The sequence below is a fragment of the Streptomyces sp. NPDC029169 genome (genome assembly GCF_055563935.1).
Genome location: NZ_JBVHXA010000020.1, coordinates 112950 through 155602, shown reverse-complemented (window position 1 = coordinate 155602; position 42653 = coordinate 112950). Strand labels below are relative to the sequence as shown.

Here is a 42653-nt window from a genome sequence, read left to right as displayed (position 1 = left end):
CCCCCCCCCCCCCACCCCCCCCCCCCCCCCCCCCCCCCCCCCCCCCCCCCCCCCCCCCCCCCCCCCCCCCCCCCCCCCCCCCCCCCCCCCCCCCCGCCCCTGTGTCACGCAGTCGGAACGCTTACGCGTCCTTCGAGAGGTTCGGGCCCGGTCCGCCCGTCGCCTGCTCGATCGGCGGGACGTCCGGCAGCGCCGACTTCTCCTCGCCGCGGAAGGTGAACGTCTTCGCCTCACCCTCGCCCTCGGTGTCCACGACCACGATGTGACCGGGGCGCAGCTCGCCGAAGAGGATCTTCTCGGAGAGCGAGTCCTCGATCTCGCGCTGGATCGTCCGGCGCAGCGGCCGGGCGCCCATCACGGGGTCGTAACCCTTCTTGGCGAGCAGCTCCTTCGCGGACTGGGAGAGCTCGATGCCCATGTCCCGGTCCTTCAGGCGCTCGTCCACCCGGCTGATCATCAGGTCGACGATCTGCAGGATGTCGTCCTGGGTGAGCTGCGGGAAGACGATGACGTCGTCCACACGGTTCAGGAACTCCGGGCGGAAGTGCTGCTTCAGCTCGTCGCTGACCTTGGCCTTCATCCGCTCGTAGTTGGACTTCGTGTCGCCCTGGGCGGCGAAGCCCAGGTTGAAGCCCTTCGAGATGTCCCGGGTCCCGAGGTTGGTCGTCATGATGATGACCGTGTTCTTGAAGTCCACGACCCGGCCCTGGGAGTCGGTCAGGCGACCGTCCTCCAGGATCTGGAGAAGGGAATTGAAGATATCGGGGTGGGCCTTCTCGACCTCGTCGAAGAGGACGACGGAGAACGGCTTGCGGCGCACCTTCTCGGTGAGCTGGCCGCCCTCTTCGTAGCCGACGTATCCGGGCGGAGAACCGAAGAGGCGGGAAACGGTGTGCTTCTCGCTGAACTCCGACATGTCGAGGGAGATCATCGCGTCCTCGTCGCCGAAGAGGAATTCGGCGAGCGCCTTGGACAGCTCGGTCTTACCGACACCGGACGGGCCGGCGAAGATGAACGAGCCACCGGGGCGCTTCGGGTCCTTCAGACCGGCTCGCGTACGGCGGATCGCCCGCGAGAGGCCGATGACCGCGTCCGTCTGGCCGATGACGCGCTTGTGGAGCTCGTCCTCCATGCGCAGCAGGCGGCTCGACTCCTCCTCGGTCAGCTTGAAGACCGGGATGCCGGTGGCGGTCGCGAGGACCTCGGCGATCAGCTCGCCGTCGACCTCGGCGACGACGTCCATGTCGCCGGCCTTCCACTCCTTCTCCCGCTTGGCCTTCGCCGCGAGCAGCTGCTTCTCCTTGTCGCGGAGAGACGCCGCCTTCTCGAAGTCCTGGGAGTCGATCGCGGACTCCTTGTCCCGGCGGACGCCGGCGATCTTCTCGTCGAACTCGCGGAGGTCCGGCGGCGCGGTCATCCGGCGGATGCGCATCCGGGAACCGGCCTCGTCGATCAGGTCGATCGCCTTGTCCGGCAGGAAGCGGTCCGAGATGTACCGGTCGGCCAGGGTCGCGGCCTGGACGAGGGCCTCGTCCGTGATGGAGACCCGGTGGTGCGCCTCGTAACGGTCGCGCAGACCCTTGAGGATCTCGATCGTGTGCGGCAGCGACGGCTCGGCGACCTGGATGGGCTGGAAGCGGCGCTCGAGGGCCGCGTCCTTCTCCAGGTACTTGCGGTACTCGTCGAGCGTGGTCGCACCGATGGTCTGGAGCTCACCGCGGGCCAGCATCGGCTTGAGGATGCTGGCGGCGTCGATCGCGCCCTCGGCGGCACCCGCACCCACCAGGGTGTGAAGCTCGTCGATGAACAGGATGATGTCGCCGCGGGTACGGATCTCCTTGAGGACCTTCTTCAGGCGCTCCTCGAAGTCACCGCGGTAGCGGGAGCCGGCGACCAGCGCGCCGAGGTCCAGGGTGTAGAGGTGCTTGTCCTTGAGGGTCTCGGGCACCTCGCCCTTGACGATGGCCTGCGCCAGGCCCTCGACGACGGCGGTCTTGCCGACGCCGGGCTCGCCGATGAGGACCGGGTTGTTCTTCGTACGGCGGGACAGCACCTGCATGACCCGCTCGATCTCCTTCTCGCGCCCGATGACCGGGTCGAGCTTGGATTCGCGGGCCGCCTGGGTGAGGTTGCGGCCGAACTGGTCGAGGACCAGGGACGTCGAGGGGGTGCCCTCGGCAGGACCGCCGGCCGTTGCGGCTTCCTTGCCCTGGTAGCCGGAGAGCAGCTGGATGACCTGCTGCCGCACCCGGTTGAGATCGGCGCCCAGCTTCACGAGGACCTGGGCGGCGACGCCCTCGCCCTCGCGGATCAGGCCGAGCAGGATGTGCTCCGTGCCGATGTAGTTGTGGCCGAGCTGGAGGGCCTCGCGGAGCGACAGCTCCAGGACCTTCTTGGCACGCGGGGTGAAGGGGATGTGGCCGGACGGAGCCTGCTGCCCCTGCCCGATGATCTCCTCAACCTGCTGGCGGACCGCCTCGAGCGAAATCCCGAGGCTCTCCAGGGCCTTAGCGGCGACACCCTCACCCTCGTGGATAAGGCCCAGGAGGATGTGCTCGGTGCCGATGTAGTTGTGGTTGAGCATCCGGGCTTCTTCCTGAGCCAGGACGACAACCCGCCGCGCGCGGTCGGTGAACCTCTCGAACATCGTTAATCGCTCCTCAGAGCGGTCAGTCAGTTAGGGGTCGATCCCCTCCCTGTCCTTCCGCAGCTTAGTCCCGCGAGCGGGGACCGCTCATTCCAACTGCCGACATCCGTCCGGATCACCCCCTCCTCTACGGGGAGACCTGCTGCCGAACAGCCGACAAATGCTCCAACTCGATGGTGCGAGACGATGTTCCCGCAGGCCAAGTAGTTACCCGTGCCGTCAGTACGCCGATGGCGAACGTGAGACGCCAAAGCCCGCGAGTCGCCCCTCCCCACTAGGAATGTCTTACCCGTACGCACTGACACTCCATGCGGCACCCCCCCGTTCCCTCCGCTACGGGCGAACATCCTTGCGCTGCCGAATGCACCCGTACGCCCCCAACGCGGACACGGTGCGCAGTGGATCGAGGACGCAGCGTGGCCGACGGCGTAACCAAGGAGCCCTGGCGGGCGTTCCCCGGGCATGTTCTCCACCGCGCGGCGCGTGCCGCAGCCCCGCTCGCCGCTCGACGGCGGTACGGCGCGCTGGTACGAGGAGGGGCTGGGCTGGGAGACCGTGGCCGGACCGCCCGTGGGCCTGGTGACGGGCCTGCGCTTCGACGTCCTGGAGCTGCCCGCCGCGGCCGGTCGCGCGGTGCTGCGCAGGACGGGCGCGGGTGCCACGGGGCCGGTGGCCCTGGCCGGGCGGCGGATGCGGCTACTGGTCGCCGCGGGAAGCGCGGAGGAGCTGCCGGGGCTGCTCGACTGGCTGGAATGGGGCGGTATCTCGCTGGACCTCACCGCGCTGGGCGCCGGCAGCCGGATGACCGCTCCTGTTCCCCCAGGATGGAGCGGTTCCGGCGCGCCGGGCGCCGCGGTGTGGCTGCGCCCGCCGGAGCCGGGCCGCGCGGTGGAATCCTCGCTGCCGGCTCTACGGGCCGCCGCGTGGGCGGATGCGGCCGCCCCCTGTCTCGTACGGCTCGTGGCCGCCGCGGCGGCGGAGTGCCACCGGGTGCGGCTGCTGAGTGCGCGTCCCCAGGAGAGTCTCCCCGGGCGCCCCGAAGGGCGGCCGGCGATGCGTCCCGAGGGGCCGGTCGCTCAGCAGCTGACTCCTCAGCGGTTCGCGTCCTCGTAGGCCGCCTTGATCTCCGCCGGAACGCGGCCGCGGTCGTTCACGTTGTAGCCGTGCTCCTTGGCCCACGCGCGGATCTTCGCCGTGTCCGGGCTGCCACCGGTGGCGACCCGGCCCTTGCCACGCGTACCAGCGGTGCGGCCACCGGTGCGCCGGCCGCTCTTGGTGTACGGCTCGAGCAGGCCACGGAGCTTGTCCGCGTTGGCGGTGGTGAGGTCGATCTCGTAGGTCTTGCCGTCCAGCGCGAACGTCACGGTCTCGTCCGCCTCGACGCCGTCGAGGTCGTCGACAAGAAGGACCTGAACCTTCTGTGCCACCGGATTTCCTTTCATCGAAAATGCAGTACGCGGAAAGGAAACCGCTTTTCCGGGAAAAACACAAACCCCTGGGAGAGGTTCAGAAGCCCGGCAACGCGGGAAACGTGCGCGATTCGGACATAGGGTTCCGTACGCTCGTTACGATCACAGGTGCAGAAGCATCCGGCTGTTGCCCAAGGTGTTCGGCTTCACTCGTTCGAGACCGAGGAACTCGGCGACACCCTCGTCATAGGAACGCAGGAGCTCGCTGTAGACATCTCCGTCGACCGGAGTCTCGCCGATCTCGACGAAGCCGTGCTTCGCGAAGAAGTCGACTTCGAAGGTCAGGCAGAATACCCGGCGCACCCCGAGCCAACGGGCGGTGTGCAGCAACTTCTCGAGCACGTGATGTCCGACGCCCGCGCCCTTGAACTCGGGATCGACGGCGAGAGTACGCACTTCGGCGAGGTCTTCCCACATCACATGGAGTGCGCCGCAGCCGACGACGACGGCGTCCTCGTCGCGTTCGGCGACCCAGAACTCCTGGATGTCCTCGTAAAGCGTCACGGTGGCTTTGTCGAGCAGGATGCCCCGGCGGACGTACGGGTCGACAAGGCGGCGTACGGCGGGGACATCACTGGTGCGGGCGCGACGAACGGTGACGGTTTTCGAGGCGGTGGAGGGCAACGGCATGGGGGGACGTTATCGCCCGGCGTCCTCGTCGTCGTCGGCACCCTCGCCGACGGGCCCGCTCGTCCCCACGGCGGCGCCGGCGCCCGCGCTCCCGGGGGCTTCCTCCGCAGGCGGGGCGGGGGGCTCGGCCGCGTTGTAGCCCACGACCCGGATGGCGTCGTTGAGGGCGTCCCGCTGCTCGCTCGACATCATGCCGAAGAACGCGACAAGGGCGGCGGCCGGGTTGTCGCTCTGGGCCCAGGCTTCGTTCATCAGTGCGGCCGAGTAGGCGGCGCGGGTGGAGACCGCGGTATATCGATAGGCGCGGCCGTCGACTTCCCTGCGCACCCAGCCCTTCTGATGGAGATTGTCCATTACCGTCATGACGGTGGTGTAGGCGATGGACCGTTCCTGCTGGAGATCCTCCAGGACTTCCCGGACGGTCACCGGACGGTTCCATTGCCAGACGCGTGTCATGACGGCGTCTTCGAGCTCTCCCAATTGGCGGGGCACACGGCCACCATAGTCCGCGAAGCGGGAATGGCCCCCTATTGACGGAGGAAACGCAACAAAAAGGACGTACGACCTGAAAACGGCCGTACGTCCTTCGGTGCGGGCGGGGCTACGAGGCGCTGCCGTCCGCCTGGCGGGTGGCCTCGGCACGGGCGAGGGCGGCGTCCACGGCCGCGTCCTCCTTGGCCTTGTTCGGGCCGCCCTGGCTCTTCACGATCGTGACGACGAGCCCGATGAAGAACGCGGCCATCACGACGGGGGGCAGGAGCGCGGATACGTAGTCCATGCCGTCCAGAGTAGCTATCCGGCGGCGCGTTCCTCGGGCGGGGGCGGGGGTACGGGGCGTCGGCGCGGCGGGAACACCTCGGAGGGCTTGGGCGCCGGGCGCTTCGTGGGGGCGGGTGGCTTCGGGGCGGTCGACGGCTTGGGGGCGGACGGCGGCTTGGGCTCGTCGGAGGCGGCACGGCCGCCGGGGAGAGCAAGCAGCCGGACCCGGGGTGCGCGGGGCACGGGCATGGACGGCAGAGGCAGGGTCGGTACGGACACGGGAACCGCCTGGGAGACGCGGGCGAGACGGGCGCGTACGGAACGTTCGGCGAGGACCTGGCAGCGCACCAGGAGTCCGGCGGCCCGGGGGTCGGACCGCAGGGCGCGCAGGGCGGCGAGGTCGTCGGCCCCGGGGTCGTAACCGGCGCCGAGTGCGTCCTGGAGGAGCTCCAGATAGCCGGTGAGCGAACCGGGCAGGGCCTCGCGGTAGCGGGCCAGGTCGGCGAGGAGGAACGCGCGCAGCCGGCCGGACTCGCGGACGGCGTCGTCCACGGATTCGGCGAGGCGCAGACAGTCCTGGACGTCCTCGTCCGGAAGGGGGGCGGGGTTGAGGGCGGTGGCAAGGGCGCGTCGGAGCACACGCAGCTCGTCCGCGCTGAACGCCATGCCGCCGCGGGATCCGTATGGCGTGGGCATGAGGTGACAATACGCGCTAATCGGACAAATTTCGTTTACCGATCGGCTCGGTGTGGCGCCCTGCCTGCCCGAGCACGGGCGCCGCCGCCGTGCCCCCGCGGGCGCCGCCATGCCGCCACGCGAGCGCGCCCGGGAGCCGCCGCCCTACATGCGCGAGACGTTGCGTTCGTACACCAGGCGCAGGCCGATCAGCGTCAGCCAGGGCTCGTGCTCGTCGATCTGCACGGACTCGCCCAGCACCATCGGGGCCAGACCGCCCGTCGCGATCACCGTCACCGCCGACGGGTCGCCGTCCCGGCCCACCAGCTCGCGCTTCATCCGGGCCACCACACCGTCGACCTGGCCGGCGAAGCCGAAGACGATGCCCGACTGCATCGCCTCGACCGTGTTCTTGCCGATCACACTGCGCGGGCGGGCCAGCTCGATCTTGCGAAGCTGGGCGCCGCGGACGCCCAGCGCCTCGACCGAGATCTCGATGCCGGGCGCGATCGCACCGCCCGCGTACTCGCCGCGCGCGGTGATCGCGTCGTACGTGGTCGCCGTGCCGAAGTCGACCACGATCGCCGGGCCGCCGTAGAGATCGACCGCCGCGACCGCGTTGATGATGCGGTCGGCACCGACCTCCTTGGGGTTGTCCGTGAGGATCGGGACGCCCGTCTTGACGCCGGGCTCGACCAGGACGGCCGGGACGTCGCCGTAGTACCGCCGGGTGACCTCGCGCAGCTCGTGCAGGACCGAGGGCACGGTCGCGCAGATCGCGATGCCCTCGATGCCGTCGCTCAGCTCGACGCCGAGCAGGGGGTGCATGCCCATGAGGCCCTGGAGCAGGACCGCCATCTCGTCGGCGGTACGGCGCGGGTCGGTCGAGATGCGCCAGTGCTCGACGATCTCGTCCCCGTCGAAGAGCCCGAGGACCGTGTGCGTGTTGCCGACGTCGATGGTGAGCAGCATCAGGCCCGCACCTCGCGCAGGTCGAGGCCGATGTCGAGGATCGGGGAGGAGTGGGTGAGCCCGCCGACCGCGAGGTAGTCCACGCCCGTCGCCGCGTACGCCGCCGCGTTCTCCAGCGTGAGCCGGCCGGAGGACTCCAGGGCCGCGCGGCCGGCGACAAGCGCGACGGCCTCCTCGGTCTCCAGGGGGGTGAAGTTGTCGAGCAGGATCAGGTCGGCGCCCGCGTCCAGGACCTCGCGGACCTGGTGCAGCGTGTCGACCTCGACCTCGATCGGCACGTCCGGGAACTGCTCCCGTACGGCCTTGAAGGCCTGCGCCACACCGCCGGCGGCCACCACGTGGTTGTCCTTCACCAGCGCCGCGTCGGACAGCGACATGCGGTGGTTGACGCCGCCGCCGCAGCGCACCGCGTACTTCTCCAGGGCGCGCAGGCCCGGCGTGGTCTTGCGGGTGTCGCGGACCCGGGCCCCGGTGCCCTCCAGGACGTCCGCCCACGCGCGCGTGGCGGTGGCGATGCCGGAGAGGCGGCACAGGATGTTCAGCGCGCTGCGCTCGCCGGTGAGCAGATCGCGGGTGCGGGTGGTCACGCTCAGCAGCTTCTGGCCGGCCTCGACCCGCTCGCCGTCCTCGACGTGCCGCTCGACCTCGAAGGTCTCCGTGCACACGATGGACAGCACCGCCTCCGCGACCCGCAGACCGGCCACCACGCCCGCCTCGCGGGCGGTGAAGTCGGCCGTGGCGATCGCGTCCTCGGGGACGGTCGCGACGGTCGTCACGTCCACGCCACCGTCGAGGTCCTCCTCGATGGCCAGGTGGGCGATGTCCTCGACCTGGACGGGATCGAGCCCGGCGTCGGCGAGGAGCTGCGCGAGCGCGGGGTCGAGCCCGCACTCGTACACCTCGTCGCCGTCGGCGCAGCCGCAGCCGTCACCGCAGCCGCCCGCGTCCTCGGCGGGGGCGCTGATCTGGATCAGAGGGACGTCCACAGGCTGCGGACGGGCTTCTTCGGGCGTGCTCACGGTTGCGGCTCCCTGGGGGCTTCGGGGGTGACGGAGGGAAAGTCTGCGGTGGCGGTACGGCGGACCACGAGCCGCCGGTCCGAGGTGAGGCGCACGATCAGATGGGTCCGCCAGTCCTCGGCGCGCTCGGGGTGGTCCTCGCGCCAGTGGCAGCCGCGGGTCTCCTCGCGCTCCAGGGCGGCGGCGACCAGCACCCGTGCGACGCACAGGAGGTTCGTCGTCTCCCAGGACTCGACGCCCGGCTCGGCCGCCTTGCCCTGGTGGTCCTCCGCCGCCGTGAGGCTCAGCGCCTCCAGGGCGTCGGCGGCGTCCCCGAGGCTCGCCGCGGACCGCAGCACTCCGGCGTCCGCGCTCATGATCCGCTGGATGCGGACCCGGGTCTCGGGTTCGAGCAGCGGCAGCACGGAGGCCGTGGTGGAGACGACCGGGAGGCCCTCGCGGTGCGGGCCGAGCGTGGCGATGTCCTCGGCGATCCGCTCGGCGAAGACCAGGCCCTCCAGGAGCGAGTTCGAGGCGAGCCGGTTGGCTCCGTGAACGCCCGTACAAGCCACCTCACCGCACGCGTAGAGCCCTGGGACGGTCGTCCGGCCCATCAGGTCCGTGCGGACTCCGCCGGAGGCGTAGTGGGCCGCTGGGGCGACCGGGATGGGCTCGGTGACCGGGTCGATGCCGTGGGCCCGGCAGGCGGCCAGGATGGTGGGGAAGCGGTGCTCCCACATCTCGGCGCCGAAGTGGCGGGCGTCCAGGTACATGTGCTCCGTGCCCTGCTCCTGCATCCGGCGCATGATCGCCTTGGCGACGATGTCGCGGGGCGCGAGCTCGGCCAGCTCGTGCTGCCCGAGCATGAAGCGGACCCCCTCCGCGTCGACGAGATGGGCGCCCTCGCCCCGTACCGCCTCGGAGACCAGCGGCTGCTGGCCCTCGGAGTCGGCGCCGAGGAAGAGCACGGTGGGGTGGAACTGGACGAACTCGAGGTCGGAGACCTCGGCCCCGGCGCGCAGGGCGAGCGCGACGCCGTCGCCGGTGGAGACGGCCGGGTTGGTGGTGGCCGAGAAGACCTGGCCCATGCCGCCGGTGGCGAGGACCACGGCGGGGGCGTGGACGGCGCCGACGCCGTCGTGCTGGCCCTCGCCCATGACGTGCAGGGTCACACCCGCCGTACGGCCCTCCTCGTCCTTGAGCAGGTCCAGGACGAGGGCGTGCTCGATGGTGCGCACACCCTGCTCCCGTATCGCCTCGACCAGGGCGCGGGAGATCTCGGCTCCGGTGGCGTCGCCGCCGGCGTGCGCGATCCGGCGGCGGTGGTGGCCGCCCTCGCGGGTCAGGGCGATCTCGCCGGCGTCGTTCTTGTCGAAGTCGGCGCCGGTGGCGATCAGCCGGCGGACGGCGTCGGGGCCCTCGGTGACAAGCAGCCGGACGGCCTCGGTGTCGCAGAGCCCGGCGCCCGCGACGAGGGTGTCGTCCAAGTGCTGCTGGGGGGTGTCGCCCTCGCCGAGCGCGGCGGCGATGCCGCCCTGCGCCCAGCGGGTGGAGCCGGCGTCCAGGCGGGCCTTGGTGACGACGACCGTACGCAGCCCGGCGGCGGTGCAGCGCAGGGCGGCGGTCAGCCCGGCGACGCCGGAGCCGACCACGACGACGTCTGCGTCGATGGACCAGCCGGGCGCGGGCGCGTGCAGCCGTATTCCGGTCACTTGGTGGCTCCGATTCCGGTCACTTGGTGGCTCCGAAGGTCAGCGGGATGTTGTCGATCAGCCGCGTCGTGCCCACGCGCGCGGCGACGGCGAGGATCGCGTCGCCGTCGTGGTCGTCGGCGACCTCGGTGAAGTCGGCCGGGTCGACGAGGGCGAGGTAGTCGAGGACGAGCGGCGGCTCGGCCTTCGCCGCCTCGTCGAGGACGGCGCGGGCAGCGGCCCGTACGGCATCAGCGCCGCCGCTCTCGGACGCCTGGGCGACGGCGTGGGCATCGGCGGCGGCGCGGGCCTCGCCGAGCCGGGAGAGCCCCTCCGCGCGCGTCCCGGCGCGGTTCTGGGCACCGGGCAGGGAGTCGGCACGGGCGCGCAGCGCGTGCTGCGCGGCGAGCCGGTCGCTCGCGGCGAACAGGGCGCGGGAGAGAGCGAGGGCGGTGCGGCGCTCGCCGGCGGAGAGGTACCGGTTACGGCTGGAGAGGGCGAGGCCGTCGGCCTCGCGGACGGTCGGCACGCCGACGATCTCCGCGGCGAAGTTCAGATCACGGGCCATCCGCCGGATCAGGGCCAGCTGCTGGGCGTCCTTCTGGCCGAAGAAGGCCAGGTCGGGGCGGGTGAGATGGAGCAGCTTGGCGACGACGGTGAGCATGCCGTCGAAGTGGCCGGGCCGCGAGGCGCCTTCGAGCCGCTCGCCCATGGGGCCGGCGCTGATCCGGACCTGGGGCTCGCCGCCGGGGTAGACCTCGTCGACGGACGGGGCGAACACCACGTCCGCGCCCGCCTCCGCGGCGATCTTCAGGTCGGCGTCCAGCGTGCGGGGGTAGCGGTCGAGGTCCTCGCCGGCGCCGAACTGGAGCGGGTTGACGAAGACGGTGACGATGACGGTGCCCTTGCGGCCCGCCCGCTCGCGGGCGGTGCGGATGAGGGTGGCGTGGCCCTCGTGGAGGGCGCCCATGGTCATGACGACGGCGACGGGACCACGAGGCGCGTGGTCCCGGTGGTAGTCCAAATCGTCCTGCGTGTGGATCAGCTCGGCGCTGCGGCTCATCGGTTGATCTCCCCGTCGGCGAGCACGCCCAGTAGATCCTCGGCCAGCTCGGGCTTGAGCAGGCCGTGCGCGAGCGCCCGGTCGGCGGTCGTGCGGGCCATCGCCAGATAGCCGGCGACGGTGCCGGGCGCGTGCTTGCGCAGCTCGGCGACGTGCGCGGCGACCGTACCGGCGTCACCGCGCGCAACGGGGCCGGTGAGGGCGGCGTCACCCGAACGCAGGGCGTTGTCCAGGGCGGCGCCCAGGAGCGGGCCGAGCATCCGGTCGGGGGCGGCGACCCCGGCCGTACGGAGCAGCTCCATGGACTGGGCGACCAGGGTGACCAGGTGGTTCGCGCCGAGCGCGAGGGCCGCGTGGTAGAGCGGGCGGGCGTCCTCGGCGATCCACTCGGGCTCGCCGCCCATCTCGATGACCAGGGCCTCGGCGGCCAGGCGCAGCTCCTCGGGCGCGGTCACCCCGAAGGAGCAGCCGGCGAGGCGCTGGACGTCGACGGACGTGCCGGTGAAGGTCATCGCGGGGTGCAGGGCGAGCGGCAGCGCGCCGGCCCGGCGGGCGGGGTCCAGGACCTTCACGCCGTACCGCCCGGAGGTGTGCACGAGCAGCTGCCCGTGCCGTACGGCCCCGGTCTCGGCGAGGCCCTCGACCAGGGCGGGCAGGGCGTCGTCGGGAACGGTCAGCAGCACCAGCTCGGCGCGGGCGAGCACCTCGGCGGGCGGCACGATCGGCACGTCCGGGAGCAGCGTCGCGGCGCGCCGACGGGACGCGTCGGAGACCGCGGAGACGGCGACGGGGCGGTGTCCCGCGAGCTGGAGAGCGGCGGCGAGCGCGGGGCCCACCCGGCCGGCTCCGACGACTCCGACGGTGAGTCGCGCGGGTCGGTCTTCCGCTCGGGGTTCTGCTGGATGGTTCACGCGGCAACGGCCTTCCGTTCCAGTCCGCGGGGGGTACCGGACGATTTCTGGTCATGCTACGCCAGCGTTTCGCGCTCCTCCGTGACTGTCCACAGGGTGCGGGGGCGGTGTGATGATCGGCCCATGGACGAACCCTTGGACGAACCCTTGGACGAGACGGAAGCACGGCTGTACCGGGCGGAGGTGTGGGGCGGTGCGCGGCGCACGCTGTGGCACGCGCCCGTGGAGGGCACGGTCGGGGAGCGGCTGCGGGAGCTGGCCGACTGGGCGACGGCCATGGAGGACGACGGCGGCCGGCTCGACGCGTACGGCGACGAGCTCGTCGAGCGAGTCGAGCGGCGGGTCACCGAGGAGCTCGGGCTCCCGGCCGCCGTGTTCTTCCCCACCGGGACGATGGCCCAGCAGGTGGCGCTGCGCTGCTGGGCGGGGCGCACCGGCAGCCCGGTCGTCGCCCTGCACCCGCTCGCACACCCGGAGGTCCACGAGGGCGGGGCGCTGGGGGCGGTGAGCGGGCTGCGGACGGTCCATCCGACGGACGAGCCGAGGCTGCCGACGGCCGAGGAGGTACGGAACCATCCGGAGCCGTTCGGGACGCTGATGCTGGAGCTGCCGCTGCGGGACGCGGGGTTCGTGCTGCCGTCCTGGGACGAGCTGGTCGAGGTCGTCGAGGCGGCGCGCGAACGCGACGCGGTGGTGCACGTCGACGGCGCGCGGCTGTGGGAGTGCGCCCCGCACTTCGGGCGCGGCCTGCGGGAGATCGCGGGGCTCGCGGACAGCGTGTACGTGTCCTTCTACAAGTCCCTGGGCGGCCTGTCGGGCGCGGCGCTGGCCGGCCCGGAGGGCGTGATGGAGGAGGCCCGGGTGTGGCGGCACCGGTACGGGGGCCAGGTCTTCCAGCAGTACCCGGCGGCGGTCTCCGCGCTGCGGGGCCTGGAGCGGGAGCTGCCGCGGCTGCCGTCGTACGTGGCGCACGCGCGCGTGGTGGCGGACGGTCTGCGGGCGGGCTTCGAGGAGGCGGGGGTGCCGTGGTTCCGGATCCACCCGGAGCCCCCGCACACCCACCAGTTCCAGGTGTGGCTCCCGTACGACCCGGAGGTCCTGACGGCGGCGTCCGTGGCCCTCACGGAGGCGACGGACACGGTCCTCTTCCGCGGGTGGCGCAGCCCGGGCGCGGGCGGTCCGCCGGGGGTGGCGGTGACGGAGGTGACGGTGGCGGAGCCAGGGCTGGAGTGGACGGAGGGGGACGTACGGGAGGCAGTGCGCGAGTTCGTGGCGCAGGTGCTGTGATTCCCCCACCCCGCCCCTTCCCGGCAGCATCCATCAGCGGCTCCGCCGCGGGCTGCCGGGGGCTGGTGGGGGTGCGAGGTGGGCTTCGGGGGCGCCGCCCCCGGCCCCGCGGCAGCGGCAGCTTCGCGCCGCAGGAACAGCGGCAAGGCCCTGCGGGATCCGGGCGGGCCCGGGCCGGGCGGATCCCGCTTCGCGCCGCGGGCGGGTGATAGGCCCTGCACGATGCGCCGGGCGGGATCCGCGGTCGCGCCGATTGACGGGCGCCGTCAAACGGGGCGACAGCGGGGCAGGAGCGACCCGCACCATAGGGGCGTGAGCGTGACCATCGACATCACCGGACTGCCGCACGAGCGGATCTCCTTCGGACCCTCGCCGCTGGCCGAGCTCGGCGCCGCGCTGCACGCGCTCGCCGAGCCCGCCCACCACGCCCGGCTCCACGGGTGGACCACGACGACCGCCGCCGCCCTTCAAGCCGGAACTCGCCGACCGCCTGCACGAGGCCGACTTCATGTGGCGGTCCACCCGGTCCGACTTCCTGCTGCCCGCCCAGCCGCGCGAGACGCTCGCCGAGGAGCTCGACGACCTCGACCGGATGGACGACGAGACGTACGTGGGGGCGGCGCTGGAGATCTCCTGCAGCAGCCACTACACGGACGGCCTACCCTCCCCGCTCGTCGACCCGCAGGCCCGCCGCCGTGCCCTCGACCTGTCCGCCGCGCGCGGCCCGCGCCAGGCCGCGTTCGCGGAGCGGATGCTGGCCGATCCGCCCGCCACGCGCGCGTGGATCCGACGGCTCCTGGAGGACTGCGAGGACGCGTTCTTCGGCGACACCTGGCAGCGCGTCCGGATCCAGCTCGCCGCCGACGCCCGGCACAAGACCGAACTCCTGCGCCGCAAGGGCCTCGCCGAGGCCGTGGCCGCCGTCTCGCCGGCCATGAGCCTGGAGGAGGACGAGCGCGGTGCCCGGATCGTCGTCGACAAGCTGATGCACGGCCGGACCAGCGCCGACGGCTCGGCGCTCACGTTCCTGCCGACCGCGTTCGGCTGGCCGCATCTCGTCGCCCTGCACGCACCCGGCTGGCAGCCGGTGATCCAGTACCCCGTCTCCACCCGCGAGCTCGCCGGCACCGCGCCCGTGGAGGCCGTCAAGCTCCGGCTCGAGGCCGTCGCGCACCCGATGCGGATGCGGCTCTGCCGCAGCCTCGCCCGCGCCTCGTACACGACGAGCGAGCTGGCCGACGCGTACGGCATCACCGCTCCGGAGGTCTCCCGGCACCTCGCCGTCCTGCGGAAGGCCGGGCTCCTCACCACCCAGCGCCGCGGCCGCTACGTCCTGCACCAGCTGGACGTGACCGTCGTCGCCCGCCTGGGCAGCGACTTCCTCGAAGCCGTCCTGCGCTGAACAGCCAGGGCGATCAGACCGCCCCGCCGCCCGCCCGCACCAGGCCCGTCTCGTACGCGAGCACCACCACCTGCACCCGGTCGCGCAGCTCCAGCTTGGTCAGGATCCGGCCGACGTGCGTCTTCACCGTCGCCTCCGACAGCACCAGCCGGGCGGCGATCTCGCCGTTCGACAGGCCCTGGGCGACCAGGAGCATCACCTCGCGCTCCCGGTCGGTGAGCCGCTCCAGCTCCTTGTGCTGCGGCTCCCTCCCCGACGACGGCAGCATCGGCGAGAAACGGTCGAGCAGCCGGCGGGTGGTCGACGGGGCCACGACCGCGTCGCCGCTGTGCACGGAGCGGATCGCGCCGAGCAGCTCGGCCGGCGGCACGTCCTTCAGCATGAAACCGCTCGCGCCCGCCTTCAGACCGGAGAAGGCGTACTCGTCCAGGTCGAACGTGGTCAGGATCAGCACCTTGGGGGCGTCGGGCTCCGCGCAGATCCGCCGGGTCGTCTCGACCCCGTCGAGCTTGGGCATCCGTACGTCCATCAGCACGACGTCCACGGCCGTCGAGCGCAGCACCTCCAGCGCCTCCACGCCGTCGCCCGCCTCGGCCACGACCTCCATGTCCGGCTGGGCGGCGAGCACCATGCGGAAGCCGGTGCGCAGCAGCACCTGGTCGTCGACGAGCATCACGCGGATGGACATGAAGATCCTTAAGGGTCGTCAGTGAGCGGGCTTGAGGGGGAGCAGGGCGCTGATACGGAAGCCGCCCCCCGGACGCGGCCCCGCGTCGAGGGTGCCGCCGACCATGCCGACCCGCTCCCGCATACCGATCAGGCCGTGGCCCCGGCCGTCGGCGCCCCCGTCCTCGTACATCTCGTGGGTCGCGCCCCGCCCGTCGTCCTCGACGAGCAGCCCGAGTCCGTCGTCGAAGTACACCAGACGGACACTGGCTCCGACGTCCGGACCGCCGTGCTTGCGGGTGTTGGTGAGGGCTTCCTGCACGATCCGGTACGCCGTGAGCTCGACGCCGCTCGGCAGCGGACGGGGCGTGCCCTCGATCCGGAAGTCCACGGTCAGACCGGCTCCGCGGACCTGCTCGACGAGGTCCTCGATCTGCTCGACGTCCGGCTGGGGCACGTACTCCCCCGCCTCCTGGTGCTCGCCGGTGCGCAGGATGCCCAGCAGCCGGCGCATCTCGGCCAGCGCCTGCCGGCCGGTCGAGGAGATCGTCTCCAGGGCCTGCTTGGCCTGGTCCGGCGAGGCGTCCATGACATAGGCGGCGCCGTCGGCCTGGACGACCATCACCGACACGTTGTGGGCGACGACGTCGTGCAGCTCGCGGGCGATCCGGGCGCGCTCGGCGGCGACGGCGACCTTGGCCTGGGCCTCGCGCTCCTTCTCCAGGCGGGAGGCGCGCTCCTCCAGCTGCGCGAAGTAGGCGCGGCGGGTACGGAGGGAGTCGCCGAGCACCCAGGCGAGCGCGAACGGCACGGTCATGATGATCGTGAAGAAGACGTGGGCGGCCGTGGAGTTGATCTCCTCCTGGTCCGGCCAGCGCAGCTGCGAGAGCGTCGCGGCGCTCAGGCCGCCGGCCAGGGCGAGGCGGGAGGCCCAGCGCGGCCCGTCGTGCGCGGCGACCGTGTAGATGATCACCAGCATCGCGAAGTCGGCGAGGAAGGGCGTCAGCCCGAAGGCCAGCTGGGCGACGCCCACGACGACCGCGAGCACCAGCATCTTCTCCGGCTCGCGCCGCCGCAGCGCGACGACCAGGGACAGCAGCAGCGCCACGATGCCGTACGCGACGGGGTTGTCGAGCGGCGGGTAGGACGACCCCACCACAAGCAGGGAGAACCCGAGGAGGACGACGGCCCAGAGGGTGTCGACGCCCGTCGGGTGTCTGCGGATGAAGTCGTAGAGGCGCTGCACGTCACCCAGCGTAGGGAAAGCAGATAGGTGCAGGGGTCAACCGTGGGGTCGATCCTTGACGTGAGGGCCGTACTCCGCAAGGTGGAGACTGGGGCGCGTGACGGACGAGACGTGTCAGTGGCAGGGGTGGCGCGAGGCCACGGAGCAGGCGTTGTACGGCCCCGGGGGGTTCTTCCTGCGCCCCGAGGGCCCCGCCGGTCACTTCCGCACCTCGGTGCACGCCTCCCCGCTCTTCGCGGGGGCCGTCGCGCGGCTGCTGACCGGGGTGGCGGAGGAGCTGGGGGCGGACGAGGTCTCCTTCGTGGACGTGGGCGCGGGGCGCGGCGAACTGGTGACGGGCGTCCTGGCCGCCGTACCGGAGGGGCTGTCGGTACGGGCGTACGGCGTCGAGCGCGCGGAGCAGCCGGCCGGGCTCGACCCCCGCGTGGAGTGGAGGGACCGCGTGCCGGAGGGGGTCCGCGGGCTGCTCTTCGCGAACGAGTGGCTCGACAACGTGCCGGTGGACATCGCGCAGCTGGACGAGTCGGGGGCCGTCCGGTACGTCGAGGTCCATGCGGACGGAACGGAGCGTCTTGGTCGGCCGGTCACGGGCCCGGACGCCGAGTGGCTGGAGCGGTGGTGGCCGCTGCGAGAACCCGGGGAGCGGGCGGAGATCGGCCGCACGCGGGACGAGGCATGGGCGAGCGCGGTGGGCTCGCTGGCCGCGGGGACGGCGGTGGCGGTCGACTACGCGCATGTACGGGAGTCCCGGCCGCCCTTCGGAACGCTGACCGGGTTCCGGGCCGGCCGTGAGGTGCCGCCGGTACCGGACGGGTCCTGCGACCTGACCGCCCACGTGGCGATGGACGCGTGCGCCTGGGCCGGCGGGGGTGGCGAGCTGGTGACGCAGCGGGAGGCGCTGCGCCGCCTCGGCGTCAGTGGCGACCGGCCTCCGCTTTCGCTCGCCTCGTCCGACCCTACGGCGTATGTGCGGGCGCTCGCCGCGGCGGGTGAGGCTGCAGAGCTGACCGCGCGGGGCGGGCTCGGGGACTTCCTGTGGCTCACGCGGCGGGTACGGGCCTGACGGACCGGAACCGTGCCAGGGATACTGTCCCCATGACGGAGACGACGGTCGGAATCGGCGGGGCGGCGGAGAGCACCGACATGGTGCTGAACATCGGGCCGCAGCACCCCTCGACCCATGGCGTGCTCCGGCTGCGGCTGGTGCTCGACGGTGAGGTGATCCGGCGCGCCGAGCCGGTCATCGGGTACATGCACCGCGGTGCCGAGAAGCTCTTCGAGGCGCGGGACTACCGGCAGATCGTCATGCTCGCCAACCGCCACGACTGGCTCTCGGCCTTCTCCAACGAGCTCGGTGTCGTCATGGCCGTCGAGCGCATGCTCGGCATGGAGGTCCCCGAGCGGGCCGTCTGGACGCGCACGCTGCTCGCCGAGCTGAACCGGGTGCTCAACCACCTCATGTTCCTCGGGTCGTACCCGCTCGAACTGGGCGGTATCACCCCGATCTTCTACGCGTTCCGGGAGCGCGAGGACCTCCAGCACGTGATGGAGGAGGTCTCCGGCGGCCGGATGCACTACATGTTCAACCGGGTCGGCGGGCTCAAGGAGGACCTGCCCGCCGGGTGGCTCGACCGGGCGCGGGCGGCCGTCGCCGAGGTGCAGTCGCGGATGGACGTGTACGACAAGCTGGTCCTCGGCAACGAGATCTTCCGGGGCCGCACCAGGGGGGTCGGCGTCCTGACGCAGCAGACGGCCCACGCGTACGGCGTCTCCGGTCCCATCGCCCGCGCGTCCGGCGTCGACTTCGACCTGCGCCGCGACGAGCCGTACCTGGCCTACGGGGAGCTTCAGGACACGCTGAAGGTCGTCACGCGCGAGGAGGGCGACTGCCTGGCCCGCTTCGAGTGCCTCCTGGGGCAGACCCACAACTCTCTGGAGCTCGCCGACGCCTGCCTCGACCGGCTCGAGGAGCTCCCGCCGGGGCCGATCAACCAGCGGCTGCCCAAGGTGCTCAAGGCCCCGGAGGGTCACACGTACGCCTGGACCGAGAACCCGCTCGGCATCAACGGCTACTACCTGGTCTCCAAGGGCGAGAAGACGCCCTACCGTCTCAAGCTGCGCTCGGCGTCGTTCAACAACATCCAGGCGCTGACGGAGCTGCTGCCGGGCACGCTCGTCTCCGACATGGTGGCGATCCTGGGCTCGCTCTTCTTCGTCGTCGGCGACATCGACAAGTAGCCAGGCCCTGACCGTCAGGAACCGACGGCGCCGCGCAGCTCCGCCACGTCGAGCTGCTCGGTCTCGTCGTGCGCGGTCAGGTCGATGACGTTGCCGATCGCCCGCTGCTCGGGGGTGCGGCGCGCGACCGTCGCCAGGACCTCCTCGCCCACCACGTCGGCCAGGTCGGCGTCCTGTACGGCCTCGATGGCGGCCGCCGCCTTCTGCGTACCGAAGAAGTCGAAGCCTCCCTCGGGGCGCGGGGCGGGGCGCCGGCCCGCGTAGGGGACGATCGCGGCAGCCGGGACGACCCGGACCGCGGGGACGGCCGAGGGTGCGGGGACGACGGCGGTCGACGGTCGAGCGTGCTGCTCGCTCCCGGCGGCCGCCGCGTGCTTCCCCTGCGGCTCCTCCGTCTCCCGGGCGCGCTCGGCGATATCGCGGGTGCGGGCGGCCTCCGCCGTACGGCGGGCCTCCTGGGCGGCGGCGTTGCGCGCGAGGTTGCGCAGGGCGTCGGCGGCCTGGCGGTACGCGTCCGGTGTCGGCGTGGATCCGGCGGCCGGCAGCTCCTTGGCCGGGGCGGACGCCTCCAGGGCGAGCTGCCTGCGGCCTTCGAGGGCGCTGGCCCGCTCCGTCTCGGCGTTGGCGTACCGGCGCAGCAGCGCCGCGTGCTCGCCGCGCAGCCCGGCGAGTTCGATCCGCTTGGAGCGCAGTTTGGCGTCGAGCTTGGCCCGCAGCTCGCGGGACTCCTCGAGGTCGGCCTCGAGCTCGGCTATCCGCTCCTCGGTCTTCCACTGGTCCGCGGTCCTGGCCCGGGTCAGCTCGGCGACCTGGCGTCCGGCGCTCCGGTCCCAACTGCGCATGATGACGCCACCGGTGACCGCGGCCGCCGCGGTGGCGGCCACGAGCAGCCGCAGCACCACGGGATCGGCGAGCAGCCAGGCGCCCGCGGCACAGACGACCGACGCTCCGGCGACCGCCGAGGGCGGCAGGAGCTTGTGCAGGGGAGGTGAATGGCGGTGGCGTCCACGTGGCATGGCCTGAAATTTACCGTGCGTAGGCGCCGTATGGGGTGTCGGTCCGGCAATCTCTTGGCCACTTCTCGCCGTCGCGGCCGGGACCCGATGAGAACCGTCCGCGACCCGGGCCGACTCCCCTTACCCGGGCCTTACTTGCTGACCAGGCCCTTCGACTCCAGATAGGCCTTCGCGACGTCCTCGGGCTTCGCCCGCTCGGCGTCCACCTTGCGGTTCAGTTCGGCGAGATCGGCGGTGGTGAGGACCTTTGTGATCTTGTCGAGGGCGGCGGCGATCTCGGGTGATCCGGCGTCCTTCGCATTGACCACCGGCAGCACATTGTCGGCGTTCTGCAGCTTCTTGTCGTCGTCCAGGAAGACAAGGCCGAAGCTGTCGATCGTCGCGTCCGTCGTGGTGGTCAGCACCAGCTGGTCCACGCCGTCCTTGACCGCCTGCTTGGACTGCGGGGTCCCGACGCCCTTGGGGTCGATCCCGGTCACGTCGATGCCGTACGTCTTCTTCAGGCCCGGCGCGCAGAACGGCCGTATCTCGCATTCGTCGCCGGCCGCGATCTTCACCTTCAGCTGTGCGGCGCCGAGGTCGGAAAGGGTCTTCAGCTTGTTCTTGTCGGCGAATTCCTTCGAGACCGCGAACGCGTTCTGATCGACGGCCTCGCCGACCGCGAGGACCTTCAGCCCACGGGGCTCCGCGAGCTTCTTCAGCCCCTCGACCGTGGCGGTCGCGTCTCCGGACGCGACCGGCTTCTCCTCGGGCGCCTTCGGGCCGTTCACCTTCGCGTTGAGGAATTCCGCGATCGTCGCCGCGTATTCCGGTACGACGTCGATCTCGCCCTTCTCCAGCGAGGGTTCGTACAGCTCACGGTTCTTCACCGTGGTGACGGTGGCGGAGAATCCGGCGTCGTTCAGCACCTGGGCGTAGAGCTCCGCGAGCACCTTGGACTCGGTGAACGCCGCCGCGCCCACGACCAGCGTGCCCTTGCCTCCCGAGGCGCCTTCCTTCCCCTGCTCCAGGCTGTCGCCGCCGCACGCGGCGAGCGAGACGGTCAGCGCCGCCGTGCCCAGTACCGCACCCGCGATACGCGAGGTCCTGCTCACGAGATCACCATTCCCAATCGTCGTTCGGTCGTCGTTCGGTCTCGTCACAAGCGGTTCGGTCGCCGGCCCAGTAGTCGGTCCGCCCCCACCAGCACGACCTCCACCAGGAGGGCGAGCAGTGCCACGAGCAGGGCGCCCGCCACCACCTGAGGGGTGTCGTACGTGTTGAATCCGGCGGTGATGATCCGGCCCAGGCCCCCCTGGCCGACCATCGCCGCGATCGTCGCGGTGGCGACCACCTGCACGGCGGCCGACCGCAGGCCCGTCATGACCAGCGGCCGGGCCAGGGGCAGTTCGACCCTCCGGAAGACCTGTCCGCCCGACATGCCCATCCCCCGCGCGGCCTCGACCACCGCCCGGTCCACCTCCCGCATCCCCACGTACGCGTTGGTGAGCAGCGGCGGCACCGCGAAGAGCACCAGCGCGATCACCGTCGGGACGTAACCGGCGTTGCGCAGCGGCGACACCATGAAGAGGGCGAGGACCGCGAAGACGGGGATCGCCCGCCCCACGTTGGAGACGTTGACGGCGAGCGCGCCGCCCCGGCCGAGGTGCCCGAGCCAGAGCCCCAGCGGCAGCGCGACGGCGCAGGCGAGCAGCAGGGCGACCCCGCTGACGTACACATGCTCACCGAGCCGGTGCCACACCCCGCCCTCGCCCGCCCAGTTGGCGCCGGTGGTCAGCCAGGTCCAGGCGTCCGCCACGACCCCCATGCCTCACTCGCCCCCCGGCGCCGTGCGTATGCGCGTCCACGGGGTGAGCAGCCGCTGCACGCCCAGGAGGAGCAGGTCCGCGACCACCGCGAGCAGCACGCACAGCACCGACGCGGCGAGCACCTGGGCCTTGAAGAACGTCGGCAGCGCGTCCTCGATGAGGTTCCCGAGACCGCCGCGCCCGACGATCGAGCCGACCGTCGTGAGCGCGATCGTGGAGACCGTCGCCATCCGTATTCCGGCCATCAACGCGGGCAGCGCGAGCGGCAGTTCGACCTCCCACAGCAGCCGCGCCGGGCCGTACCCCATGCCGCGCGCGGCCTCCCGCGCCTCGGCCGGCACGGCGTCCAGGCCCGCCACCATGTTCCGTACGAGAATCGTCAGCGAATACAGCACGAGGCCCGTCACCACCAGCGCGGCGGAGAGCCCGAAGAACGGCAGCAGCAGCGAGAACATCGCCAGCGAGGGAATCGTGTAGAGCAGCGTCGTCAGGCCGAGGACGGGCCCGGCGAACCGGGGCCGCGCCCGCACGAGCAGCGCCAGCGGAAAGGCGACGGCGATGCCGATGAGGACGGAGACGGCCGTGATCCCCACATGCTGGAGCAGCGCGTCGGTCAACTCCCCGCTTCGGGTGCGCAGATACTCCCCGCACAGCCAGTCGTTCGTCACCAGACAATTCGCCGCGCTCATGTACCCTCCCCCCGGTCACCGCCGTTGCCGAACGTATGTCTGACCGACCCTATCCCCCGGCACTGACAATCGCCGAGGACAGCCACACGGCGGCAACACGCCCTTCACACGCACCCGTCGACCAGGCGCCAGAATGGGGAACATGATCCGGTTCGAGCATGTGACCAAGCGGTACGCGGACGGCACCACCGCCGTCGACGACCTCTCCTTCGACGTCGCCGAGGGTGAACTGGTCACGCTCGTCGGCCCGTCCGGCTGCGGCAAGACCACCACGATGAAGATGGTGAACCGGCTCATCGAGCCGACCGAGGGCCGCATCCTCCTCGACGGCCAGGACATATCCGCGATCGACCCCGTCCAGCTGCGCCGCAGGATCGGTTACGTGATCCAGCAGGTCGGCCTCTTCCCGCACCGCACGGTCCTCGACAACACCGCGACCGTCCCGCATCTCCTCGGCGCCCCGCGCGCCCGGGCCCGCGCCCGCGCCGCCGAACTCCTCGACCTGGTCGGCCTCGACCCGAAGACGTACGGCGGCCGCTACCCCGAGCAGCTCTCCGGCGGCCAGCGCCAGCGCGTCGGCGTGGCCCGCGCGCTCGCCGCCGACCCGCCCGTCCTGCTGATGGACGAACCCTTCGGCGCGGTCGATCCTGTGGTCCGCGAGCACCTCCAGAACGAGTTCCTCCGCCTCCAGTCGCAGGTCCGCAAGACCGTCCTGCTCGTCACCCACGACCTGGAGGAGGCCGTCCGCCTCGGCGACCGGATCGCCGTCTACGGACAGGGCAGGATCGAGCAGTTCGACACCCCGGCCACCGTCCTGGGCGCCCCCGCCACCCCGTACGTCGCCGACTTCGTCGGCGCGGACCGCGGCCTCAAGCGGCTCTCGGTCACCGCGGTGGACTCTGCCGCTCTGGAGGAGGTCCCGGTCCTGCGCGCGGGCGAGGCCGCCGCGTCCGATGCCCTCTGGTCGGTCGTCCTCGGCGCCGACGGGCACATCGAAGGCTGGGTGACGGCGGACGAGCCCGGCCGCACCCGCCCCGCCCCCGAGCCGGTCCCGCTCGGCGCCTCCCTCCGGGAGGCACTCGCCGCGCTCCTGCAGCACGACACCGGCTGGCTCCCCGTCACCGACCCGGCAGGAGGCGGCCGGTACGCCGGCGTCCTCACCCCGGCAGGCATCCACCGGGCCCTGCGCGCGGCGTCCCCCGCCAGGGAACTCAGCTCGCGCTGAGCCGCCCGCTCATCCACACCAGGCCCGGCGGGATCTCCCGGTTCCAGGTGTTGAAGTTGTGCCCGCCGCTGTCCAGCGTGATCGAGGAGACCCGCGCCGGGGCCTTCACCTTCTTGATGAAGTCGAGCGTCCCGCGCAGGTTCCCCTCGCCCTGCTTCGACGTCGTCACCAGGAACGACGACGCGCCCTGCGGCACGTGGTCCAGGCTCCACAGCAGGTCCGCCCGCTTGCGCGCCCGGCCATCCCCGTGGAAGAGGTCGCCCGTCGTCACGTCCTCCGCCGCCTTGTAGTACGCCGAGAAACCCGCGCCCGCCGCGAACCGGTCCGGGTGGTGCAGCGCGATCTTCAGCGCGCAGTAGCCGCCCGTCGAGTTCCCCATGAACCCCCAGTTCCGTGCCTTCGTGCCCACCCGGTACGTCTGCGAGACCGCCTTCGGCAGGTCCTCGGCGAAGAAGGTCTCGGTCTGCGGCCCGCCCGGGACGTTCACGCACTCGGTGTCCCGCGGCGGCGCCACGGTCGGCCGCAGCATCACCAGGATCATCGGCCGCATCTTCTTCTCCTTGACCTGCTGGAAGGCCGTCTTCGGGTACTTCAGCCCCTTGAGCAGGTTCTCGGCCGTGCCGGGGTAGCCGGTCAGCACCACCGAGGCCGGGAACGTGCTCGACGCGTACTCCTTCTGGAAGTACTCCGGCGGCAGGTACACATAGGCCGGCGAGTCGATCCCCGACTTCCGGCCGGTGACGACGACCTTCTGTATCTGCCCGGCGACCGACGGCCGGGAGCCGCCCGGCACGTCCAGCGCCTGCGTACCGACGACCCTGACGGCCTTCGAGGCGGCCGAGTGGTCGACGACCACCCCCAGGTCCTGCTCCTGGCCGAAGAGGTCCGCCCACGACCCGTAGAAGAGGAACGAGTTGTTCGCCGCGAGGCCGACCGAGGCGAACAGTGCGAGCTGGGTCGCGAGCAGCAGCCCGATCCTGCCGAGGACGGCCCGCACGCCGCCACGGGCAAGGCGCGGCCACAGCCAGATCGTGGCCGCGAACAGCACCACCGCCAGCGCGACGGCCAGCGCCAGAACCTTGTTGCTGGTGAGACCCATGAGACGCCCGAGCCCTCTTCCTGAGATTTTCCTGTGGGTGAATGAACCCGCTCCCCCGCGCGGCCGTCCTAGAAGGCGCAAAACCTCCGGACCGGCCCGCCCCTGACCACCGCGCGGCCGCCGGAACACGAATCTTTCGCGGGACCACGGGAAGCACGGGAAGCGATGTCTGTCACGGTAGATGGGGACAAATCAGGATCGGTTCCGGTTCGCGTACGCCGGATTCTGCGCGGACCTCGCCCCGAGAAGGTCCCCGCCCTCGTCGGTACGGCCTGCACCCTCATCGGCCTGATCGACATCGCCGCGGGCGTCTTCCCGCGCTTCCGGGCCAGCCGGATGCACGCCGTCGCCGAGGTCCTGCCCGGCACGCTCGGGCCGCTCTCCGCGGCCCTCTCCCTCAGCGCCGGCGTCCTGCTCCTGCTCCTCGCCCACGGCCTCAAGCGCCACAAGCGCCGCGCCTGGCGGGCCGCCGTCGTCCTGCTGCCGCTCGGCGCCGTCGCCCAGTTCGTCTGGCGGCACTCCGTCCTCGGCGCCCTGCTCTCCCTCGCGCTCCTCGCCCTGCTCCTGCGCCACCGCGGCGAATTCGCCGCCCTGCCCGACCCCCGCAGCCGCTGGAAGGCGCTCGCCAACTTCGTCCTCATGGGCGCCGGATCGATCCTGCTCGGCCTGGTCATCGTCAGCGCCCACCCGCGCCGCGTCATCGGCAGCCCCAGCCTCACCGACCGCCTCGAACACGTCCTGTACGGACTCTTCGGCTTCGAGGGCCCCGTCGGCTACACCCGCGGCGTCGACTGGACCGTCGGCTACTCCCTCGGCGCCCTCGGCATGCTCACCGCCCTCACCACCATCTACCTCGCCTTCCGCCCCGAGCACCCCGCCGCCCGGCTCACCGAGGACGACGAGACCCGGCTGCGCGCCCTGCTTGACAAGCACGGCGGCCGCGACTCCCTCGGCCACTTCGCGCTCCGCCGCGACAAGGGCGTCGTCTTCTCCCCCAGCGGCAAGGCCGCCGTCTGCTACCGCGTCGTCTCCGGCGTCATGCTCGCCAGCGGCGACCCCATCGGCGACGTCGAGGCCTGGCCCGGCGCCATCGAACGCTTCATGGACGAGGCCAAGGCCCACTCCTGGACCCCCGCCGTCATGGGCTGCTCCGAGACCGGCGGCGAGGTCTGGACCCGCGAGACCGGCCTCGACGCCCTCGAACTCGGCGACGAGGCGGTGGTGGACGTCGCGGATTTCTCCCTCTCCGGGCGCGCCATGCGTAACGTGCGCCAGATGGTGAAGCGGATCGAGCGCAACGGCTACACCACCAAGGTCCGCCGCGTCCGTGACCTCAGCGACGGCGAACTCGCCCGCGTCCGCCGCGCCGCCGCCGACTGGCGCGGCACCGACACCGAACGCGGCTTCTCCATGGCGCTCGGCCGGATCGGCGACCCCGGCGACGGAGACGCCGTCATAGCGACCGCCCACAAGGACGATCCGGACTCCCCGTACGGCGACCTGAAGGCGATCATCCACTTCGTACCCTGGGGCACCGACGGCATGTCCCTCGAACTGATGCGCCGCGACCGCTCCGCCGACCCCGGCATGAACGAGCTGCTCATCGTCGCCGCCCTCCAGGAGTCCCCGCGCCTCGGCATCGAGCGCGTCTCCCTCAACTTCGCCATGTTCCGCGCCGCCCTCGCCCGCGGCGAGAAGATCGGCGCCGGACCCGTCCTCCGGCTCTGGCGCGGACTGCTCGTCTTTCTCTCCCGCTGGTTCCAGATCGAGTCCCTGTACAAGTTCAACGCCAAGTTCCGGCCCCGCTGGGAGCCCCGCTTCGTCGTCTACCGCAAGAGCCGCGACCTGCCCCGCATCGGCTTCGCCGCCATGCAGGCCGAAGGCTTCGTGAACCTCGAACTGCCCCGGCCCTTCGCCCGCCGCCGAGCCACCGCCAAGGCCCGCCCCTGCGCCCACATCGTCACCCCACAGCCCGACCGGGAGGTCCGCGCGGCGTGACCCACGCCCCGGGCCCTACGCTGGGCGTATGAGTACGTCGAACGGTCGGGGCACGCCCTTGGGCCTGCCGGAGTGGGACCGCTGCGCGGTCATGGGCGTCGTCAACGTGACCCCGGACTCCTTCTCCGACGGCGGCCGGTGGTTCGACACCACGGCCGCCGTCAAACACGGGCTCGACCTGGTCGCCGAGGGCGCCGACCTCGTCGACGTCGGCGGCGAGTCCACCCGCCCCGGCGCCAGCCGCGTCGACGAGGAGGAGGAGCTGCGCCGGGTCGTCCCCGTCGTCCGCGGCCTCGCCTCCGAAGGCGTCACCGTCTCCGTCGACACCATGCGCGCCTCCGTCGCCCAAGCGGCCGTCGCGGCCGGCGCCGCACTCGTCAACGACGTCAGCGGCGGCCTCGCCGACCCCGCGATGGTCCCCGCCGTCGCCGCCGCCGAGGTCCCCTTCGTCGTCATGCACTGGCGCGGCTTCAGCCAGGACATGAACAGCCTCGCCGTCTACGACGACGTCGTCGGCGAGGTCCTCACCGAACTGCGCCGCCGCATGGAGGCCGTCGTCGAAGGCGGCATCCCGCCCGAGCGGATCGTCATCGACCCCGGCCTCGGCTTCGCCAAGCAGGCACCGCACGACCTCGCCCTCGTCGCCCACCTCCCCGAACTGCGCGCCCTCGGCAGGCCCCTGCTCGTCGCCGCCTCCCGCAAGCGCTTCCTCGGCCACGTCCTCGCCCACGAGGGCGCCGCACCGCCGCCCGCCCGCGAACGCGACGCCGCCACCGCCGCCGTCTCCGCCATCGCCGCCCACGAAGGCGCCTGGGCCGTCCGCGTCCACGAGGTCAGGGCCACCGCCGACGCCGTACGAGTCGCCAGAGCCGTCGAGGGAGCCCGGTGACCCACCAGACCGACACCGAAGCGGTCGAGGCCGCGAACACCGCCTTCTACGAGGCGATGGAGCGCGGCGACTTCGAGGAGATCTCCGCGCTCTGGCTCGACGACGGCGCCACCCCCATCAGCTGCGTCCACCCCGGCTGGCCCGTGCTCTCCGGGCGCGGCGAGGTCCTCCGCTCGTATGCCCTGATCATGGCGAACACCGAGTACATCCAGTTCTTCCTGACCGATGTGAAGGTCTCCCTCGCCGGCGACGTGGCCGTGGTCACCTGCACCGAGAACATCCTCAGCGGCGGACCGGCCGAGGACGGCGCCGAACTCGGACCCCTCGTCGGCCAGCTCGTGGTCGCCACCAATGTGTTCCGCCGCACATTCGAGGGCTGGAAGATCTGGTCCCACCACGGCTCCCCCGTCCTCACCGAAACGGACGAGGAAGAGGACGAGGAACCCGGCGCCTGACCGGGTTCCCGGGTCCTTTCGGGTGACCGCGGGGATTGGAATCCGGCCCTCTGGGTAGGGGCCGCACCCAGCCCCTGTGGCCCTCGCCTCAGCCCCCCGTGGGCAAGCGCTGTCGGTGCCCGCAGGTAGATTCGATGCTGGACACCCGGCCGTCCGCACCCGGCTGCGTGGCCACAAGAACTACGACAGCAGGAGTGATTCGCGTGGATCGTGTCGCGCTGCGCGGCCTCAAGGCCCGAGGACACCACGGCGTCTTCCCCAAGGAACGCGAAGAAGGCCAGACCTTCATCGTGGACCTCGTCCTCGGCCTGGACACCCGCCCCGCGGCCGCCGATGACGACCTGACGAAGACCGTCCACTACGGCGTCGTCGCGGAAGAAGTCGTGGACGTCGTCCAGGGCGAGCCCGTGGACCTGATCGAGACCCTCGCCGAGCGGATCGCCGAGCAGTGCCTCAAGCACGCCGGAGTCCAGGAGGTCGAGGTCGTCGTCCACAAGCCGGACGCGCCGATCACGGTCCCCTTCGACGACGTGACCATCACCATCACCCGGAGCCGAGTATGAAAGCCACGCACAGCGACCCCACCGTGCAGCCCGTACCGGCCTCCGTCGTCGCGGCGGTCGACGCCGCCGACGTGACGCTGTCGAACCCCAAGTGGGCCGTCATCGCGCTCGGCGCCAACCTCGGCAACCGGCTGGAGACCCTCCAGGGCGCCGTCGACGCCCTGGAGGACACCCCGGGCCTGCGGGTCAAGGCCGTCTCCCCCGTGTACGAGACGGAGCCCTGGGGCGTCGAGCCCGGCTCCCAGCCCTCGTACCTCAACGCGGTCGCCCTCGTGAAGACGACCCTGCCGCCCAGCTCCCTCCTGGAGCGGGCACACGCCGTCGAGGAGGCCTTCCACCGGGTCCGCGAGGAGCGCTGGGGCGCCCGCACCATCGACGTCGACATCGTGGCGTACGCCGACGTGGTCTCCGACGACCCCGTCCTCACCCTCCCGCACCCCCGCGCCCACGAGCGCGCCTTCGTCCTCGCCCCCTGGCACGACGTGGACCCCGAGGCCCAACTGCCCGGCCACGGCCCGGTCACCGCACTCCTCGACGCCGTCGGCCGCGACGGGGTCGTGCCGCGCGCCGACCTGGAACTCCGTCTGCCCGAGTAGTCGTTAGGCTCGTGGAACACCGCCTTGCGAGACGACGACACGAAGGACACCCGGTGAAACAACTGCGGCTCAAGGTTCTCGCCGGACTGTTCATCGCGGCCGGAATCCTGTCCTGGGGCGCCGCGCGCCTCTGGGACGCGGTCGGCACCCTGCCGAGCGTGCCGCTCGCCGCGCCGATCGTCCTCGCGTCGATCGCGGTCGTCCTGACCGCGACCGCCCTCTCCATCCGCTCCCGCCTCAAGGCCCAGCGCGAGCGCCGCCCCGGCGCGAAGGGCGTCGAGCCGCTGATGGCGGCCCGCGCGGTGGTCTTCGGCCAGGCGAGCGCCCTGGTCGCCGCCCTGGTCGCCGGCATGTACGGCGGCACGGGCGTCTTCCTCCTGGGCTCCCTGGACATCCCGGCCCGCCGCGACCAGGCCATCTACGCCGCCTTCTCGGTCCTGGCCGGCTTCGCCGTGATCGCGGCGGCCCTCTTCCTGGAGCGCGTCTGCAAACTCCCGGAGGACGACAACCACAACGGCAAGGGCACGGCCCCGGTGGCCTAGGGTCCGTCGACCCTCACGCCCAGAACGCGTCGTACCCGACCGGGTCGGTATGCCGCCCGCCGCACCACCGCTCGCCGCGGTTCAGCCATCGAGCCGAACGACGACCCCCGCTCCGGTCGCTGCGACTAACGCGCCAGTATCAGGGACATGGCCTCGGCACGTGTAGTGGCGTCACGCAGTTGCCCACGTACCGCCGAGGTCGTCGTCTTCGCGCCCGGCTTGCGGATGCCGCGCAGCGACATGCACATGTGCTCGGCCTCGATGACGACGATCGCACCACGCGCCTCAAGGATCTCCATGAGCGAGTCGGCGATCTGCGTCGTCAGGCGCTCCTGCACCTGCGGACGGCGGGCGAAGACATCGACGAGGCGCGCCAGCTTCGACAGGCCCGTGATCTTGCCCGTATCCGCCGGAATGTAGCCAATGTGAGCTACGCCATGGAACGGGAGCAAATGATGCTCACACTGACTGGTCAGCTCAATGTCCTTCACGAGCACCAGTTCGTCGTGGCCCAGGTCGAACGTCGTCGTGAGGACGTCCTCGGGCTTCTGCCACAGCCCGGCGAACAGCTCCTTGTACGCCCGCGCAACCCGCGCCGGCGTCTCCCGCAAACCCTCACGGTCGGGGTCCTCGCCGACCGCGATGAGGAGCTCTCGTACGGCGTTCTCGGCGCGCTTCTCGTCGAACTCGCCGATCGTGCCCTCGCCGTCCAGCGTCACCGGGTCGGTCATCTGTGCCTCGTTCCGTCCTGATCATGGCGCGAAATGTGCCGCGCCCCCACAGGCTAAAACCTGTGGGGGCGCGGCATCCATTCCGGGTGGGCCGGAGGTCAGGCCTCCGGGGTCTCCTCCGGGACGATCTCGATGCCGGGCGTCGGCGTCTTGGTGGTGTCCACCGGGGTGGCGCCGTTCGTGCCGCTCGCGCCGTTCGTCAGGGCCAGCTCCTTGGGGGAGAGCACCGGCGGGCGGGTCGAGGGCGTGCGGCGGGACGAGCCCGTCCAGGCCGGGCGGGCCGGGCGCTTGACGATCGGGGCGAAGATCTCGGCGATCTCCTCCTTGCCCAGCGTCTCCTTCTCCAGGAGCCGCAGGACCAGGTTGTCGAGGACGTCACGGTTCTCGACGAGGATCTCCCACGCCTCGTTGTGCGCGGTCTCGATGAGCTTCTTGACCTCTTCGTCGACCAGCGCGGCGACCTCTTCCGAGTAGTCGCGCTGGTGCGCCATCTCGCGGCCCAGGAACGGTTCGGTGTTGTCGCCGCCGAACTTGATCGCTCCGAGCCGCTCGGTCATGCCGTACTGCGTGACCATCGCGCGTGCGGTGGCCGTGGCCTTCTCGATGTCGTTCGCCGCGCCCGTGGTCGGGTCGTGGAAGACGAGCTCCTCGGCCGCGCGCCCGCCCAGCATGTACGCCAGCTGGTCGAGCATCTCGTTGCGGGTGGTCGAGTACTTGTCCTCGTCCGGGAGCACCATCGTGTAGCCCAGGGCGCGGCCGCGGGACAGGATGGTGATCTTGTGGACCGGGTCGGAGTTCGGCGAGGCCGCCGCGACCAGGGCGTGGCCGCCCTCGTGGTACGCGGTGATCTTCTTCTCCTTGTCCGACATGATCCGGGTCCGCTTCTGCGGGCCCGCGACCACGCGGTCGATCGCCTCGTCCAGGGCGTGGTTGTCGACCAGCTTCTTGTCCGAGCGGGCGGTGAGGAGCGCCGCTTCGTTCAGGACGTTCGACAGGTCCGCGCCCGTGAAGCCGGGCGTACGGCGGGCGACGGCGCCCAGGTCCACGTCCGGGGCGACCGGCTTGCCCTTCTGGTGGACCTTGAGGATCTCCAGTCGGCCCTGCATGTCCGGGCGGTCGACGGCGATCTGCCGGTCGAAGCGGCCGGGGCGCAGGAGCGCCGGGTCGAGGATGTCGGGACGGTTCGTGGCGGCGATCAGGATGACCCCGCCCTTGACGTCGAAGCCGTCCATCTCGACGAGGAGCTGGTTCAGGGTCTGCTCGCGCTCGTCGTGGCCACCGCCGAGTCCGGCACCGCGGTGACGGCCGACGGCGTCGATCTCGTCGACGAAGACGATCGCCGGGGCGTTCGCCTTGGCCTGCTCGAAGAGGTCACGGACCCGGGAGGCACCGACACCGACGAACATCTCGACGAAGTCGGAGCCGGAGATCGAGTAGAACGGCACGCCGGCCTCGCCCGCGACGGCGCGCGCGAGGAGGGTCTTGCCGGTTCCGGGCGGGCCGTAGAGCAGCACGCCCTTGGGGATCTTGGCGCCGACGGCCTGGAACTTCGCCGGCTCCTGGAGGAACTCCTTGATCTCGTGGAGTTCCTCGACGGCCTCGTCGGCACCCGCCACGTCGGCGAAGGTGGTCTTCGGGGTGTCCTTGGTGATCAGCTTGGCCTTGGACTTCCCGAAGTTCATGACTCGGGAGCCGCCGCCCTGCATCTGGTTCATCAGGAACAGGAAGACGACCACGATCAGGACGAAGGGGAGCAGCGAGAGCAGCACCGACAGGAACGGGCTCTGCCGCTCCGGGGAGACGGTGTAGCCCTTGTCGAGGTCGCCGGCGGACGACTGCTCCTGGAGCGTGGTGGTCAGGTTGGCGCCCTGGTCACCGATGTAGCTGGCCTGGATCTTGGCGCTGCCGCCGTACTTGTTCTTGTCGGCGCCCTTCTTGAGCTCGACCTTGATGACCTGCTCGTCGCCGGTCGTCAGCTTGACCTGGTCGGCCTGCTTGTCATTGATCGCCTGGACGACCTTGCTGGTGTCCACCGTCTTGTAGCCCTCGGACGAGCCGACGACCTGCATCAGCACGACCACGGCGAGGACGGCCAGCACGATCCACATGACCGGCCCACGGAAGTATCGCTTCACGTCCATCCATACGGAGCGAGAACGCTCCGTCCCTCCTGCCCGTAGGTAAATGCTGCTGTGAGAGCTGCTATGAGAAAAAGCTGTTCTTCGGAAGGTACCTCAGCACGGCGACCCGTGACCGCCTTCCCTTGCTCCAACGGCGGGAGGGCGGTCCGGGTTCCCGTTTCTCAGCCTCCGTAGACGTGCGGCGCCAGGGTGCCGACGAAGGGGAGGTTGCGGTACTTCTCGGCGTAGTCGAGGCCGTAGCCGACGACGAACTCGTTGGGGATGTCGAAGCCGATCCACTTCACGTCGATCGCGACCTTGGCGGCGTCCGGCTTGCGCAGCAGGGTGCAGACCTCGAGGGAGGCCGGCTCGCGCGAGCCGAGGTTGGAGAGCAGCCAGGACAGCGTCAGGCCGGAGTCGATGATGTCCTCGACGATCAGGACGTGCTTGCCCTTGATGTCGGTGTCGAGGTCCTTGAGGATGCGGACGACGCCGGAGGACTGGGTGCCCGCGCCGTAGGAGGAGACAGCCATCCAGTCCATGGTGACGGGGGTGGACAGCGCGCGCGCCAGGTCCGCCATCACCATCACGGCGCCCTTGAGGACACCGACGATGAGCAGGTCCTTGCCCGCGTACTCCGCGTCGATCTTCGCGGCCAGCTCGGCCAGTTTCGCGTCGATCTCTTCCTTGGTGATGAGCACCGACTTGAGGTCGGTGCCCATGTCCTTCTCGTTCACCCGGGTCACTTTCGTTGCAGCTTGCGTCAGCCTTGCCGGATGACCAGTCTGCCACCCTGCCGCCGTGCCTCGACGCGGCCGGGCAGATTGATGGCGCCCTGGCCGCGCCAGCCGGTGATCAGCCGGTCGACCTCTTCGATGTGGCGGGCGAAGAGGGATCCGGCGGGTGCGCCTTCGGCGATCACGGCGCGGCGCAGGATGCGGCGGCGGACGGCGGGCGGGAGGCCGTAGAGCTTGGCGCATTCGAGGCGGCCGGCTTCGTCGCGTACGGCGGTTTCGGCGTCGGCGGCCCAGGAGTCGAGGGCGTCGGCGTCGTCGCGGGAGAGCTGGGCCGTACGGGCGAGGGCTTCGACGACGCCCTTGCCGAGGGCCTTCTCCAGGGCGGGGAGGCCTTCGTGGCGGAGCCGGGAGCGGGTGTAGGCGGGGTCCGCGTTGTGGGGGTCGTCCCAGACGGCGAGCTCTTGGGCGACGCAGGCCTTGCGGACGGTCTGCCGGTCGAGTTCGAGGAAGGGGCGGCGGTAGCGGCCGGCGGCGCCGGAGACGGCGGCCATGCCGGAGAGGGAGCGGATGCCGGAGCCGCGGGCGAGGCCGAGCAAAACGGTTTCCGCCTGGTCGTCGCGGGTGTGTCCGAGCAGGACGGCGGTGGCGCCGTGGCGCTCGGCGGCTGCGTCGAGGGCGGCGTAGCGGGCGTCGCGGGCGGCTGCCTCTGGGCCGCCTTCGCGGCCGACGGTGACGGCGACGGCTTCGACGGGGTCGAGGCCGAGGGCGGTCATGCGTCCGGCGACCTCGGCGGCGCGCTGGGCGGAGCCGTCCTGGAGGCCGTGGTCGACGGTGATGCCGCCGGCGCGGACGGCGAGTTTGCGGGCCTCGAAGGCGAGCGCGGAGGCGAGCGCCATGGAGTCGGCGCCGCCGGAGCAGGCGACCAGCACCAGGGGCTGGGCGTCGTCGGCGTCGGCGCGGGTGTTGTGCTCGGTGAGAACGTCGTGGAGTACGCGGCGGACCGCCAGGCGTATCGCCGCGACCGCAGGATGGGGACCCATGTCCGGTGCCCTTCGTGAAGGAGTGGGGTGCCTCGGTCGGAGTCTTAACGGTCGGAAGAGGGGGTTCGGTCACTCAGAGTGCGTCGATGGTGACAGAACCTGGCCGTTACCCGAGCATTGCACGCCCCACCCCTTGCCTAGGGTCCCTCGGATGGGTGATTGAGGCTGTGTTCTTCTGTCGTCCGTCGCACCCGTCTCACGAGTCTGCCTTACGGTGCACCCTCGCGATCCAGTCGGCCGGTGTGGCGATCTCCGTCTTGGTGGGGAGTGTGTTGGGGGAGGTCCATACGCGGTTGAAGCCGTCCATGCCGACCTGGTCGACGACGGCTCGTACGAAGCGTTCTCCGTCGCGGTACTGGCGCAGTTTGGCGTCGAGGCCGAGGAGCTTGCGCAGGGCGAGGTCGAGGCGGGAGGCGCCGCGGGCGCGGCGCTGCTGGAACTTCTCGCGGATCTCGGCGACGGAGGGGACGACCTGGGGGCCGACGCCGTCCATGACGTAGTCGGCGTGGCCTTCGAGGAGGGACATGACGGCGGTGAGGCGGCTGAGGATCTCGCGCTGCTCGGGGGTCTGGACGAGTTCGACGAGGGAGGGGCCGGGTTCGCCCTCCTCCCCTTCGGGGCGGCTGCCGGTGAGGGTCTGGGCGGCTTCGCGGAGCCGCTCGAGGATGGTGGAGGGGTCGACCTCGGTGGCGCCGAGGAATGACTGGATCTCGCCCTGGAGGTGGTCGCGGAGCCAGGGCACGGCGGTGAACTGGGTGCGGTGGGTCTCCTCGTGGAGGCAGACCCAGAGCCGGAAGTCGTGGGGTTCGACGGCGAGTTCGCGTTCGACGTGGACGATGTTGGGGGCGACGAGCAGGAGGCGGCCGCCGCCGTTGTCCCCGGCGGGCAGGTCGCGGGTGGCGGGGGCGAAGGTCTCGTACTGGCCGAGGATCCGGGAGGCGAGGAAGGACAGCAGCATTCCGAGCTCGACGCCGGTGACCTTGCCGCCGACGGCGCCGAGCATGGTGCCGCCGGGGGTGCTGGTGCGCCGTTCCTGCATCTTGTCGAGGAGCGGGGAGAGCAGTTCGCGGAAGCCGGCGACGTTGGCCCTGACCCAGCCGGCGCGGTCGACGACGAGGACGGGGGTGTCCCGTGGTTCGTGGCCCTCGGGGATCATGCGGGTGAAGGCCCGGACGTGTTCCTCGGACGCCTTGGCGTGCCTGCGGAGCTCCGCGACGACGTCGCGGGCCTCTTCGCGGCTCACTTCGGGGCCCGGCCTCACGAGTCGGGTCGCGGTCGCGACCGCGAGATTCCAGTCGACCATCTCGGCACCACCGATGCTCGTCATGCGTCAACCGTACGTTCTTCCCGCCCGATCGGTGAGGCTTCGGACCTGTTCAGCCCTGGGCGGCGAGGGCGGCGGAGAGCCGGTCGAGGGCGGGCTGTGCCTCGTACGTGGAGGGGGTGCGGCCGGCGAGGAAGGCGAAGGCGAGGAGCCGGCCGTCGGCGGTGACGACGGTTCCGGCGAGCGTGTTGACGCCGGTGAGGGTGCCGGTCTTGGCGCGGACGAGTCCGGCGCCGCCGGCGGCGGGTCCGGCGTCGAAGCGGGCCTCGAGGGTGCCGCTGAAGCCGCCGACGGGGAGGCCGGTGAGGACGGGGCGCAGGGCGGGGCGGGTGGGGTCGGCCGCCAGGGTGAGGAGGCCGGTGAGCAGCGCGGCGGAGACGCGGTCGTCGCGGGAGAGGCCGCTGCCGTCGGCGAAGCGCGCGCCGGCGGTGGGCAGGCCGAGGGCGGTGAGCTCGGCCCGTACGGCCTTGCCGGCGCCGGTGAAGCCGGCGGGCTGCTTGCGGGCGAGGGCGGTCTGGCGGGCGAGGGCCTCGGCGAGGTCGTTGTCGCTGTGGGTGAGGGTGTGCTCGACGAGTGCGGCGAGGGGGGCGGATTCGGTACGGGCCAGGGGGGCGGCCTCGGTGGCCTTGGGGTTCTTGGGGTCTTTGGGGGCGCGGCCGGGGGTGGGGGTGCCCTCGACCTTCGTACCGGCCTTGCCGAGGAGCTCGGCGAAGGCGGTGGCGGTGTCCCTGGCCGGGTCGGCGGCGCGCGGGGCGGGTCCGCTGTCGGAGCCGTCCAGGCGTCCCTCGTCGAGCATCAGCGCGCTGACGGGGGCGATGTTCTCGTTGGGGCCGATGGGGTGCCGGGCGGGGCCCTGGTAGAGGGTCGTGTCGTAGGTGACGCGTACGGCGGTGGTGCCGCGGGCCTTCAGGGCGCGGGCGGTGTCGGTGGCGAGGGCCTTCAGGCGGGCGCGGTCGAGCGTGGGGTCGCCGCCGCCGACGAGGGTGACGGTGCGGCCGTCCGGGGAGGCGACGACGGTGGTCGGGATGCGGTGGTCGGGCCCGAGGGCGGAGAGGACGGCGACCGAGGTGGCGATCTTGATGGTGGAGGCCGGGGTCATGGGGGTCGTGGCGCCCTCCCCGTACAGCTGCCTGCCGGTGGTGGCGTCGACGACCGAGGCGGTGCGCAGCGGGCCGAGGCCGGGATCGGCGAGGAGCGGTACGAGGACGGCGGCGAGGTCGCCCGGGGGGGCGGGCCGCGGGGCGCCGAGCTCGCGGAGCACCCCTGCGGCGCTGGGGGCCGGGGCGGGGCGCGGGGGGCCCGCGGGGGGCGGGTTCTCCGCGTGATGTGCGCCACCTGTCGGGGCCACGGCGGCCGCCCGGGCGCGCTCGGCCTTACGCTGACCGTTGTCCCACGGACCGGCGGCGGTCACCGCTCCGGCGGCCAGGGCCAGACCGAGTACGGCAGAGCACGCCGTGAGCTGCCAGGTCCTCGGCTCCGGCATTGCTGACCAGCCCCTTTCGCGATCACACACAGGCGTGAGGGACACTTAATCACTGCGCGTCGTCGCAGGCATTGACATGTGTTGATTCAGGAGGAGCCACCCGTGGAGTTCGACGTCACCATCGAGATCCCGAAGGGGTCGCGGAACAAGTACGAGGTCGACCACGAGACGGGTCGCATCCGCCTGGACCGCCGCCTCTTCACCTCGACCAGCTACCCGGCCGACTACGGCTTCGTCGAGAACACCCTCGGCGAGGACGGCGACCCGCTGGACGCGCTGGTCATCCTTGACGAGCCGACCTTCCCCGGCTGCCTGATCAAGTGCCGCGCCATCGGCATGTTCCGTATGACGGACGAGGCCGGCGGCGACGACAAGCTGCTGTGCGTCCCCGCCTCGGACCCGCGCGTCGAGCACCTGCGTGACATCCACCACGTGTCGGAGTTCGACCGCCTGGAGATCCAGCACTTCTTCGAGGTCTACAAGGACCTGGAGCCGGGCAAGTCGGTCGAGGGCGCCAACTGGGTCGGCCGCGCCGAGGCCGAGGCCGAGATCGAGGCCTCCTACAAGCGCCTGGAGGCGCAGGGCGGCGCCCACTGAGTGGGCTTCTGCTGAGGCTGTGACGGGCGGTGCACCTTGCGGGTGCGCCGCCCGTTTCGCGTCTTCTCGTATGCCTGTGCCCATACTGGGCGGACACGTGCGAACGGGAGTGAGGGCGAAGAGAGTGGTCGCGGAGGCGGACGGCCAGGAGGACCGGAAGCCGCAGTCGGACGAGGCGCGCAGCGCCTTCACCCCGCCGGCGGGCGTCGAGCAGCCGGTGGTGCCGGAGGAGGAGCATCCGACCTCCGAGTTCGCCGTTCCCGAGGGGCTGGTTTCGGAGCCGCCGGCCGAGCCGGAGGGCTCGGCGTTCGCGCCGCCGTCGGCCTACTCCGCGCAGCACGCGGCGCCAGCCTTCACGCCCGCGCACGGGATGCCGCTGGTGCGGCTGCCGGCGGACGCGCCCTGGCAGGACCGGATGCGGACGATGCTGCGGCTGCCGGTCGGTGAGCGGCCGGTGCCGGAGACGCGCAAGGAGGACGAGGGCGGTCCGGCGGTGCCGCGCGTGCTCGACCTGACCCTGCGTATCGGCGAGCTGCTGCTTGCAGGTGGGGAGGGCGCGGAGGACGTCGAGGCGGCGATGTTCGCGATCTGCCGCTCGTACGGTCTGGACCGGTGCGAGCCGACCGTGACGTTCACGCTGCTTTCGATCACGTACCAGCCGTCGCTGGTGGACGACCCGATCACGGCGAACCGGACGGTACGGCGGCGGGGCACGGACTACACCCGGCTGGCGGCGGTCTACCAGTTGCTCGCCGACATCAACGCGGAGGAGCACGACGTCACGCCGGAGGAGGCGTACCGGCGGCTCGCGGAGATCCGGCGCAACCGGCACCCGTACCCGGGATGGGTGCTGACGACGGCGGCGGGTGTCCTGGCGGGCGCGGCGTCGGTGCTGCTCGGCGGTGACCTGACGGTGTTCTTCGTGGCGGCGCTGGGCGCGGTGCTCGGGGACCGGCTGGCGTGGCTGTGCGCGGGGCGCGGGCTGCCGGAGTTCTACCAGTTCCTGGTGGCGGCGATGCCGCCGGCCGCGATGGGCGTTCTCCTGACACTGCTGCACGCGGACCTGCGGCCCTCGGCGGTCATCACGGGTGGCCTGTTCGCCCTGATCCCGGGGCGTGCGCTTGTGGCGGCGGTGCAGGACGGGCTGACCGGCTTCTACATCACGGCCTCGGCCCGGCTCCTGGAGGTCGGGTACTTCTTCGTGGCGATCGTGGTGGGTGTGCTGTCGGTGCTGTACGTGGCCGTGCAGTTCGACGCGCAGCTGAACCCGGAAGGGGCGCTGAGTCCGGTCGAGCGGCCGGTGGTGCAGATCCTGGCGTCGATGGTGCTGTGCGCGACGTTCGCGATCCTGTTGCAGCAGTCGCGGGGGACGGTGCTGTTCGCGACGCTGAACGGCGGGGTGGCCTGGGTGGTCTACGCGTCGATCGCGGTGACCGCGGACGGCTCGGCCGTGATGGCGACGGCGGTGGCGGCGGGTCTGGTGGGTCTGTTCGGGCAGCTGATCGCCCGGTACCACCACACGTCGTCGCTGCCGTACGTGACGGCGGCGATCGGGCCGCTGCTGCCGGGGTCGGCGACGTACTTCGGGGTGCTCGCGATCGCCCAGAACAACCTGGACCAGGGTTTCACCAACCTGGCGAAGGCGGCGGCCCTGGCCCTGGCGATCGCGATCGGCGTGAACCTGGGAGGCGAGCTGGCCCGCCTCTTCATGCAGGCGCCCCGCGCGGCGGCGGCCCGCCGCGCGGCGAAGCGGACGAGGGGCTTCTGACCGGGTCCGGCAGGGTCAGCGCTTGGCGTGGCGGCCGCGCTCGGCCGGGGTGCCGTCGTCGGCCTGGGCGCGAGCGGCCTTCTTGGACTGGGAGCGGGCGCGCAGGAACTCGATCGCGATCGGGACCACCGAGATCAGCACGATCAGGATGAGGATCGCCTCGATGTGCTTGTGCACGAAGTCGATCTTGCCGAGGGAGGCGCCGAGCAGCGTCACGCCCACGCCCCACAGGATGCCGCCGATGATGTTGAACGTGATGAACGAGCGGTAGTTCATCCGGCTCACACCGGCGATGATCGGCGTGAACGTCCGCACGATCGGCACGAAGCGGGCGAGGACCAGCGACTTCGGGCCGTACTTCTCGAAGAACTCGTGGGCCTTCTCCACGTTCTCCTGCTTGAAGAGCCTGGAGTCGGGGCGCTTGAAGAGGGCCGGGCCGACCTTGCGGCCGAAGAGGTAGCCGACCTGGTCGCCGATGATCGCGGCGAGCGCGACCAGGGTGCACACCACCCACAGCGGGGTGTCCAGCTTGCCGGTGGTGACCAGCAGGCCGGTGGTGAAGAGCAGCGAGTCACCGGGCAGGAAGAACCCGATGAGCAGGCCGGACTCGGCGAAGACGATGACGAGGACGCCGATCAGACCGAAGGTCTGAATCAGATAGTCCGGGTCCAGCCAGCTCGGTCCGAGGGCAAGCGTATTCACGGGTTCCGGGCTCCTGCGGTCGGTGGGGGCGGGGGACGGCTGCCCCAAGGTATCAACGCATTCTTACGGCTCCGGGTTCCATCGGGGTCCACCTGGCCCCTCCGGGATGCGGCGGTGGGCGGCCGGCCCGACGCTGGTGGCCAGGAGGTGGATGCGCATGGGCATCGAGGAGTACGGCGGCGGTCAGGGGCCGCACCCGGACGTGCTGGTCGTCACCACGAACGACGTTCCCGGCTATGAGGTCAAGCAGGTCATCGGCGAAGTCTTCGGTCTGACCGTGCGATCCCGGCATCTGGGCAGCCAGATCGGTGCCGGTCTGAAGTCGATGATCGGCGGGGAGCTGAAGGGGCTGACCAAGACCCTGGTCGAGACCCGCAACCAGGCGATGGAACGGCTGGTGGAGCAGGCGAAGGCGCGCGGGGCCAATGCCGTGCTGATGTTCCGCTTCGACGTGACGGAGGCGGCGGACGTGGGGACGGAGGTCTGCGCGTACGGCACGGCGGTGGTGATCGCACCCCGCGCGTGATCGCATCCTCGCGACGGATCGGACGGCGACACCCCCAACTCCGCAGACGTTGTGCGGCTTTTGTGCACCTATGGTGGGGCGGTGGTCATCGATAACCCGTCGTCCGAGCCCCCGCTCCCCGTCCCCCGGACACCGGCCCGTGTCCTGCTGCCGCAGGTCCTGCCCGCTCTCCTGGTGGGCGTGCTGGCGAGCCTGCTCTTCCTCGGGATCGAGTGGGTCTCCGAAGAGCTCGAGCACGTGCTGTGGGACACCCTTCCGGACGCCCTGGGCATCGGCGGCTTCTCCTCCCTCTGGATGATCGTCATGCTCACCGCGACCGGGATCGCGGTGGGGCTCGTCGTCTGGAAGGCGCCGGGACACGCGGGCCCCGATCCCTCCTCGACCGGCCTCGGCGGCAGCCCGATGGCCCTCCCGGTCCTCCCCGGGCTGCTGATCGCGGCTACGCTCACCCTGGCCGGCGGGGTCAGCCTCGGCCCGGAGAACCCGATCATCGCGGCGAATGTCGCGCTCGCCTACTGGATCGGGCGCAAGGCCCTGCCGGCCGTGCCGGGCGCGGCGTGGGTCGTGCTCGCCTCCTCCGCCACCATCGGCGCCCTCTTCGGCACCCCTGTCGCCGCCGCCCTGGTCATCTCCGAGGCGCTCACCCACAAGCCGGAGGGCCAGGGCTCCCTGTGGGACCGGCTCTTCGCGCCGCTCGTCGCCGCCGGCGCCGGGGCGATGACCACGACCCTCCTCGCGCACCCCAGCTTCGACCTTTCGCTCCCCCCGCTGGGCACACCGGGGTGGGGCGATCTGCTCTCCGCGATGACCGTCGCCACCGCCGCGGCCCTCTTCGGCCTTCTCTGCTGCTACGGCCTCCCCTACGTCCACCGGGCCTTCAAACGGCTGCGGCACCCCATGCTGATGCTCCCGGCCGGCGGCCTGGTCCTCGGCCTGCTGGGAGCGCTCGGCGGGCATCTGACGCTCTTCAAGGGCCTGGAACAGATCAAGGAGCTCACCTCGAACATCGGCGGCTGGTCGTCGGGCGAGCTGGCCAGGATGGCCGTCGTCAAGCTGGCCGCCCTGCTGGTCGCCGCCTCCTGCGGCTTCGTCGGCGGCCGGATCTTCCCCGCCGTGTTCATCGGCGTCGCCTTCGGGATGCTCGCCCAGGCCCTCGTCACGGAGATCCATCCGGCCGTCGCGATCTCCTCCGGCGTGCTCGGCGTGCTGCTCGCGACCACCCGACAGGGCTGGGTGAGCCTCTTCGTCGGCGTCGTCCTCGCCCCCTCGCCCGCGATCATCCCCCTGCTCTGTCTTGCCTCCCTGCCCGCCTGGCTGGTCGTCACCGGCCGCCCCCAGCTCGAACTCGACGAGTCGGGCGCCCCCCTCCACTGAGCCGTCACGCGGAAGGAGTCCCCCATGCCACTGCACAAGGGTCCCGCCGAGCCCGAGCCCGACCGGCACCTCGCCCTCAACCCCTTCTACGGCCAGGCCAACCCGGTCGGCGGCATGACCGAGGCGCCACCGCGGCACCGGCTCCCCGACGGTCCGCTGCCGCCCATGAGCGCCTATCAGGTGGTCCACGACGAGCTGATGCTCGACGGGAACTCCCGGCTCAACCTCGCCACCTTCGTCACCACCTGGATGGAGCCCCAGGCCGGTGTCCTGATGGCCGAGTGCCGCGACAAGAACATGATCGACAAGGACGAGTACCCGCGCACCGCCGAACTGGAGCGGCGCTGCGTGGCCATGCTCGCCCACCTGTGGAACGCCCCGGACCCCTCCGCCGCCGTCGGCTGCTCCACGACCGGATCCAGCGAGGCGTGCATGCTCGCCGGCATGGCCCTCAAGCGCCGCTGGGCCGAGCGGAACACCGACCGCTACCGGTCCGGCACCCGGCCCAATCTGGTGATGGGCGTCAACGTCCAGGTCTGCTGGGACAAGTTCTGCAACTTCTGGGAGGTCGAGCCCCGGCTCGTGCCCATGGAAGGCGACCGCTTCCATCTGGACGCCGAGTCGGCCGCCGCGCTCTGCGACGAGAACACCATCGGGGTGGTCGCCGTGCTCGGCTCGACCTTCGACGGCTCCTACGAACCGGTCGCGGAGGTCTGC

General features: G+C 71.6%; 41 protein-coding genes and 1 pseudogene (1 of these 42 only partly in view). 17 read left to right on the top strand and 25 right to left on the bottom strand.

The window, feature by feature from the left end; all coding sequences use genetic code 11:
• Positions 1-121 precede the first annotated feature (121 nt).
• On the bottom strand, positions 122-2647 hold the full coding sequence (locus tag ACZ4VI_RS30515; RefSeq protein WP_468004435.1) for an ATP-dependent Clp protease ATP-binding subunit: 2526 nt from the start codon (positions 2645-2647) through the stop codon (positions 122-124).
• A 462-nt stretch (positions 2648-3109) separates the two neighbouring features.
• On the opposite strand from ACZ4VI_RS30515, the gene ACZ4VI_RS30510 reads away from it, so the two are divergent.
• A complete protein-coding gene (locus tag ACZ4VI_RS30510) occupies positions 3110-3760 on the top strand; it encodes an SCO3374 family protein (RefSeq protein ID WP_468004434.1) in 651 nt (216 codons plus the stop codon).
• On the opposite strand, the gene ACZ4VI_RS30505 is transcribed toward ACZ4VI_RS30510, so the two are convergent.
• The 10 genes from ACZ4VI_RS30505 to ACZ4VI_RS30460 all read right to left on the bottom strand — a co-directional run bounded on the left by ACZ4VI_RS30505 (position 3739) and on the right by ACZ4VI_RS30460 (position 11815).
• Complete coding sequence (locus ACZ4VI_RS30505; protein ID WP_468004432.1) at positions 3739-4074, bottom strand: histone-like nucleoid-structuring protein Lsr2; 336 nt, start codon at positions 4072-4074, stop codon at positions 3739-3741. The genes ACZ4VI_RS30510 and ACZ4VI_RS30505 overlap by 22 nt on opposite strands.
• 144 nt (positions 4075-4218) lie before the next feature.
• The gene (locus ACZ4VI_RS30500; RefSeq protein ID WP_468004430.1) at positions 4219-4746 is read right to left on the bottom strand and encodes an amino-acid N-acetyltransferase; all 528 of its coding nucleotides are present in this window, start codon (positions 4744-4746) and stop codon (positions 4219-4221) included.
• A gap of 9 nt (positions 4747-4755) precedes the next feature.
• A complete protein-coding gene (locus tag ACZ4VI_RS30495; protein WP_468004428.1) occupies positions 4756-5238 on the bottom strand; it encodes a BlaI/MecI/CopY family transcriptional regulator in 483 nt (160 codons plus the stop codon).
• Between the two features lie 109 nt (positions 5239-5347).
• Entirely contained in the window at positions 5348-5524 is a 177-nt protein-coding gene (locus ACZ4VI_RS30490; protein ID WP_175439017.1) for a hypothetical protein, read from the bottom strand.
• Between the two features lie 14 nt (positions 5525-5538).
• Complete coding sequence (locus ACZ4VI_RS30485) at positions 5539-6171, bottom strand: hypothetical protein (RefSeq protein ID WP_468004451.1); 633 nt, start codon at positions 6169-6171, stop codon at positions 5539-5541.
• Positions 6172-6345: 174 nt separating this feature from the next.
• Positions 6346-7152 carry a type III pantothenate kinase gene (locus ACZ4VI_RS30480; protein WP_468004426.1) on the bottom strand — a complete coding sequence of 269 codons (807 nt, stop codon included), beginning with the start codon at positions 7150-7152 and terminating at the stop codon, positions 6346-6348.
• The gene (gene nadC / locus ACZ4VI_RS30475) at positions 7152-8171 is read right to left on the bottom strand and encodes a carboxylating nicotinate-nucleotide diphosphorylase (RefSeq protein WP_468004424.1); all 1020 of its coding nucleotides are present in this window, start codon (positions 8169-8171) and stop codon (positions 7152-7154) included. Before nadC ends, ACZ4VI_RS30480 begins: the two co-directional genes overlap by 1 nt.
• Positions 8168-9862 (bottom strand): L-aspartate oxidase, encoded by a 1695-nt coding sequence (locus tag ACZ4VI_RS30470; RefSeq protein WP_468004422.1) that lies wholly within the window; start codon positions 9860-9862, stop codon positions 8168-8170. The genes nadC and ACZ4VI_RS30470 overlap by 4 nt, the downstream gene beginning before the upstream one ends.
• A gap of 19 nt (positions 9863-9881) precedes the next feature.
• Positions 9882-10904, bottom strand: a complete 1023-nt coding sequence (panC, locus tag ACZ4VI_RS30465; protein WP_468004420.1) for a pantoate--beta-alanine ligase — start codon at positions 10902-10904, stop codon at positions 9882-9884.
• Positions 10901-11815 (bottom strand): Rossmann-like and DUF2520 domain-containing protein, encoded by a 915-nt coding sequence (locus ACZ4VI_RS30460; RefSeq protein ID WP_468004419.1) that lies wholly within the window; start codon positions 11813-11815, stop codon positions 10901-10903. Before ACZ4VI_RS30460 ends, panC begins: the two co-directional genes overlap by 4 nt.
• Positions 11816-11938: 123 nt before the next feature.
• Here ACZ4VI_RS30460 and ACZ4VI_RS30455 point away from each other — a divergent pair, with 123 nt between their 5' ends.
• The gene (locus tag ACZ4VI_RS30455; protein ID WP_468004417.1) at positions 11939-13102 is read left to right on the top strand and encodes a threonine aldolase family protein; all 1164 of its coding nucleotides are present in this window, start codon (positions 11939-11941) and stop codon (positions 13100-13102) included.
• Between the two features lie 312 nt (positions 13103-13414).
• Positions 13415-14504, top strand: a pseudogene (locus ACZ4VI_RS30450) (DUF5937 family protein).
• Between the two features lie 13 nt (positions 14505-14517).
• Here ACZ4VI_RS30450 and ACZ4VI_RS30445 read toward each other — a convergent pair.
• Both ACZ4VI_RS30445 and ACZ4VI_RS30440 read right to left on the bottom strand, forming a co-directional pair.
• Positions 14518-15192, bottom strand: a complete 675-nt coding sequence (locus tag ACZ4VI_RS30445) for a response regulator (protein WP_468004415.1) — start codon at positions 15190-15192, stop codon at positions 14518-14520.
• 18 nt (positions 15193-15210) lie between these two features.
• Positions 15211-16416 (bottom strand): sensor histidine kinase, encoded by a 1206-nt coding sequence (locus ACZ4VI_RS30440; RefSeq protein ID WP_468004414.1) that lies wholly within the window; start codon positions 16414-16416, stop codon positions 15211-15213.
• A gap of 97 nt (positions 16417-16513) precedes the next feature.
• On the opposite strand from ACZ4VI_RS30440, the gene ACZ4VI_RS30435 reads away from it, so the two are divergent.
• Together ACZ4VI_RS30435 and ACZ4VI_RS30430 are read left to right on the top strand one after the other, a co-directional pair.
• Positions 16514-17479, top strand: a complete 966-nt coding sequence (locus ACZ4VI_RS30435; RefSeq protein ID WP_468004412.1) for an SAM-dependent methyltransferase — start codon at positions 16514-16516, stop codon at positions 17477-17479.
• A 32-nt stretch (positions 17480-17511) separates the two neighbouring features.
• Positions 17512-18654: an NADH-quinone oxidoreductase subunit D gene (locus tag ACZ4VI_RS30430; protein WP_468004410.1), complete on the top strand. Its 1143-nt coding sequence runs from the start codon at positions 17512-17514 to the stop codon at positions 18652-18654.
• Between the two features lie 14 nt (positions 18655-18668).
• Here ACZ4VI_RS30430 and ACZ4VI_RS30425 read toward each other — a convergent pair whose 3' ends face one another.
• The 4 genes from ACZ4VI_RS30425 to ACZ4VI_RS30410 form a co-directional block, all read right to left on the bottom strand.
• Positions 18669-19670: a hypothetical protein gene (locus ACZ4VI_RS30425; RefSeq protein WP_468004408.1), complete on the bottom strand. Its 1002-nt coding sequence runs from the start codon at positions 19668-19670 to the stop codon at positions 18669-18671.
• A gap of 131 nt (positions 19671-19801) precedes the next feature.
• Entirely contained in the window at positions 19802-20764 is a 963-nt protein-coding gene (locus ACZ4VI_RS30420; protein WP_468004406.1) for an ABC transporter substrate-binding protein, read from the bottom strand.
• Positions 20765-20808: 44 nt separating this feature from the next.
• Complete coding sequence (locus tag ACZ4VI_RS30415) at positions 20809-21477, bottom strand: ABC transporter permease (protein ID WP_468004404.1); 669 nt, start codon at positions 21475-21477, stop codon at positions 20809-20811.
• Positions 21478-21480: 3 nt separating this feature from the next.
• Positions 21481-22167 (bottom strand): ABC transporter permease, encoded by a 687-nt coding sequence (locus ACZ4VI_RS30410; protein ID WP_468004402.1) that lies wholly within the window; start codon positions 22165-22167, stop codon positions 21481-21483.
• Between the two features lie 142 nt (positions 22168-22309).
• On the opposite strand from ACZ4VI_RS30410, the gene ACZ4VI_RS30405 reads away from it, so the two are divergent.
• Positions 22310-23392 (top strand): ABC transporter ATP-binding protein, encoded by a 1083-nt coding sequence (locus ACZ4VI_RS30405; RefSeq protein ID WP_468004400.1) that lies wholly within the window; start codon positions 22310-22312, stop codon positions 23390-23392.
• On the opposite strand, the gene ACZ4VI_RS30400 is transcribed toward ACZ4VI_RS30405, so the two are convergent.
• The gene (locus ACZ4VI_RS30400; protein ID WP_468004398.1) at positions 23379-24491 is read right to left on the bottom strand and encodes an alpha/beta hydrolase; all 1113 of its coding nucleotides are present in this window, start codon (positions 24489-24491) and stop codon (positions 23379-23381) included. The genes ACZ4VI_RS30405 and ACZ4VI_RS30400 overlap by 14 nt on opposite strands.
• Positions 24492-24656: 165 nt before the next feature.
• Between ACZ4VI_RS30400 and ACZ4VI_RS30395 the strand changes: the two genes are divergently transcribed.
• The 6 genes from ACZ4VI_RS30395 to ACZ4VI_RS30370 all read left to right on the top strand — a co-directional run bounded on the left by ACZ4VI_RS30395 (position 24657) and on the right by ACZ4VI_RS30370 (position 29534).
• Positions 24657-26489 carry a phosphatidylglycerol lysyltransferase domain-containing protein gene (locus tag ACZ4VI_RS30395; protein WP_468004396.1) on the top strand — a complete coding sequence of 611 codons (1833 nt, stop codon included), beginning with the start codon at positions 24657-24659 and terminating at the stop codon, positions 26487-26489.
• Positions 26490-26517: 28 nt separating this feature from the next.
• Positions 26518-27378 carry a dihydropteroate synthase gene (gene folP / locus ACZ4VI_RS30390; protein ID WP_468004394.1) on the top strand — a complete coding sequence of 287 codons (861 nt, stop codon included), beginning with the start codon at positions 26518-26520 and terminating at the stop codon, positions 27376-27378.
• Positions 27375-27833: a nuclear transport factor 2 family protein gene (locus ACZ4VI_RS30385; protein ID WP_468004392.1), complete on the top strand. Its 459-nt coding sequence runs from the start codon at positions 27375-27377 to the stop codon at positions 27831-27833. The genes folP and ACZ4VI_RS30385 overlap by 4 nt, the downstream gene beginning before the upstream one ends.
• Before the next feature lie 203 nt (positions 27834-28036).
• Positions 28037-28396, top strand: a complete 360-nt coding sequence (gene folB / locus ACZ4VI_RS30380) for a dihydroneopterin aldolase (RefSeq protein WP_137988623.1) — start codon at positions 28037-28039, stop codon at positions 28394-28396.
• On the top strand, positions 28393-28992 hold the full coding sequence (folK, locus tag ACZ4VI_RS30375; protein WP_468004390.1) for a 2-amino-4-hydroxy-6-hydroxymethyldihydropteridine diphosphokinase: 600 nt from the start codon (positions 28393-28395) through the stop codon (positions 28990-28992). Before folB ends, folK begins: the two co-directional genes overlap by 4 nt.
• 53 nt (positions 28993-29045) lie before the next feature.
• Positions 29046-29534, top strand: a complete 489-nt coding sequence (locus tag ACZ4VI_RS30370; protein ID WP_468004388.1) for a DUF3180 domain-containing protein — start codon at positions 29046-29048, stop codon at positions 29532-29534.
• A 125-nt stretch (positions 29535-29659) separates the two neighbouring features.
• Here the strand turns inward: ACZ4VI_RS30370 and folE are convergent, their stop codons facing one another.
• The 6 genes from folE to dacB form a co-directional block, all read right to left on the bottom strand.
• Positions 29660-30265: a GTP cyclohydrolase I FolE gene (gene folE, locus ACZ4VI_RS30365; RefSeq protein WP_468004386.1), complete on the bottom strand. Its 606-nt coding sequence runs from the start codon at positions 30263-30265 to the stop codon at positions 29660-29662.
• Positions 30266-30363: 98 nt separating this feature from the next.
• Positions 30364-32406 carry an ATP-dependent zinc metalloprotease FtsH gene (gene ftsH / locus ACZ4VI_RS30360; protein ID WP_468004384.1) on the bottom strand — a complete coding sequence of 681 codons (2043 nt, stop codon included), beginning with the start codon at positions 32404-32406 and terminating at the stop codon, positions 30364-30366.
• A gap of 161 nt (positions 32407-32567) precedes the next feature.
• Complete coding sequence (hpt, locus tag ACZ4VI_RS30355) at positions 32568-33107, bottom strand: hypoxanthine phosphoribosyltransferase (protein ID WP_132917781.1); 540 nt, start codon at positions 33105-33107, stop codon at positions 32568-32570.
• Positions 33108-33148: 41 nt separating this feature from the next.
• Positions 33149-34162, bottom strand: coding sequence for a tRNA lysidine(34) synthetase TilS (gene tilS, locus ACZ4VI_RS30350; RefSeq protein ID WP_468004383.1), 1014 nt, complete (start codon positions 34160-34162; stop codon positions 33149-33151).
• Positions 34163-34358: 196 nt separating this feature from the next.
• Positions 34359-35489, bottom strand: a complete 1131-nt coding sequence (locus ACZ4VI_RS30345; RefSeq protein ID WP_468004381.1) for a zinc-dependent metalloprotease — start codon at positions 35487-35489, stop codon at positions 34359-34361.
• 49 nt (positions 35490-35538) lie between these two features.
• Positions 35539-36969 carry a D-alanyl-D-alanine carboxypeptidase/D-alanyl-D-alanine endopeptidase gene (dacB, locus tag ACZ4VI_RS30340; RefSeq protein WP_468004379.1) on the bottom strand — a complete coding sequence of 477 codons (1431 nt, stop codon included), beginning with the start codon at positions 36967-36969 and terminating at the stop codon, positions 35539-35541.
• Between the two features lie 102 nt (positions 36970-37071).
• On the opposite strand from dacB, the gene ACZ4VI_RS30335 reads away from it, so the two are divergent.
• Both ACZ4VI_RS30335 and ACZ4VI_RS30330 read left to right on the top strand, forming a co-directional pair.
• On the top strand, positions 37072-37566 hold the full coding sequence (locus ACZ4VI_RS30335; protein WP_019888410.1) for an inorganic diphosphatase: 495 nt from the start codon (positions 37072-37074) through the stop codon (positions 37564-37566).
• Positions 37567-37690: 124 nt separating this feature from the next.
• Positions 37691-39334, top strand: a complete 1644-nt coding sequence (locus ACZ4VI_RS30330) for a threonine/serine exporter family protein (protein ID WP_468004449.1) — start codon at positions 37691-37693, stop codon at positions 39332-39334.
• A gap of 15 nt (positions 39335-39349) precedes the next feature.
• Here the strand turns inward: ACZ4VI_RS30330 and ACZ4VI_RS30325 are convergent, their stop codons facing one another.
• Positions 39350-40036: a DedA family protein gene (locus tag ACZ4VI_RS30325; protein ID WP_468004378.1), complete on the bottom strand. Its 687-nt coding sequence runs from the start codon at positions 40034-40036 to the stop codon at positions 39350-39352.
• A 157-nt stretch (positions 40037-40193) separates the two neighbouring features.
• Between ACZ4VI_RS30325 and ACZ4VI_RS30320 the strand changes: the two genes are divergently transcribed.
• The 3 genes from ACZ4VI_RS30320 to ACZ4VI_RS30310 form a co-directional block, all read left to right on the top strand.
• The gene (locus ACZ4VI_RS30320; protein ID WP_468004376.1) at positions 40194-40562 is read left to right on the top strand and encodes a YbjQ family protein; all 369 of its coding nucleotides are present in this window, start codon (positions 40194-40196) and stop codon (positions 40560-40562) included.
• 87 nt (positions 40563-40649) lie between these two features.
• Positions 40650-41936 (top strand): ion channel protein, encoded by a 1287-nt coding sequence (locus tag ACZ4VI_RS30315; protein WP_468004447.1) that lies wholly within the window; start codon positions 40650-40652, stop codon positions 41934-41936.
• 24 nt (positions 41937-41960) lie between these two features.
• Positions 41961-42653, top strand: the beginning of a protein-coding gene (locus tag ACZ4VI_RS30310; protein ID WP_468004374.1) for a glutamate decarboxylase. Its footprint extends 720 nt past the window's final position; 693 of the gene's 1413 nt are visible here — the first part of the coding sequence; its start codon is at positions 41961-41963; its stop codon lies beyond the right edge, outside the window.

Bases quoted from the DNA above. Each gene is read 5' to 3' on its own strand.
- panC (WP_468004420.1), bottom strand. From the start codon at position 10,904: ATGAGCCGCAGCGCCGAGCTGATCCACACGCAGGACGATTTGGACTAC.
- hpt (WP_132917781.1), bottom strand. From the start codon at position 33,107: ATGGGCACCGACCTCAAGTCGGTGCTCATCACCAAGGAAGAGATCGAC.
- ACZ4VI_RS30320 (WP_468004376.1), top strand. From the start codon at position 40,194: ATGGGCATCGAGGAGTACGGCGGCGGTCAGGGGCCGCACCCGGACGTG.
- folP (WP_468004394.1), top strand. From the start codon at position 26,518: ATGAGTACGTCGAACGGTCGGGGCACGCCCTTGGGCCTGCCGGAGTGG.
- ACZ4VI_RS30445 (WP_468004415.1), bottom strand. From the start codon at position 15,192: ATGTCCATCCGCGTGATGCTCGTCGACGACCAGGTGCTGCTGCGCACC.
- folK (WP_468004390.1), top strand. From the start codon at position 28,393: ATGAAAGCCACGCACAGCGACCCCACCGTGCAGCCCGTACCGGCCTCC.
- ACZ4VI_RS30515 (WP_468004435.1), bottom strand. From the start codon at position 2,647: ATGTTCGAGAGGTTCACCGACCGCGCGCGGCGGGTTGTCGTCCTGGCT.
- ACZ4VI_RS30485 (WP_468004451.1), bottom strand. From the start codon at position 6,171: ATGGCGTTCAGCGCGGACGAGCTGCGTGTGCTCCGACGCGCCCTTGCC.
- ACZ4VI_RS30415 (WP_468004404.1), bottom strand. From the start codon at position 21,477: ATGGGGGTCGTGGCGGACGCCTGGACCTGGCTGACCACCGGCGCCAAC.
- dacB (WP_468004379.1), bottom strand. From the start codon at position 36,969: ATGCCGGAGCCGAGGACCTGGCAGCTCACGGCGTGCTCTGCCGTACTC.
- ACZ4VI_RS30500 (WP_468004430.1), bottom strand. From the start codon at position 4,746: ATGCCGTTGCCCTCCACCGCCTCGAAAACCGTCACCGTTCGTCGCGCC.
- tilS (WP_468004383.1), bottom strand. From the start codon at position 34,162: ATGGGTCCCCATCCTGCGGTCGCGGCGATACGCCTGGCGGTCCGCCGC.
- ACZ4VI_RS30510 (WP_468004434.1), top strand. From the start codon at position 3,110: ATGTTCTCCACCGCGCGGCGCGTGCCGCAGCCCCGCTCGCCGCTCGAC.
- ACZ4VI_RS30400 (WP_468004398.1), bottom strand. From the start codon at position 24,491: ATGGGTCTCACCAGCAACAAGGTTCTGGCGCTGGCCGTCGCGCTGGCG.
- ACZ4VI_RS30430 (WP_468004410.1), top strand. From the start codon at position 17,512: ATGACGGAGACGACGGTCGGAATCGGCGGGGCGGCGGAGAGCACCGAC.
- ACZ4VI_RS30425 (WP_468004408.1), bottom strand. From the start codon at position 19,670: ATGCCACGTGGACGCCACCGCCATTCACCTCCCCTGCACAAGCTCCTG.
- ACZ4VI_RS30455 (WP_468004417.1), top strand. From the start codon at position 11,939: ATGGACGAACCCTTGGACGAACCCTTGGACGAGACGGAAGCACGGCTG.
- ACZ4VI_RS30490 (WP_175439017.1), bottom strand. From the start codon at position 5,524: ATGGACTACGTATCCGCGCTCCTGCCCCCCGTCGTGATGGCCGCGTTC.
- folE (WP_468004386.1), bottom strand. From the start codon at position 30,265: ATGACCGACCCGGTGACGCTGGACGGCGAGGGCACGATCGGCGAGTTC.
- ftsH (WP_468004384.1), bottom strand. From the start codon at position 32,406: ATGGACGTGAAGCGATACTTCCGTGGGCCGGTCATGTGGATCGTGCTG.
- ACZ4VI_RS30405 (WP_468004400.1), top strand. From the start codon at position 22,310: ATGATCCGGTTCGAGCATGTGACCAAGCGGTACGCGGACGGCACCACC.
- ACZ4VI_RS30410 (WP_468004402.1), bottom strand. From the start codon at position 22,167: ATGAGCGCGGCGAATTGTCTGGTGACGAACGACTGGCTGTGCGGGGAG.
- ACZ4VI_RS30480 (WP_468004426.1), bottom strand. From the start codon at position 7,152: ATGCTGCTCACCATCGACGTCGGCAACACGCACACGGTCCTCGGGCTC.
- ACZ4VI_RS30345 (WP_468004381.1), bottom strand. From the start codon at position 35,489: ATGACGAGCATCGGTGGTGCCGAGATGGTCGACTGGAATCTCGCGGTC.
- ACZ4VI_RS30395 (WP_468004396.1), top strand. From the start codon at position 24,657: ATGTCTGTCACGGTAGATGGGGACAAATCAGGATCGGTTCCGGTTCGC.